The sequence below is a fragment of the Nocardia sp. 149-1B genome (assembly GCF_057747975.1).
Genome location: NZ_CM173233.1, coordinates 1,691,183 through 1,747,356, shown reverse-complemented (window position 1 = coordinate 1,747,356; position 56,174 = coordinate 1,691,183). Strand labels below are relative to the sequence as shown.

Annotated in this window: 52 protein-coding genes and 1 pseudogene (2 of these 53 running past the window's edge); 15 read left to right on the top strand and 38 right to left on the bottom strand. The window is 72.0% G+C overall.

Annotated features, from left to right (window positions below; all coding sequences use genetic code 11):
* The 24 genes and pseudogenes from dnaE to mraZ all read right to left on the bottom strand — a co-directional run.
* Positions 1-1,755: the beginning of a DNA polymerase III subunit alpha gene (dnaE, locus tag AC3ANS_RS08350; protein WP_488295693.1), read on the bottom strand. The gene continues 1,797 nt to the left of window position 1, outside the view; 1,755 of the gene's 3,552 nt are visible here — the first part of the coding sequence; it begins with the start codon at positions 1,753-1,755; its stop codon lies beyond the left edge, outside the window.
* A 156-nt stretch (positions 1,756-1,911) separates the two neighbouring features.
* Complete coding sequence (locus tag AC3ANS_RS08345) at positions 1,912-2,619, bottom strand: GNAT family N-acetyltransferase (RefSeq protein ID WP_488295692.1); 708 nt, start codon at positions 2,617-2,619, stop codon at positions 1,912-1,914.
* A complete protein-coding gene (locus AC3ANS_RS08340) occupies positions 2,609-3,547 on the bottom strand; it encodes an RluA family pseudouridine synthase (protein ID WP_488295691.1) in 939 nt (312 codons plus the stop codon). The genes AC3ANS_RS08345 and AC3ANS_RS08340 overlap by 11 nt, the downstream gene beginning before the upstream one ends.
* Positions 3,544-4,140 carry a signal peptidase II gene (gene lspA, locus AC3ANS_RS08335; protein ID WP_488295690.1) on the bottom strand — a complete coding sequence of 199 codons (597 nt, stop codon included), beginning with the start codon at positions 4,138-4,140 and terminating at the stop codon, positions 3,544-3,546. Before lspA ends, AC3ANS_RS08340 begins: the two co-directional genes overlap by 4 nt.
* Positions 4,113-5,036 carry a TraR/DksA family transcriptional regulator gene (locus AC3ANS_RS08330; RefSeq protein ID WP_488295689.1) on the bottom strand — a complete coding sequence of 308 codons (924 nt, stop codon included), beginning with the start codon at positions 5,034-5,036 and terminating at the stop codon, positions 4,113-4,115. Before AC3ANS_RS08330 ends, lspA begins: the two co-directional genes overlap by 28 nt.
* 196 nt (positions 5,037-5,232) lie before the next feature.
* Positions 5,233-5,991: a DivIVA domain-containing protein gene (locus AC3ANS_RS08325; RefSeq protein WP_488295688.1), complete on the bottom strand. Its 759-nt coding sequence runs from the start codon at positions 5,989-5,991 to the stop codon at positions 5,233-5,235.
* Positions 5,992-6,088: 97 nt separating this feature from the next.
* Positions 6,089-6,379, bottom strand: a complete 291-nt coding sequence (locus AC3ANS_RS08320) for a YggT family protein (protein ID WP_488295687.1) — start codon at positions 6,377-6,379, stop codon at positions 6,089-6,091.
* Positions 6,380-6,388: 9 nt separating this feature from the next.
* Positions 6,389-6,898: a cell division protein SepF gene (locus AC3ANS_RS08315; RefSeq protein WP_488295686.1), complete on the bottom strand. Its 510-nt coding sequence runs from the start codon at positions 6,896-6,898 to the stop codon at positions 6,389-6,391.
* A gap of 59 nt (positions 6,899-6,957) precedes the next feature.
* Positions 6,958-7,665, bottom strand: a complete 708-nt coding sequence (locus AC3ANS_RS08310) for a YggS family pyridoxal phosphate-dependent enzyme (protein WP_488295685.1) — start codon at positions 7,663-7,665, stop codon at positions 6,958-6,960.
* The gene (locus AC3ANS_RS08305) at positions 7,662-8,360 is read right to left on the bottom strand and encodes a purine nucleoside phosphorylase YfiH/LACC1 family protein (RefSeq protein ID WP_488295684.1); all 699 of its coding nucleotides are present in this window, start codon (positions 8,358-8,360) and stop codon (positions 7,662-7,664) included. Before AC3ANS_RS08305 ends, AC3ANS_RS08310 begins: the two co-directional genes overlap by 4 nt.
* Complete coding sequence (gene ftsZ / locus AC3ANS_RS08300; protein WP_488295683.1) at positions 8,357-9,538, bottom strand: cell division protein FtsZ; 1,182 nt, start codon at positions 9,536-9,538, stop codon at positions 8,357-8,359. The genes AC3ANS_RS08305 and ftsZ overlap by 4 nt, the downstream gene beginning before the upstream one ends.
* A 217-nt stretch (positions 9,539-9,755) precedes the next feature.
* On the bottom strand, positions 9,756-10,493 hold the full coding sequence (locus AC3ANS_RS08295; protein WP_488295682.1) for a cell division protein FtsQ/DivIB: 738 nt from the start codon (positions 10,491-10,493) through the stop codon (positions 9,756-9,758).
* A complete protein-coding gene (murC, locus tag AC3ANS_RS08290) occupies positions 10,486-11,820 on the bottom strand; it encodes a UDP-N-acetylmuramate--L-alanine ligase (RefSeq protein ID WP_488295681.1) in 1,335 nt (444 codons plus the stop codon). Before murC ends, AC3ANS_RS08295 begins: the two co-directional genes overlap by 8 nt.
* Positions 11,795-12,893: pseudogene (gene murG / locus AC3ANS_RS08285) on the bottom strand (undecaprenyldiphospho-muramoylpentapeptide beta-N-acetylglucosaminyltransferase); the annotation flags it as partial. The pseudogene murG and the gene murC, both read right to left, overlap by 26 nt.
* A gap of 11 nt (positions 12,894-12,904) precedes the next feature.
* Positions 12,905-14,161 carry a putative lipid II flippase FtsW gene (gene ftsW, locus AC3ANS_RS08280; protein ID WP_488295680.1) on the bottom strand — a complete coding sequence of 419 codons (1,257 nt, stop codon included), beginning with the start codon at positions 14,159-14,161 and terminating at the stop codon, positions 12,905-12,907.
* 38 nt (positions 14,162-14,199) lie between these two features.
* The gene (gene murD, locus AC3ANS_RS08275) at positions 14,200-15,666 is read right to left on the bottom strand and encodes a UDP-N-acetylmuramoyl-L-alanine--D-glutamate ligase (protein WP_488295679.1); all 1,467 of its coding nucleotides are present in this window, start codon (positions 15,664-15,666) and stop codon (positions 14,200-14,202) included.
* Positions 15,663-16,772, bottom strand: a complete 1,110-nt coding sequence (gene mraY / locus AC3ANS_RS08270; RefSeq protein WP_488295678.1) for a phospho-N-acetylmuramoyl-pentapeptide-transferase — start codon at positions 16,770-16,772, stop codon at positions 15,663-15,665. The genes murD and mraY overlap by 4 nt, the downstream gene beginning before the upstream one ends.
* On the bottom strand, positions 16,769-18,205 hold the full coding sequence (locus tag AC3ANS_RS08265; RefSeq protein WP_488296458.1) for a UDP-N-acetylmuramoyl-tripeptide--D-alanyl-D-alanine ligase: 1,437 nt from the start codon (positions 18,203-18,205) through the stop codon (positions 16,769-16,771). Before AC3ANS_RS08265 ends, mraY begins: the two co-directional genes overlap by 4 nt.
* Positions 18,202-19,698, bottom strand: a complete 1,497-nt coding sequence (locus AC3ANS_RS08260) for a UDP-N-acetylmuramoyl-L-alanyl-D-glutamate--2,6-diaminopimelate ligase (RefSeq protein ID WP_488295677.1) — start codon at positions 19,696-19,698, stop codon at positions 18,202-18,204. The genes AC3ANS_RS08265 and AC3ANS_RS08260 overlap by 4 nt, the downstream gene beginning before the upstream one ends.
* A 25-nt stretch (positions 19,699-19,723) precedes the next feature.
* Positions 19,724-21,484 carry a peptidoglycan D,D-transpeptidase FtsI family protein gene (locus AC3ANS_RS08255; protein ID WP_488295676.1) on the bottom strand — a complete coding sequence of 587 codons (1,761 nt, stop codon included), beginning with the start codon at positions 21,482-21,484 and terminating at the stop codon, positions 19,724-19,726.
* A gap of 32 nt (positions 21,485-21,516) precedes the next feature.
* Positions 21,517-22,125, bottom strand: a complete 609-nt coding sequence (ftsL, locus tag AC3ANS_RS08250) for a cell division protein FtsL (protein ID WP_488295675.1) — start codon at positions 22,123-22,125, stop codon at positions 21,517-21,519.
* The gene (gene rsmH, locus AC3ANS_RS08245; RefSeq protein ID WP_488295674.1) at positions 22,122-23,078 is read right to left on the bottom strand and encodes a 16S rRNA (cytosine(1402)-N(4))-methyltransferase RsmH; all 957 of its coding nucleotides are present in this window, start codon (positions 23,076-23,078) and stop codon (positions 22,122-22,124) included. Before rsmH ends, ftsL begins: the two co-directional genes overlap by 4 nt.
* 1 nt (position 23,079) lies before the next feature.
* Positions 23,080-23,250 (bottom strand): hypothetical protein, encoded by a 171-nt coding sequence (locus AC3ANS_RS08240; RefSeq protein WP_488295673.1) that lies wholly within the window; start codon positions 23,248-23,250, stop codon positions 23,080-23,082.
* A 254-nt stretch (positions 23,251-23,504) separates the two neighbouring features.
* A complete protein-coding gene (mraZ, locus tag AC3ANS_RS08235; RefSeq protein ID WP_488295672.1) occupies positions 23,505-23,939 on the bottom strand; it encodes a division/cell wall cluster transcriptional repressor MraZ in 435 nt (144 codons plus the stop codon).
* Between the two features lie 483 nt (positions 23,940-24,422).
* Between mraZ and AC3ANS_RS08230 the strand changes: the two genes are divergently transcribed.
* From AC3ANS_RS08230 to AC3ANS_RS08220, 3 genes are read left to right on the top strand one after another with little or no spacing between them, the layout of a single operon-like run.
* Positions 24,423-25,400 carry an AAA family ATPase gene (locus AC3ANS_RS08230; protein WP_488295671.1) on the top strand — a complete coding sequence of 326 codons (978 nt, stop codon included), beginning with the start codon at positions 24,423-24,425 and terminating at the stop codon, positions 25,398-25,400.
* Between the two features lie 13 nt (positions 25,401-25,413).
* A complete protein-coding gene (locus AC3ANS_RS08225) occupies positions 25,414-26,688 on the top strand; it encodes a DUF58 domain-containing protein (RefSeq protein ID WP_488295670.1) in 1,275 nt (424 codons plus the stop codon).
* Positions 26,685-29,093, top strand: a complete 2,409-nt coding sequence (locus AC3ANS_RS08220; protein ID WP_488295669.1) for a transglutaminase TgpA family protein — start codon at positions 26,685-26,687, stop codon at positions 29,091-29,093. The genes AC3ANS_RS08225 and AC3ANS_RS08220 overlap by 4 nt, the downstream gene beginning before the upstream one ends.
* Positions 29,094-29,355: 262 nt before the next feature.
* Here the strand turns inward: AC3ANS_RS08220 and AC3ANS_RS08215 are convergent, their stop codons facing one another.
* The 5 genes from AC3ANS_RS08215 to AC3ANS_RS08195 all read right to left on the bottom strand — a co-directional run bounded on the left by AC3ANS_RS08215 (position 29,356) and on the right by AC3ANS_RS08195 (position 33,076).
* Entirely contained in the window at positions 29,356-29,805 is a 450-nt protein-coding gene (locus AC3ANS_RS08215; protein ID WP_488295668.1) for a DUF3040 domain-containing protein, read from the bottom strand.
* A 168-nt stretch (positions 29,806-29,973) separates the two neighbouring features.
* On the bottom strand, positions 29,974-30,720 hold the full coding sequence (locus tag AC3ANS_RS08210; protein ID WP_488295667.1) for a methyltransferase: 747 nt from the start codon (positions 30,718-30,720) through the stop codon (positions 29,974-29,976).
* Positions 30,721-30,764: 44 nt separating this feature from the next.
* Complete coding sequence (locus AC3ANS_RS08205) at positions 30,765-31,925, bottom strand: endonuclease (protein ID WP_488295666.1); 1,161 nt, start codon at positions 31,923-31,925, stop codon at positions 30,765-30,767.
* A gap of 59 nt (positions 31,926-31,984) precedes the next feature.
* On the bottom strand, positions 31,985-32,416 hold the full coding sequence (locus tag AC3ANS_RS08200) for an SAV_6107 family HEPN domain-containing protein (protein WP_488295665.1): 432 nt from the start codon (positions 32,414-32,416) through the stop codon (positions 31,985-31,987).
* Between the two features lie 207 nt (positions 32,417-32,623).
* Positions 32,624-33,076, bottom strand: a complete 453-nt coding sequence (locus tag AC3ANS_RS08195) for a hypothetical protein (protein WP_488295664.1) — start codon at positions 33,074-33,076, stop codon at positions 32,624-32,626.
* Positions 33,077-33,106: 30 nt separating this feature from the next.
* On the opposite strand from AC3ANS_RS08195, the gene AC3ANS_RS08190 reads away from it, so the two are divergent.
* From AC3ANS_RS08190 to AC3ANS_RS08180, 3 genes are read left to right on the top strand one after another with little or no spacing between them, the layout of a single operon-like run.
* Complete coding sequence (locus AC3ANS_RS08190; protein ID WP_488295663.1) at positions 33,107-33,580, top strand: YbaK/EbsC family protein; 474 nt, start codon at positions 33,107-33,109, stop codon at positions 33,578-33,580.
* Positions 33,580-33,936 (top strand): ArsC/Spx/MgsR family protein, encoded by a 357-nt coding sequence (locus AC3ANS_RS08185; RefSeq protein WP_488295662.1) that lies wholly within the window; start codon positions 33,580-33,582, stop codon positions 33,934-33,936. Before AC3ANS_RS08190 ends, AC3ANS_RS08185 begins: the two co-directional genes overlap by 1 nt.
* A 36-nt stretch (positions 33,937-33,972) precedes the next feature.
* The gene (locus tag AC3ANS_RS08180; protein WP_488295661.1) at positions 33,973-35,271 is read left to right on the top strand and encodes a phytoene desaturase family protein; all 1,299 of its coding nucleotides are present in this window, start codon (positions 33,973-33,975) and stop codon (positions 35,269-35,271) included.
* Here AC3ANS_RS08180 and AC3ANS_RS08175 read toward each other — a convergent pair.
* Together AC3ANS_RS08175 and metF are read right to left on the bottom strand one after the other, a co-directional pair.
* The gene (locus AC3ANS_RS08175) at positions 35,268-35,858 is read right to left on the bottom strand and encodes an SIMPL domain-containing protein (RefSeq protein WP_488295660.1); all 591 of its coding nucleotides are present in this window, start codon (positions 35,856-35,858) and stop codon (positions 35,268-35,270) included. The genes AC3ANS_RS08180 and AC3ANS_RS08175 overlap by 4 nt on opposite strands.
* Positions 35,858-36,748 (bottom strand): methylenetetrahydrofolate reductase [NAD(P)H], encoded by an 891-nt coding sequence (metF, locus tag AC3ANS_RS08170; protein ID WP_488295659.1) that lies wholly within the window; start codon positions 36,746-36,748, stop codon positions 35,858-35,860. Before metF ends, AC3ANS_RS08175 begins: the two co-directional genes overlap by 1 nt.
* Before the next feature lie 228 nt (positions 36,749-36,976).
* On the opposite strand from metF, the gene AC3ANS_RS08165 reads away from it, so the two are divergent.
* On the top strand, positions 36,977-38,053 hold the full coding sequence (locus tag AC3ANS_RS08165) for a polyprenyl synthetase family protein (protein ID WP_488295658.1): 1,077 nt from the start codon (positions 36,977-36,979) through the stop codon (positions 38,051-38,053).
* Positions 38,054-38,883: 830 nt separating this feature from the next.
* Here AC3ANS_RS08165 and AC3ANS_RS08160 read toward each other — a convergent pair.
* Positions 38,884-39,255: an Rv2175c family DNA-binding protein gene (locus AC3ANS_RS08160; protein ID WP_488295657.1), complete on the bottom strand. Its 372-nt coding sequence runs from the start codon at positions 39,253-39,255 to the stop codon at positions 38,884-38,886.
* 185 nt (positions 39,256-39,440) lie between these two features.
* Here AC3ANS_RS08160 and pknB point away from each other — a divergent pair, with 185 nt between their 5' ends.
* The 3 genes from pknB to AC3ANS_RS08145 are packed head-to-tail and all read left to right on the top strand — an operon-like array spanning position 39,441 to position 43,206.
* Positions 39,441-41,423 carry a Stk1 family PASTA domain-containing Ser/Thr kinase gene (gene pknB / locus AC3ANS_RS08155; RefSeq protein WP_488295656.1) on the top strand — a complete coding sequence of 661 codons (1,983 nt, stop codon included), beginning with the start codon at positions 39,441-39,443 and terminating at the stop codon, positions 41,421-41,423.
* A gap of 17 nt (positions 41,424-41,440) precedes the next feature.
* Positions 41,441-42,325 (top strand): deoxyribonuclease IV, encoded by an 885-nt coding sequence (locus tag AC3ANS_RS08150; protein WP_488295655.1) that lies wholly within the window; start codon positions 41,441-41,443, stop codon positions 42,323-42,325.
* Positions 42,322-43,206: a DMT family transporter gene (locus AC3ANS_RS08145; protein WP_488295654.1), complete on the top strand. Its 885-nt coding sequence runs from the start codon at positions 42,322-42,324 to the stop codon at positions 43,204-43,206. The genes AC3ANS_RS08150 and AC3ANS_RS08145 overlap by 4 nt, the downstream gene beginning before the upstream one ends.
* A 29-nt stretch (positions 43,207-43,235) precedes the next feature.
* Here AC3ANS_RS08145 and AC3ANS_RS08140 read toward each other — a convergent pair whose 3' ends face one another.
* On the bottom strand, positions 43,236-45,092 hold the full coding sequence (locus AC3ANS_RS08140) for a thrombospondin type 3 repeat-containing protein (RefSeq protein WP_488295653.1): 1,857 nt from the start codon (positions 45,090-45,092) through the stop codon (positions 43,236-43,238).
* Positions 45,093-45,495: 403 nt separating this feature from the next.
* Here AC3ANS_RS08140 and AC3ANS_RS08135 point away from each other — a divergent pair, with 403 nt between their 5' ends.
* Positions 45,496-46,389, top strand: coding sequence for an NADase-type glycan-binding domain-containing protein (locus tag AC3ANS_RS08135; RefSeq protein ID WP_488295652.1), 894 nt, complete (start codon positions 45,496-45,498; stop codon positions 46,387-46,389).
* A 7-nt stretch (positions 46,390-46,396) separates the two neighbouring features.
* Here the strand turns inward: AC3ANS_RS08135 and AC3ANS_RS08130 are convergent, their stop codons facing one another.
* The gene (locus AC3ANS_RS08130; RefSeq protein ID WP_488295651.1) at positions 46,397-47,389 is read right to left on the bottom strand and encodes a threonine aldolase family protein; all 993 of its coding nucleotides are present in this window, start codon (positions 47,387-47,389) and stop codon (positions 46,397-46,399) included.
* Between the two features lie 17 nt (positions 47,390-47,406).
* Positions 47,407-48,801 carry a serine hydrolase domain-containing protein gene (locus AC3ANS_RS08125; RefSeq protein WP_488295650.1) on the bottom strand — a complete coding sequence of 465 codons (1,395 nt, stop codon included), beginning with the start codon at positions 48,799-48,801 and terminating at the stop codon, positions 47,407-47,409.
* Between the two features lie 90 nt (positions 48,802-48,891).
* On the opposite strand from AC3ANS_RS08125, the gene AC3ANS_RS08120 reads away from it, so the two are divergent.
* Positions 48,892-49,503, top strand: coding sequence for a TetR family transcriptional regulator (locus AC3ANS_RS08120; RefSeq protein WP_488295649.1), 612 nt, complete (start codon positions 48,892-48,894; stop codon positions 49,501-49,503).
* Positions 49,504-49,732: 229 nt separating this feature from the next.
* On the opposite strand, the gene AC3ANS_RS08115 is transcribed toward AC3ANS_RS08120, so the two are convergent.
* Entirely contained in the window at positions 49,733-51,076 is a 1,344-nt protein-coding gene (locus AC3ANS_RS08115) for a class II 3-deoxy-7-phosphoheptulonate synthase (RefSeq protein ID WP_488295648.1), read from the bottom strand.
* A 75-nt stretch (positions 51,077-51,151) separates the two neighbouring features.
* Positions 51,152-52,606 carry an APC family permease gene (locus tag AC3ANS_RS08110; RefSeq protein WP_488295647.1) on the bottom strand — a complete coding sequence of 485 codons (1,455 nt, stop codon included), beginning with the start codon at positions 52,604-52,606 and terminating at the stop codon, positions 51,152-51,154.
* Positions 52,607-52,727: 121 nt separating this feature from the next.
* On the opposite strand from AC3ANS_RS08110, the gene AC3ANS_RS08105 reads away from it, so the two are divergent.
* Positions 52,728-53,606: a helix-turn-helix transcriptional regulator gene (locus AC3ANS_RS08105; RefSeq protein WP_488295646.1), complete on the top strand. Its 879-nt coding sequence runs from the start codon at positions 52,728-52,730 to the stop codon at positions 53,604-53,606.
* 10 nt (positions 53,607-53,616) lie between these two features.
* Complete coding sequence (locus tag AC3ANS_RS08100) at positions 53,617-54,300, top strand: SDR family NAD(P)-dependent oxidoreductase (RefSeq protein WP_488295645.1); 684 nt, start codon at positions 53,617-53,619, stop codon at positions 54,298-54,300.
* A 6-nt stretch (positions 54,301-54,306) separates the two neighbouring features.
* Here the strand turns inward: AC3ANS_RS08100 and AC3ANS_RS08095 are convergent, their stop codons facing one another.
* Positions 54,307-55,521 carry a pyrophosphate--fructose-6-phosphate 1-phosphotransferase gene (locus tag AC3ANS_RS08095; RefSeq protein WP_488295644.1) on the bottom strand — a complete coding sequence of 405 codons (1,215 nt, stop codon included), beginning with the start codon at positions 55,519-55,521 and terminating at the stop codon, positions 54,307-54,309.
* A gap of 195 nt (positions 55,522-55,716) precedes the next feature.
* Between AC3ANS_RS08095 and arfA the strand changes: the two genes are divergently transcribed.
* Positions 55,717-56,174, top strand: partial view of an arabinosylfuranosidase ArfA gene (arfA, locus tag AC3ANS_RS08090; protein ID WP_488295643.1) — the beginning only. Its footprint extends 973 nt past the window's final position; 458 of the gene's 1,431 nt are visible here — the first part of the coding sequence; it begins with the start codon at positions 55,717-55,719; its stop codon lies beyond the right edge, outside the window.

Here is a 56,174-nt window from a genome sequence, read left to right as displayed (position 1 = left end):
GACCAGCCCGAGCGCCTCGCACATCGGGTAGTCGAACTGGGTGATCACGGCGCCGTCCTGCGGGCGCGCCATGATCGGCACGATGTCGATGAGGGGGTCGCTGGACATGATCACGCCGGCTGCGTGGACGCCCCAGTTGCGGATCTGACCCTCGAGGCCGACGGCGGTCTCGTAGATGCGGCGTACGTCGGGGTCGGACTCGTGCAGGGACCGGAACTCCCCGCCCTCGCCGTAGCGCTTGTGGGCGGGGTCGAAGATGTCCTTGAGCGGCACGCCCTTGCCCATGACGTCGGCCGGCAGTGCCTTGGTGATGCGATCGGAGATCGCGAAGCCGAAGTCGAGCACGCGGGCGGCGTCCTTGATCGCGGCCTTGGCCTTGAGACGACCGAAGGTGGCGATCTGGGCGACCCGGTCGGCGCCGTACTTGTCGGTGACGTACTTGATGACCTCGCCGCGGCGGTGGTCGTCGAAGTCGATGTCGAAGTCGGGCATCGAGGGGCGCTCGGGGTTGAGGAACCGCTCGAAGAAGAGCCCGTGCTCCAGCGGGCAGAGGTCGGTGATGCTGAGCGCGTACGCCGCGATCGAGCCCGCGCCGGAACCACGGCCGGGGCCGACCCGGATGCCGTTGCGCTTGGACCACTGGATGAAGTCGGCGACCACGAGGTAGTAGCCGCAGTAGCCCTTCTGGGAGATGATCGCGAGCTCCATCTCCACGCGGTCCTTGACCTGCTGGGTCAGCCGCTCTCCCGGGTAGCGCGCCTCGATGCCGCGCCACACCTCCTTGCGGAACCAGCTGTCCTCGGTCTCCCCGGCCGGGACGTCGGCGCGCGCCATGTAGCCGCCGGTGGACTCGACGAACTCCACCTCGCAGCGCTCGGCGATCGCGAGGGTGTTGTCGCACGCGGCCGAGAGGTCGTAGCTCTCCCACAGCGCCCGCATCTCGGCCGGGGACTTGATGTAGTAGCCGCCGCCGTCGAACTTCAGCCGGTTGGTGTCGGAGAGGCGCTTGCCGGACGCGACGCAGATCAGGGCGTCGTGGGCGTCGGCGTCCTCGGGGTTGTTGTAGTGGGAGTCGTTGGTGGCCAGCGGCGGGAGCCCGAGCTCGCGGCCCAGGCGGAGCAGGTCGTCGCGGACCCGCTTCTCGATGGAGATGCCGTGGTCCATCAGCTCGAGGAAGACGCTGTCTCGGCCGTAGATGTCCTGCAGCTCGCCGGCCTCGCGGACGGCCTCGTCCCACTGGCCGAGTCGCAGCCGGGTCTGGATCGCCCCGCTGGGGCAACCCGTGCTGACGATGATCCCCTCGCTGTGCTGCTGGAGGATCTCCTTGTCCATCCGCGGCTTGTAGAAGTAGCCCTCGAGGCTGGAGCGGGAGGAGAGCCGGAACAGGTTGCGCATGCCCTCGGTGCTCTCGGCCCACATCGTCATGTGGGTGTAGGCGCCGCCACCGGCGACGTCGTCGCCGCCCTCCTCGGCCACGTCTCCCTTGCCCCACCGCACGCGACGTCGCTCACCGCGTGCCGTGCCCGGGGTGATGTAGGCCTCGATGCCGATGATCGGCTTGATGCCGTGCTTGCGCGCCTTGGAGTAGAAGTCGTAGGCGCCGTGCAGGTTGCCGTGGTCGGTCATCGCGATCGCCGGCATGCCGAGGTCGGCGGTGCGGGTGAACAGCCCGTTGAGCAGCGACGCCCCGTCGAGCATGGAGTACTCGGTGTGGACGTGGAGGTGGACGAAGGAGTCCTGGGAGCCTGTCGCCATCGTCGCGGGCCACTCCTCGGTGCGTCGTGCGGGAACTCATCTGCGGGCATGCGGAACCAGAGCCACGGGTGAGCGCGGCGAGATTCGTGGGGGAAGGAGAACACCCTAACCCGCCCGTGGGACCCATCGTGGCAGCAACCGCCGACAGCGTCCGGGTCAGGCCTGGTGAGCCGCGTCCATGCTCTCGGTGATGATGGCGTCGACGATCCGGGACAGCCGGTCGGCGCCGAGACCGGGGGCCCGCAGCGCCATCGCCTCGGCGATCGCGCGCTCGCGCCCCGGGTCCCTGCCGGGCTCGCTCTTGTGCGGCTGGACCGCGCGGGTGAGCGCTGCGCGGCGGGCCAGCAGGTCGCCCAGCTGCGCATCGACCTCGTCGATCAGGCCGCGGAAGAACTCCAACGGACGGGACCCCGGCCAGGCCATCCGGATGTCGGGGGCCCGCTCCTCGTTGGCCGAGCCATCGGTGTGCTCGAGCTCGACCAGCCCGTGGCGTTCGTAGAAGGCACGGGCGGGGGTGTTGCTCTCGAAGACCCAGAGACAGAAGCCCCCCGGCCGCACGACCTTCGCGAGGTCGAGCAGGGCGGTGCCGATGCCCTGTCCAGCGGCATCGACCAGCACGTACAGCGAGTGCAGCCAGTCGTCCTCCACCACCATGAACGCGACCAGGGAGCCGTCCCGCTCGGCGAGCCACACGTCGCGACGGGCGAGGTCCCAGCCCTCGACGTACGCGTGCACCTCGGCGTCCGTGTGGATCTGTGGCGGCATCGCCGGGACGGAGGTCTCGCGGACCTGCACGTAGAGCTCGGCGACCGCGGGCAGGTCCTCGACCGTCGCGGGCCGCAGGAGGAGCTCGCTAGTGGGCATCGCGGATCACCTCGAGCGCGTGCGCGAGGTCCTCCGGGTACTCCGACTCGTACTCCACGTGCTCCCCGCTGTCGGGGTGCTCGAACCCGAGGCGTACGGCGTGCAGCCACTGCCGCTCCAGCCCGACGCGCTTGGCCAGCGACGGGTCGGCGCCGTACGTCAGATCACCCACGCAGGGGTGCTTGAGCGCCGACATGTGCACGCGGATCTGGTGGGTGCGGCCGGTCTCGAGGTGGATCTCGAGCAGGCTCGCGAAGCGGTGCGCCTCGAGCGTCTCGTAGTGCGTGACGCTGTGCCGGCCGTCGGACATCACGGCGAACTTGTAGTCCGCCTTGGGGTGGCGGCCGATGGGTGCGTCGATCGTGCCCTCGTGAGGGTCGGGGTGGCCCTGCACCAGGGCGTGGTAGACCTTGTCGACCGTGCGGTGGCGGAAGGCGTTCTTGAGCACGGAGTAGGCGTGCTCGGACTTGCAGATCACCATCACCCCGGACGTGCCGACGTCGAGCCGCTGGACGATGCCCTGCCGCTCGGACGCGCCGCTGGTGGAGATCCGGAAGCCGGCGCCTGCCAAGTGCCCGACCACGGTGGGGCCGGACCAGCCCGGCGAGGGATGGACCGCGACGCCGACCGGCTTGTCGATGACCACGATGTCGTCGTCGTCGTGGAGGATCTTGATCCCCTCGACGATCTCCGGCACCACCGCCAGCGGGTCGGTCTCGACCGGAATGGTGACGTCGACCGTCGCCCCCGGCAGCACCCGGTCGCTCTTGCCGACCGGCGCGCCGTCCACCAGCACGTGGCCGGCCGCGATCAGCTCGGCGCCGCGGGTCCGCGACAGGCCGAACATGCGAGCGAGCGCGGCGTCCACCCGCTCCCCCGCGAGTCCTTCGGGCACCGAGAGCACCCGGTGGTCGGACGTGCGGCTCATGGGCGGTCCTCGCGGTCCTCGTGGCCCTCGTGCTCGCGCGGTGCGTGGGCCCCGTCGAGCCGGACACCGCGATAGACCTGCACGAGGATCAGCGCGGCCGCGATGTCGATGCAGATGTCGGCGACGTTGAAGATCGGCCAGTGCGGAAGCATGAAGAAGTCGATGACGTGCCCACGCAGGGGCCCTGGCTCTCGCACCAGTCGGTCGGTGAGGTTGCCCGCGACACCGGCGAGCAGCAGACCGAGCGCGACGGCCCAGCCCGCGCTGCGGACCCGGCGCGCCAGGTAGAGCACGACCAGCACGGCGAGCATCGCGACGACGCTGAACACCTCGGTGTAGGCCGTGCCGGTGCTGAACGCCGCCCCGGGGTTGCGCGTGAGGTGGAGCTGGAAGAAGTCCCCCACCAGCTGCACGTCGGGTCGATCGGTCAGCCGGTCGACGGCCACCACCTTGGAGACGACGTCGACGGCGTACGCCGCGAGAGCGACCGCGGCGAAGACCAGCCGCGCACGGCGTCGCGAGGTGCGGGTCGGTTCGGTCGGGGCCGGATCGGTCTGGTCGCCGGTCAGCGACGTTCCTCGCGCTGCTTGCATGTCATGCACAGTGTGGCACGCGGGAACGCCATGAGCCGCATCTTGCCGATGGGGTTGCCGCACGACTCGCACACGCCGTAGGTCCCGTCGTCGATGCGGGTCAGGGCGCGCTCGATCTGGGCCAGCTTGTCGCGCTCGCTGTTGAGGACGGTGAGCTCGTGGTCGCGCTCGAAGCTGGTCGCGCCCAGGTCCGCCTGGTCCTGGCCCGCGCCGTCACCGGAGTCGCGCATCAGCCCGTTGAGCTCGCTCTCCTGGGCCTCGATGACCTCCTGGCTGTGCCCGCGCTGCTCATGCAGCTCGTCGAGCACCTCCGTGAGCTCGGCCTTGGTCCAGGCGCTCTCCCCCTCTTGGACGACGAGAGCGCTCGCCGGGACCTTCTTCGCCGGGGCCTTCTTCGCCGGAGCCTTCTTCGCCGGGGCGTTCGTCACAGGAGCTGCCTTCGTGGCCGGGGCCTTCGCGGCCGGGGTCGTCTTCTTCACGGCCGCCTTGGTGACGGGCGCTGCCTTCTTCACCGGCGCGGCCTTCGCCGCCGGTGCTGCCTTCTTCGCGGGTGCCGTCTTCTTCGCCGCGGGCGCTGCCTTCTTCGCGGGTGCCGTCTTCTTCGCCGCGGGTGCTGCCTTCTTCGCGGGTGCTGCCTTCTTCGCCGCGGGTGCCGCCTTCTTCGCCGCGGGTGCCGCCTTCTTCGCCGCGGGCGCCGCCTTCTTCGCCGCGGATGCCGCCTTCTTCGCCGCGGGTGCTGCCTTCTTCGCGGGGGCTGCCTTGGCGGCGGCGCCGTTCTTCTTCGGCTTCTTGGCGACCGGCTCGGTCTCCGCCGACTTGGCGGGGCGGCGGGCGATCACCTTGCGGGCGGCCGATGCCGCCTGCCCAGCGAGCGACTTCCTCGTGGAGCGAGCCATGGTCGGGCCTCCTCGGGCCTCGGCGGCTGTGGATGCAGCCACAGGTGTGCGTGGAGGGTAGCCGGTGTCGCCCAGCCCCTCCAATGCGGCGCACCGCACCGCACCGCCTGAACCCGCCTGAACACCCCCGGGGACGACGCTGCGGCCGGCCCCCGAAGGAGCCGGCCGCAGCAGAAGCGTCGTCGCAGGCTGCGACTCAGGCGTCGTCCTCGCCCAGGATCGAGCGCAGGCGCTTGGGCGCCGGAGACTCGTCGCCGGAGGACATCGGCGCCTCGGTGGAGCCGCTCAGCGCCTCCAGCTGCTGGCTGAAGTAGCTCTTGAGGCGGGAGCGGTACTCGCGCTCGAACGAGCGCAGGTTCTCGACCTCACCGCTGAGCTTGTCGCGCTCCTTCTCGAGGTCACCGAACATCTGACGACGGCGCTCGGCGGTCTCGGAGTCGAGCATCTGGGCACGGGTCCGGGCGTCGGACTCCATGCGGTCGGCCTTGGTCTTGGACTCCGACTCCAGGCGCTCGGCCTTGGTGCGCGCCTCGCCGACGATCTTGTCGGCCTCGTTCTTGGCCTCTTCGACCAGCTCGTCGGCGTTGCGGGTGGCGATCTCGAGCAGCCGGGCCGCGGCGTTCGACGCCTGGGGCACGGTCTCCACCCGGATGGTCTCCACCGGGGTCGCGGCGGCAGCGGCGACCACGGGGGCCGGCGCGGCTACGGGCTCGGGCTCGGGCGCCTTCTCCTCCACACGGGGCTGCGGGGCGGGCTCGGCAACGGCACCCGACCCCTGCGCAGCGGCGAGCTTCGACCTGAGGTCGTCGTTCTCCTTCGTGAGTCGCGCCAGCTCGGCCTCCACCTCGTCGAGGAACTGGTCGACCTCACCCATGTCGTAGCCCTCACGGAGCCGGACGGGAGTAAAGCGCTTGTTGCTCACGTCCTCAGGCGTCAGCGGCATGACCTCACCCATTCATAGATCGTCAAAGTAACTGTCGGTCGAACAATAGCGCTTGCACCGGGGGCCGGTGCATTGCCAGGTCATCGTCGTGCGGTGTGCTCCGGGTCCATCAGAGCATGACCTGGCGGTTGATCTGGAGCAGCACGTACGCCGCGATCATCACGATCAGGAAGCTCAGGTCCAGCGACACGCTCCCGATCCGCAGCGGCGGGATCACCCGTCGCAACGCCTTGATCGGCGGGTCCGTCGTGGAGTAGACGCCCTCGAGGAGCACCAGCATCACCCCTCGCGGGACCCACGCCCGGGCGAAGATCTGCACCCAGTCCACGACGAACCGGACCCAGAGCAGGGCGATGAAGACCCAGAGGACGATCTCGATGACCGACCCGACCGCATGCACGTGTAGCCCTCAGCTCTGGTTGAAGAATCCGCCCTCAGCGATGCGCTGCTTGTCCTCGGCAGCGACCGAGACGTTGGCCGGTGAGAGCAGGAAGACCTTGTTGGTGATGCGCTCGATGGTGCCACGCGTCGCAAAGACCAGGCCGGCCGCGAAGTCGACGAGACGCTTGGCGTCCGCATCGTCCATCTCGGAGAGGTTCATGATCACCGGGGTGCCCTCGCGGAAGTTCTCACCCACGGTGCGCGCCTCGTTGTAGGTGCGGGGGTGCAGGGTCGTGATGCGGGACAGCTCAGCCACCACTCCGGTCGGGCCCGTCGCCGGACGGCGGCGCTCGGACAGGTCGGACACGGGGGCCGGACGGCTCTCCCGCTTCGGCTGACGGACGGCGACCGGAGCGGTCTCCTGGGTGTCGTACTCCCCGGCCCGGTGGTCGTACTCGTCGCCGTACTCGTCGTCGTACCGGCCGGTGTCCTCGAGCAGGCCGAGGTACTCGCCGATCCTGCGCATCGCGCCGCTCATGACTGTTGCCCTCCGGAACTCCGCGCCCCCTGCGGGACGCATGCTTGGTGTCTTGGACCCTACTTGAACTTCGGTCTCGAACCGAGGACCGCGGAGCCGATGCGCACGTGTGTCGCGCCCGCCCGGACGGCGTGCTCGAGGTCACCGCTCATGCCGGCCGAGAGCCACCCCGCGTCGGGGTGGTCGAGCAGGAACTCGCGCCGGATCTCCCCCAGCCGCGCGAACGCCGCCGCGGGGTCCTCGCCCAGCGGCGCGACGGCCATGAGGCCACGCAACCGCAGGCCGTCGGCCGCGAGCACCGCCGCCGCCAGGCCGGGCAGGTCGCCCGGATCGGCACCGGCGCGACCCTCCGCACCCGGCGGGTCGAGGCTGACCTGGAGGAGCACCTCGACGACCTGGTCGCGACCTCGGGCACCGCGCGCGAGCGGGGCGACCAGCTTGGTCCGGTCGACGGACTCGACGACGTCGGCGTACGCCGCGACCGCGGCCGCCTTGTTGCTCTGCAGGCCGCCGATGAAGTGCCACCGCAACCCGAGGTCGGCGCACTCCGCGGCCTTGGCCTCGGCCTCCTGGTGCCGGTTCTCGCCGACGTCGGTGACGCCGAGGTCGGCGAGGAGGCGTACGTCGGAGGCGGGGAAGAACTTGGTGACCACGACCAGCCGCACCTCGGCGGGGTCGCGACCTGCGTCGGCACACGCCGCGGCGATGCGGGCGTGCACCGTCTCGAGGTTGGCCGCGATCTGCTCGCGTCGCTCATCTGTGCTCATCGGGTCCTCCAGATCACTCCGGCCATCCGGCCGGCGTCCGCCCCGTCACGCCGGTAGGAGTGGAGCGCGGGCAGCTCGCGTGTGCAACCGCCGACCTCGACGACGGTGCAGCCCGCGGCGTCGAGCTGGGCGCGCACCCCGGCGCCCAGGTCGAGCGCAGGGGTGCCCCAGCTGGTCGTCGCGTACGTCACCGGCACGGCGGCCGCCACCTCCTCGCGCAGCTGGTCGGGGACCTCGTAGCAGCGGCCACAGATGTGGGGCCCGATCCAGGCGCGCACGCGGCCGGCCCCCAGGGATCGCAGCCGCTCGAGCGCGACGGTCACGACACCGCGCCGGACGCCCTCGCGCCCGGCGTGCACCGCGCCGATCAGCCCGGAGTCGGCGGCCAGCAGCACCGGGACGCAGTCGGCGGCCCGGACCAGCAGCGCCCGGTCCGGCTGGCCGCTGAGCAGCCCGTCGGCGTCCGGGACGACAGCGGCAGCCTCGTCCTCGAGGAGCACCACGTCGGTGCCGTGCACCTGGTGCATGAGGTACGGCGTGGCACCGGTCGCCGCCGCGACCTCGGCGAGGGCTGCCTCCCGCACCGCCGCCGCCGCGTTGTCTCCGAGGTCGAGACGCCGCTCGGTGAAGCCGACCGACACCTCACTGGTGCCGCCCGGCCCCGGGGCCACGGTGTCGCGATAGAGGAAGGTCACTTGAGGAAGTCGGGAATGTCCAGGTCGTCGTCGTCGAACTGCACCTGCCGGGGGGCCGGCCGGGTGGCCGCGTCGGGAGTCGTGCCGCCCTGCGGACGAGATGGGGCACCGGCCGGGACCTTCTCCTTCTCCGCCGCTGCCTGAGACCCCTGGGACGCCGGGGCGGGCGCCGGAGCCGAGGCCTGCTTGGGCTCGCGGCGCAGAACGGTGCCCTCACCGGTGCGCTTGGGCATGCCGCCGTCGAACCCGGCCGCGATGACCGTCACCCGCACCTCGTCGCCGAGCGCGTCGTCGATGGTGGCGCCGAAGATGATGTTGGCGTCGACGTGGACGGCCTCGGCGACCAGCGCCGCCGCCTCGTTGATCTCGAACAGGCCGAGGTCGGAGCCGCCGGCGATCGAGAGCAGCACGCCGTGGGCGCCGTCGATGCTGGCCTCGAGGAGCGGGCTGGAGACCGCCATCTCGGCCGCGGCCACCGAGCGGTCCTCACCGCGCGCCGAGCCGATGCCCATCAGCGCCGAGCCGGCGTTGGACATCACGGACTTCACGTCGGCGAAGTCGAGGTTGATCAGGCCGGGGGTGGTGATCAGGTCGGTGATGCCGGAGACGCCCTGGAGCAGCACCTGGTCGGCCTGCTTGAACGCGTCGAGCACCGAGACGTTGCGGTCGCTGATCGAGAGCAGCCGGTCGTTGGGGATCACGATGAGGGTGTCGACCTCCTCGCGGAGCCCGGCGATGCCCTCCTCGGCCGAGGTCGCGCGACGGCGGCCCTCGAACGCGAACGGCCGGGTCACGACGCCGATCGTCAGGGCGCCGAGCGACCGGGCGATGCGGGCCACCACGGGCGCGCCGCCGGTGCCGGTGCCGCCGCCTTCGCCGGCGGTGACGAAGACCATGTCGGCCCCCTTGATGACCTCCTCGATCTCGTCGGCGTGGTCCTCGGCGGCACGGGCACCCACGTCGGGGTTGGCGCCAGCGCCGAGGCCGCGGGTCAGCTCGCGACCGATGTCGAGCTTGACGTCCGCGTCGCTCATCAGCAGCGCCTGTGCGTCGGTGTTGATCGCGATGAACTCGACGCCCTTGAGCCCGACCTCGATCATCCGGTTGACGGCGTTCACGCCGCCGCCGCCGATGCCTACGACCTTGATGATGGCCAGGTAGTTCTGCGCTGCTGCCACGGCGGATTCGCCTCTCGCTGCTCGGGTGCGGGTCTGAAAGTCGGGAAGCGGCTCGGTGTGTCGAGAACTCTTACCCTCAGGCTGAGGGTTATAGTTATGTCAACCTCGCCGTGGTCACGAGAGTAGGCAGCGAGCGCGCCCAGATCGTGGCGACACGCCCAAGAGCATCGATCCGTCGCGGACTTCGTGGTTCGGAGCTCGGGTCCGCCGGGTCCGCTCAGGGGTGGGTGGTCGGCCGGCCGGGCACGCTCACGTCGTAGTGCGGCGCGCGCGGCACGGCGACCAGCAGGTCGGCGAGGACCCGGGCCTTGAGGTCGGAGTCGTCCGAGCTCCCCCACTCCACCGCGCGGCCGTCGTGCAGCTGCAGGGAGATCTCGTCGACCGTGGACACCTCGACGTGGTCGACCTTGGCCTGGAGGTCGGAGGGCAGCGCCGCGACCACGAGCGCGGCCTCGCGCAGCGCGTCGCTGCCGGTGTCGCCCCCGGTCTCGACGCGGGGCAGCCCCGGCGGGGCCTGGGCGTAGTCGCGGAACACGACGCCTTCGGAGTCCATGCCCTGGAGACGCCCGCCGATCTCGACGACGGCCACCGGCACCCGCTCCTCGACCTCGATCCGCACCTGGTCGGGCCACTGGCGCGACACGTCGGCGGAGCGCACCGGCGCGAGCGCCTCGACCCGCGAGCGGATCCGGTCGAGGTCGACCCGCGCCAGGGCCTCGCCCGTCGGCACGGCGGCCGCCTGGCGCACCTGCGCGGCGCTGAGCTGCTCGACCCCGTCGACCTCGACGCCCGAGACCGACAACCACGAGGAGAAGTACACGAGCCAGACGCCGCCGACCAGCACGGCGACCAGCAGCACCACCGCGGCGACGTAGCGCCAGGCCAGCCAGCGGCGCGCCCACTGGCGCCGCGCGAACCGGCGTCGGGTGCGCTCCGCCGGGTCGCGCCTAGCCACCGAGCAGCTCCAGGACGCGTGGGCCGATCTGCGTGACGGTCCCGGCGCCGAGGGTGAGCACGAGGTCACCGGGCCGGGCCCGGGCGACCAGCACCGCCGCGACGTCGTCGAAGGAGGACACGTAGGCGACGCGGTCGGCCGGCAGCGGCACGGCGGCCGCGACCATCGCCCCCGTCACGTCGGGGTCGGCGTCCTCGCGCGCGAGGTAGACGTCGAGCACGACGACCTCGTCGGCCGCGCCGAGGGCCTGCCCCATCGCGGTGCCGAAGATCCGGGTGCGCGAGACCAGGTGCGGCTGGAAGGCGACCACGACCCGGCCGGGACCGGCGACGGCCCGGGCGGCCTGCAGGTCCCCGGCGATCTCGGTCGGGTGGTGGGCATAGCTGTCGTAGACCCGGACTCCCCCGGCCTCGCCCTTGCGCTCCATGCGTCGCTTGGTGCCGGTGTACGACGCGAGTCCGTGGGCGAGCTCGCCCGCGTCGTGCCCGAGCTCGACCCCGGCGGCCAGCGCGGCCAACGCGTCGGCCAGGTAGTGCTCCCCCGGCGACCACAGCGTGACACCGTCGAGCGCGCCGGGCTCGCGGGCCGAGACCGTGACGACCCGACGCCCCGCGGCGCGGTGCCGGGCCGCGAGCGCGGCCGCGCCCGGGTCGTCACCGACGCACACCAGGAACCCGTCGGGGTCCAGGGTGTCCGCGAACTCGTCGAACGCCGCGGCGTACGCCTCGGGAGTGCCCCACTGGTCGAGGTGGTCGGCCTCGACGTTCGTCACGATCGCGGCGTAGGGCGCGTAGTGGAGGAACGCGCCGTCGCTCTCGTCTGCCTCGGCGACGAACAGGTCCCCGGACCCCTCCGCGGCGTTGACGCCGGTTGCGGCGAGGTCGCCGCCGATGGCGTACGTCGGGTCCGCACCCGCGGCCTGCAGCGCCACCGTGAGCAGTGAGGTCGTGGTGGTCTTGCCGTGGGTCCCGGCGACCGCGACGACTCGTCGGCCGGCCATCACGGACGCGAGGGCGGCCGATCGCGGCAGCACCCGCAGGCCCTGGCGCACGGCCTCGAGGTACTCGGGGTTGTCCTCGCGCACCGCGGTCGAGACCACGAGGGTGTCGACGTCGTGGACATGCTCGGCGTCGTGGCCCAGGTGCACCCGCGCGCCCAGCGCCCGCAGCGCCTCCAAGGTCGGGGAGTCGGTGCCGTCGCTGCCGCTGACGGCGATGCCGCGCGCCAGCATGATGCGCGCGATGCCCGACAGGCCGGCGCCGCCGATGCCCACGAAGTGGACGCGGCCGAGCTGGTCCGCCGGGAGCATCTCGTCGGGCACCGGCACCTTCATCGCGCGACCTCGAGGACGATCCGCGCGACCTTCTCGTCCGCGTCCCGCGGGATCACCGCGGCCGCGGCGGCGCCCATCGACGCCAGCCGTTCGGCATCGGTGGCCAACTGGGGCACCGTCCCGGCGACCCACTCGGTGGTGAGGTCGGCGTCGTCGACGAGGATCCCTCCGCCCGCGGCCACGACCGACGCCGCGTTCTTCCGCTGCTCGCCGTTGCCGATCGGCAGCGGCACGTAGATCGCCGGCAGCCCCACGGCCGCGGCCTCGGTGACGCTGTTCGCGCCGGACCGGCAGATCGCGAGGTCGGCCGCGGCGAAGGCCAGGTCCATCCGGTCGATGTACTCGACCACCACGTAGGGCACCTCGGTCTGCGCGGGTTCGGCGCCCCCGTGCTTGCCCTCGGCGTGCAGGACCTGGACGCCCGCCGCGGCCAGCGCACCCGCCGCGCCGGACACGGCCTGGTTGAGCCGGCGCGCGCCCTGCGAGCCGCCGGTCACCAGCAGCGTCGGGCGGTCCGGGTCGAGACCGAAGAACTGCCGCGCCTCGGCCCTGCGGGCGGCGCGGTCCAGGCCGGAGATCATGGACCGGATCGGCAGCCCGACGTACTCGGCCCCACGCAGTGGGGTGTCGGGGAAGCTCACCAGCACGCGACGGGCGAACCGGGCTCCGGCCTTGTTGGCCAGGCCCGGCACGGTGTTCTGCTCGTGGATCACCAACGGGACCTGGCCCTTGCGGACGGCGAGGTAGAGCGGCATCGACACGTAGCCGCCGTAGCCCACGACCACGTCGGGACGGATCCGGTCGAGCACGGCCCGCGTCTCCCGGACCGCGGCGCGGAGCCGGGCCGGGACCTTGAAGAGGTCGGCGTTCGGCTTGCGCGGCAGCGGCACCGGAGGGATCAGCTCGAGGGGGTAGCCCGCCTCGGGGACCACCCGGTTCTCGATCCCGCGGGGTGTGCCGAGGCAGGTGATCTCGATGTCAGGAGACAGGCGGCGCAAGGCGTCGGCGGTGGCGAGCAGGGGCGAGGTGTGGCCGGCGGTGCCGCCGCCGGCGAGGAGAACGCGCATCGCGGACAACCCTAGACGCGGGCCGACAGCCCGGCGGAGCGAGCCTTCTTGCGCTGGGCCAGCGCCCGGGCCGCCTCGGGCTCCCGGCGCGCGAAGCCGATGAGCAGGCCGAGTGCGACCAGGGACGGCACCAGCGCGGAGCCGCCGTACGACACGAGCGGCAGCGGGATGCCGATCACCGGCAGCAGCGCGAGCACCATGCCGACGTTGATGATCATCTGACCGAGCAGCCACACCACGATGCCGAACGTCGTGTAGCGCACGAACGGGTCCTGGGTGTGGCTGGCGACGCGCACCGCGGCGTAGGCGATCGTCAGGAACAGCACGATCACCAGGAGCGTGCCGATCAGCCCGAGCTCCTCGCCGAGCACCGCGAAGATGAAGTCGGTGTGGGCCTCGGGCAGGTTGCCCCACTTCTGCTGGCTGGCGCCGATGCCCTGGCCGAAGACGCCGCCGTGGGAGAGCGCGTAGAGACCGTGCGCGGGCTGCCAGCCCGCGTCGTGGAAGTCCTTGAACGGGTCGGCGAAGTTCGTCAGCCGAGCCCGGCGCTCCTGGCTGGTCGAGGCCAGCCAGATCGCGACCACCCCGATGACCGTCAGCGACACCGAGAACAGGCGGCCCGGCGCCCCTACCACCCACAGCATCGCCAGCATGATCGCCATCAGCACGAGCGCGGTGCCGAGGTCGTGGCCCACGACCACCAGGCCGACCACGAGGAGCATGCCGGGCACCACGGGCACGAAGACCTCGTGCAGGCTCCCGAGCCGCTTCTCCTTGCGGGCGTAGACGTGCGCCGCCCAGATCACGATCGAGAGCTTGGCGATCTCGGCCGGCTGGATCACGAAGGGGCCGACGCCCAGCCAGTTCGTGTTGCCGTTGACCGTACGGCCGAGGCCGAGCTGGGTGAGCGCGAGCAGCACCACCGACACCGCCATCGCGACCCACGCGAAGCGGCGCAGGAAGGAGTGCGGCAGGCGGGAGGCGATCCACGCGCAGGGGATGCCGATCAGCACCCAGAGCAGCTGGCGCTCCACGATGGCGTAGGAGCTGCCGTTCTTCTCGTAGGAGTAGACGCTCGAGGCGCTCAGCACCATGATCAGGCCGATGGTCAGCAACAGCGCGGACGCACCCAGCAGCAGGTAGTAGGCGGTCAGCGGCCGGTCGAGCGCGTGGCGCACGGCGGTGAACCATCCGAGCGCGGCCGGACGGCGACGCGGCAGCCCTCGAGACAGCCCTCGAGACATGTCGTCGGGGTTCGCCGTTGTCATCGCGGTCCCTCCCGTCGGCCGTGTGTGTCCCGTGTCTGTCAGAGCCTGCGTCGTACGGCTTCGGCGAACGCGTCGCCGCGCTCGGCGTAGTTGGTGAACATGTCCATGGAGGCGCAGCCGGGTGCCAGCAGGACCGTGTCGCCGGGTCGGGCCAACTCGGCCGCGGCACCGACCACGCGCTCCATGGCACGTCCACCGTGGTGGTCCTCAGTCTCTCCGCCGTCGACGACGATCACCGGCACATCGGGCGCGTGTCGCGAAAGCGCCCCAGCGATCACGTCCCGGTCGCGGCCGAGCAGCACGACGCCGCGCAGGCGGCCGCGCACCGCGGCGACGAGGTCGTCGAAGTGCGCACCCTTGGCCAGGCCTCCGGCGACCCACACCACCGGGTCGTAGGCCTGGAGGGAGGACTGCGCTGCGTGCGGGTTGGTGGCCTTGGAGTCGTCGACCCAGGTCACGCCGTCCTTCTCCCCCACGACCGCGATCCGGTGCCCGTCGGGGCGGAAGGAGCGCAACCCGTCGCGCACGGCGGCCTGGGAGACGCCGTGGGAACGGGCGAGGGCCGCGGCGGCCAGGGCGTTCGCCACGTTGTGCGGCGCCGGGGAGCTGAGGTCGGAGATCGTGCACAGCTCGGCGGCGCTGGTGTCGCGCTGCTCGATGAACGCGCGGTCGGCGAGGATGTCCTCGACCAGCCCGACCATCCCGACCCCGGGCATGCCGAGGGTGAACCCGACGGCCCGGGCACCCTCCCGCACGTCGGCCTCGCGCACCAGGCGCTCGGTCTCCGGGTCGGCGACGTTGTAGACGCACGCACGCTGGACCCGCTCGTAGACCCGGCCCTTGTCGGCGGCGTAGTCGCGCATGCCGGTCGGTCCGGCGTACCAGTCGAGGTGGTCCTCGGCGATGTTGAGCACCGCAGCGGACTCCGCGCTCATCGAGTCGGTGTAGTGGAGCTGGAAGCTGGACAGCTCGACGGCGAGCACGTCGTAGGGCTCGGGCTCCATCACCGCCTCCACGATCGGCAGGCCGACGTTGCCGACCGCCATGCTGCGCAGGCCCGCGGCGCGCAGGATCGCGTCGAGCATCTGGACCGTCGTGGTCTTGCCGTTGGTGCCGGTGACGCACAACCAGGGCGTGTGGTGGTTGGGGTCGCGCAGCCGCCAGGCCAGCTCGACCTCGCCCCACACCGGCACCCCGCGCTCGCGGGCCTGGGCCAGCAGCGGGGCCGTCGGACGCCAGCCGGGCGAGGTGACGACGAGGTCGACGTCGTCGGGCAGAGTGGCGGTGGTGCCGGGCCCGAGACGTACGTCGGCGCCGAGGACCTCGAGCAGCTCGGCCTTGGCGGGCCGGTCGCCGCCCTCGGACTCGTCGAGCGCGACCACGCTCGCGCCCAGGTGGTTGAGGTTGTCGGCGGCAGCGAAGCCGGAGACGCCGAAGCCGGCGACGACGGCGCGGACGCCGTCCCACGAGTCGTGTCGGCCCAGCGCGGACGGATCGCGGGTCACAGTCGGGCCACCCACTCGGCGTAGAAGATGCCGAGCCCGGCGGCCACGCACAGGCCGGTGATGATCCAGAAGCGGATCACGATCGTGACCTGCTCCCAGCCGAGCAGCTCGAAGTGGTGCTGCAGCGGCGCCATCCGGAAGACCCGGTGGCCGGGCTCGACCCGGAACACCCGTTGGACCAGTCTGGAGCGGCGCGAGAGCTTGAAGAACCCGACCTGGACCATCACCGAGAGCGTGATCACGAGGAACAGGCCACCGAGGATCACAAGGAGCAGCTCGGTGCGGGTCAGGATCGCGAGGCCCGCCAGGGCCGCGCCGAGGGAGAGCGATCCGGTGTCGCCCATGAAGATCGCTGCCGGCGGGGCGTTCCACCACAAGAACCCGAAGCACGCGCCCGTGATCGCCGCGGCGACGACCGCGAGGTCGAGCGGGTCACGTACGTCGTAGCAGAGCGGACCGGGGTTCTCCTGACAGAACTGGTTGTTCTGCCAGATGTTCACGAGCATGTAGGCGCCGAAGACCATCACGCTGGCTCCGGTGGCGAGACCGTCGAGGCCGTCGGTGAGGTTCACCGCGTTGCTGGTGCCGGTGATGATCAGCCACATCAGCAGCACGGCGAGCACGGCCGGCAGCGTGAACCAGTCGATCTCACGCAGGAAGGAGATCTTCTCCGAGGCGGGCGTCCGGCCGTGGGCGTCCGCCAGCCACGGCGAGAGCGACAGCGCACCGAAGACGAGGGCCACGAGCGTCTGGCCGATCATCTTCGCCTTGCTGCGCAGCCCGAGGCTGCGTTGCTTGGAGATCTTGATGTAGTCGTCGAGGAAGCCGACCATGCCCATGCCGACGAAGAGGAACAGCAGCAGCAGGGCCGAGGCGCTGGGCGCGTGGCCGGTGATCAGGTTGGCGCCGAAGTAGCCGATGAGCGTGGCGAGGATGATCACGACCCCACCCATGGTGGGCGTGCCCCGCTTGGTGTGGTGGCTGGTCGGCCCGTCGTCGCGGATCTCCTGGCCGTAGCCGAGCTTCGTGAACTGGGTGATCGCGACACGGGTCCCGAGCAGCGAGATCAGCAGGGCCAGGCCACCTCCGAACAGGATGGCTCTCATGTCGCGCTGGGGTCTCCCTCCACCTCGGGCGCCGTCTCGTCGACGGTCTCCTCGTTCGTGGGCTCATACTCGCCGGGCGTCCACTCCGGGTCCAGCAGCGCGTCGGCGACGACCCAGAGGCCGATGCCGTGCGACGCCTTGACCAGGACGACGTCCTCGGGCAGCACATTCTCTCGCAGCCACTCGGTCGCCTCGTCGACCTCCTCTGCGACGACCGCGTCCCCCGTCCAGGCGATGACGGCCTCGGCCCCTTCGACCACGCCGCCCGCGGCTTCACCGATCGCCACGATGACGTCGGTGCCGAGCCGGGCGGCCGCCCGGCCGACCTGGACATGGCCCTGGAACGACTCGCGGCCGAGGTCGAGCATCTCGCCCAGGACGGCGATCGTGCGCCGGTGGCGACGGTGCCCGATGATCGCCAGCGACTCGAGGGCGGCCGTGGTCGAGGCCGGGTTGGCGTTGAAGGCGTCGTTGATGACGATCAGGCCGTCCTCCCGCGCGTGCATCTCCATCCGCATCGGGGAGGCGGCGGTCGCAGCGGAGAGGGCCGTGGCGATGTCGTCGAGCGGGATGCCGACGGCCAGGGCCATCGTCGCGGCGGCGAGGGCGTTCTGGGCCTGGTGCAGGCCGCTCTGCTGGAGGTGGACCTGTCGCAGCTCCCCGTCATAGCCGATCTCGAAGGACACCCGGCCGAGATCGTCGACCTCGGCACCCTGCTCGGTGACGTCGGCCTCGTTGGGACCGAAGGTCATGACGCGTCCCCGGGTGCGGGAGGCCATGGCCGCGACCAGCGGGTCGCCGGCGTTGAGGACCGCGGTGCCCTCGGGCTGGAGCGCGGCGACGATCTCGCCCTTCGCGAAGGCGATCGAGTCGCGGCTGCCGAACTCGCCGATGTGGGCGGTGCCGACGTTGAGGACGGCGGCGACGTGCGGCGGGGCGATCTCGCAGAGGTACTTGATGTTGCCGATCCGGCGGGCACCCATCTCGAGCACGAGGAACCGGGTCTCGGGGTGGGCACGGAGCACGGTCAGCGGGAGACCGAGCTCGTTGTTGAAGCTGCCCGCGGTGGCGACGGTCGAACCGGCGGCGGACAGGATCCGCGCCAGGTAGTCCTTGGTGCCGGTCTTGCCCTGCGAGCCCGTGACGGCCAGCACGGTGGCGTCCAGCCGCCGCACCACGTGGGCGGCCAGCTTGCCGAGCGCGACGACGGGGTCGCGGACGACCACCGTGGGGGCCTCGGTGGCCCTGCTGCCGAGGACGGCGTGCGCGCCGGCCGCGTAGTCGTGTCCGTCGACGTTCTCACCCACCACCGCGACGAACAGCCCGCCCGGGACGGCCTGCCGGCTGTCGACGTACGCCGGGGCGTCGACGACGACGTCGGGGTCACCGACCACCTGGCCCCCGACCACCTTGGCGATCTTGCCCAACGTCATCGCAAGCACGCGATCTCCTCTCGCACCACATCACGGTCGTCGAAGGGGTGGACCACTCCGGCGATCTCCTGTCCAGTCTCGTGTCCCTTGCCTGCGATCAGCACGATGTCGCCCGGCTCGGCGCGGCGGACCGCCTCCCGGATCGCGGCTCGCCGGTCGCTGATCTCGATCGCCTCACCGGTGTCGACGCCGGCCAGCATCGCGGCACGGATCGCGGCGGGATCCTCGCTGCGCGGGTTGTCATCGGTCACGATCAACAGATCGGCCAGCCGCGCCGCGATCTCAGCCATCAGCGGCCGCTTGCCGTGGTCGCGGTCGCCACCCGCACCCAGGACCACGATCACCCGGCCCTCGGTGAGCGGACGCAGCGTCCCGACCGCGGCCTCGACGGCGTCGGGCTTGTGGGCGTAGTCGACGACCACCACGAAGTCCTGTCCGGCGTCGACGCGCTCGAGGCGTCCGGGGACCCCACCGCTGGCCGCGATGCCGGCGGCGACCGCCGCGGCGTCCAGGCCGGCCTCGCCGGCAGCAGCGACCGCGGCCAGCGTGTTCGCGACGTTGAAGCCGCCGGGCAGCGGGCATGAAGCCTGGATGCGTCCGCCGTCGGGAGCGAGCACGGTGAAGTCGGACCCGTTGGCCCGCAGCACGACGTCGGCCACACGCCAGTCGGCGTCGGCGCCGGCGGCCGAGAAGGTGCGCACCGGGATGGTCGTCTCGCCGGCCAGGCGACGCCCGTGGTCGTCGTCGAGGTTGACCAGGGCGAGCCGGGCGCGCTCGGGCGTGAACAGCGAGGCCTTGGCGGCGTAGTAGTCCTCCACGTCGCGGTGGAAGTCGAGGTGGTCACGGCCGAGGTTCAAGAAGACCGCGACGTCGAACACGACCCCGTCGACCCGGCCCATCACCAGCGCGTGGCTCGAGACCTCCATCGCGCACGCTGCCACGTCGCGCTCGCGCATCATCGCGAACAGCCCGTGCAGGTCGGGCGCCTCCGGGGTGGTCAGCGAGGTCTTCACGTCGTCGCCCGCCACCCGGGTGCCCACGGTCCCGATCACCGCTGCGCGAACTCCGGCCTGCTCGAGGCCGCCTTCCAGGAGCCGGGTGGTGGTGGTCTTGCCCTGGGTGCCGGTGACGCCGATCATCCGCATCGAGGCCGCCGGCTCGCCGTAGATGCGGGCGGAGAGCCGCCCGAGGACCGCTCGCGGGTTGTCCACGACCAGGTGCGGGACCTCCACCGGTCCGCGGTCGGCGCCCACCGGATCGGTGAGGATCGCGACCGCCCCGGCGCGCACCGCGGCGTCCGCGAACTCGATGCCGTGCGAGCGGCTGCCCGGGAGTGCGGCGTAGAGGTCACCGGGCCGGATCCGCTGCGACGACAGCGAGACGCCGGTGATCTCGATCCCCGTGCCGTCGCCACGCAGGTCGGCGCCGGCCCACGCTGCCACGGTCGTGAGCGGGGTCCGGGGCGGCCGCACGGGCCGGGTCGGGTCGCTCACCACGCGAGGCTATCGCTGGGCCGGTCTACCACTCGACGGGGAGGCGTGAGGGCCGCGTGCCGGTGGGTGGTACGGCGTACCGCTGCAGGGCGTAGCTCATGATCTTCGCGAACGCCGGGCCGCCGACCGACCCGCCGCCACCGCCGTTGCGCGGGTTCTTGACCACGACGTAGACGGTGAACCGCGGGTCGTCGGCCGGCGCGAAGCCCGCGAACGAGACGTCGAACGTCCCGTCGTAGCAGCCGCACTCCTCGCCGACCGCCTGCGCGGTGCCGGTCTTGCCGGCCACCCGGTAGCCCGGGATCGCGGCGCCCGGCGCGACACCGACCTCGGGGTCGACCACGCGCTCCATCATCAGCATGGTGCTGCGCGCCGCCTGGGCGCTGACGACCCGGCGCTTGGTGGTGGTGTCCGTGCCCACGACGTCACCGGTGTCGGTCGTGGCCTTGCCCTCGATGATGGACGGGGAGACCCGCACGCCGCCGTTCGCGATGGTGTTGACCGCGGTCGCCATCTGCACGCCGTTGACCGACACCGACTGACCGAACGCGATGCGGTCCTGCATCTGGTGGGTCCAGGTGCTGCCGTCGGGCAGCAGGCCCTGGGTCTCGCCACGCACCCCGATGTCGGTGCGCTGGCCCAGGCCGAACCGGTGCAGGTAGTCGTAGAGCTGGCCCTGCTCGAACTTGTCGGCCGCCAGCACCGTGCCGATGTTGGAGGACTTCGCGATGACGCCGGCCAGCGTGAGGTGGAGCGTGCCGTGGGAGAACCAGTCGTTGATCGGGCGGTCCTCACGCATCAGCTGGGGCGGCACCACGATCTTGGTGTGCGGGGTGACCAGGCCGAGGTCCATCAGCGAGCTGACCGTGAGGACCTTCTCGACCGAGCCGGGCTCGTAGACGTCCTGCATGGCTCGGGAGCCGAGGTCGTCCTTGGGCGAGTCGGTGGGGTCGTTGGCGTCGAACGTCGGGTAGTCCGCGAGCGCGAGCAGTTCCCCCGTGCGGCTGTCCATGACCACCGCGAAGCCGCTGTCGCCCTTGGCCGCCTCGACGGTCTGCCCCAGGACCCGCTGCGTGTACCACTGCAGGTCCTCGTCGATGGTGGTGTGCAGGTCCTTGCCGTCGACCGGGTCGGTGACGGTGCTCTCGCCCAGCGGGATGCGGTTGCCTCCGCCGACCTCGTAGCGGGCCGACCCGTCGGTGCCGGCCAGCTGCCGGTCGAAGGTGCGCTCGAACCCGGCGAGCGGTTCGTCGGTGCCCATGAAGCCGACCAGGTTGGCCGCCACGTCGCCGGCCGGGTAGTCCCGCAGCGGGTCGCGCCGGCTGGCGAGCCCCTCGAAGCCGGCGTCCTTGGCGGCCGCGAGGACCTCGGTGGCCCGGGTGGCGGGCACCCGTCGGGCGATGTACTCGAACCGGCTGTCGTGCTCGCGCAGCTTGTTCAGCGTCGCGACGTAGTCGACGTCGAGACGGTGGTAGAGGAAGCGTGCGATCTGGGGCGCCTTGTCGGCGGTCATCTGAGGGTCGGCGACGATCATCAGCCCGTCGATCGAGCCCGCCAGGGGCTTGCCGTTGCGGTCGAGGATGTCCCCCCGCTCGGCGGGCAGCACGACCTTGACGAGTCCTTCCGCCGCGGCCATCTCGGCGTAGGAGTTCGGGTCGACTCCCTGCAGCTGGACCAGGCGCGCCCCGAACACCGAGAGGACCATCGCGATCACGACGAAGCCCGCCCGCAGACGCAGCTGCGGGGAGCCCCGGCGGGAGCCACGGGGTGGACGGGTCTGGCGCACGAGGTCTCCGGTGGTCTGGGGCGGCGTCGGGGTCAGCGTCGGGTCTGGTGCTGCTGGTGCTGTTGTTGCTGCTGGTTCTTCTTACCGCCTCCGCCGCCGTTCCCGGCGCCTCCCGAGCCCGTGTCGTTCGAGGGGTTTGGCGAGCCGTGGGTCGGCGACGCGGTCACGTGCACGACATGGGGGGTGGGATCGAGGGAGGCCGGCTTCACCGGGGGCGGCGGGTTGATCGGGAACGGCACGCTGCCGTCGGCCGCGCACGGCTGCCCGGACACCTTGCCGCTGCCGAGCCGCACGAACGCCGGCGTGCACGCCTGGACCATGCCGAGCTTCTGCGCGGCCGCGGCGATCCGTTGCGGGTCGCGCAACGCGTCGAGCTCCATCTGGAGACCCTGCTGGCGCGCGGCGAGCGTCGTCGCCTGCCCCTGCAGGGCGGTCGCGGCGAACGACGACTGCTGCATCGAGGTGTTGAACAGCAGCAGCCCGACGACACCGCCGAGCAGCATCACGGTCACCAGCGCGACGAACGGCACCCGGGCGGCCCGGGCGCGGGTGCGGGGGACGACGGTCAGCCGAGCACGCTCGACCGCGACCTCGGCGATCCGCGGCACCCGCGAGCGGATCTGGGGCACTGGACTGCTCATGCTGCTCCCTCGTTGATGCGCTCGATCGCGCGCAGCCGGACCGACGCGGCGCGCGGGTTCTCGGAGATCTCCTCGGCGTTGGCCTTCTCGGCACCCCTGGTCACCAGGCGCAGCGCCGGCTCGTGGCCCGCGGGCACGAACGGCAGGTCCTCGGGGACGTCGAGGCGGGTCGCGGCGACGAACGCCTGCTTGACCAGCCGGTCCTCGAGCGAGTGGTAGGACTCCACGACCACGCGGCCGCCGACGCCGATCGCGTCGATCGCCGCCGGGATCGCGCGGCGCAGTACGGCGAGCTCGTCGTTGACCTCCATGCGCAGCGCCTGGAAGGTTCGCTTGGCGGGATGTCCGCCCGTACGCCGGGCCGGAGCCGGGATCTCGGCGTACAACAGCTCCACGAGGCGCCCCGAGCGCGTGAACGGCTCCTTGGCCCGTTCGCGGACCACGGCACCCGCGATCTTGCGGGCGAACCGCTCCTCGCCGTACTCCCGCAGCACCCGGGCCAGGTCGGCAGCCTCGTAGGTGTTGAGCACGTCGGCGGCCGTGATGCCGGTGCTGCCGTCCATGCGCATGTCGAGCGGTGCGTCCTCGGCGTAGGCGAAGCCGCGCTCGCGCACGTCGAGCTGCATCGAGGAGACGCCGAGGTCGAACAGCACCGCGTCGACCGAGGCGAGCCCGAGGTCGGCCAGGACGGAGGGGATCTCGTCGTAGACCGCGTGCACTCCGGTGAACCGGTCGCCGAACGGCGCCAGCCGCTCCCCCGCCATCGCGAGTGCCTGCGGGTCCCGGTCGATCCCGACCACGCGGGCGACCTCGATCCGGGAGAGCACCGCCTCGGTGTGCCCGCCGAGCCCGAGGGTGGCATCGATGAGAACGGCGCCGTCACGCTCGAGCGCCGGCGTCAGCAGGGCGACGACCCGGTCGAGGAGCACCGGGACGTGGGAGGGGGTGCGCACGTCAGGCCTGTCGGGCCAGGAGTGCGAGGAACAAGAACCCGAGCGCGACCCCGAGCGATGTCACGGCCGAGAACGCCATCAGGGTCGCCGCGTCGCGGGCCTGGTGCCGGACGCGGCGTGCCGGCGCCTCGACCGGTGCCCCGACCGGTGCCTGTGCTGGCGCGATGCTCATGTGTTCGACCCTCGTGTCCCGGAAGTGTCCAGCGGTGGCTGGTGCAGAAAAGGGCGATCCGCCTGACCAGGTCCCTGCCCGCTCCCGGTCGGTGACTGGGAAGTTGTCATCTGGAACCGGGGAAGGTGCCCCAGATGACGGCCGTCTGGAACCGGGGAAGGTGCCCCAGATGGCTGCGGGAGCGGGCTCGAGACCTCGTCCTGCGGATCGCTGTGGTGTTGTCGGTGTCGTGCTCTTGCGGTGGTGCGGTGCCGCTAGCTGGGGCTGGGTGCCGGCTGCTCGTCGAGCTCGGCGAACTTGGCCTGCGCGCCGGCCGAGTACTCGCGCCAACGGGCCGGGTCCCAGATCTCGATCCGGTTCATGACGCCGATCACGACCACGTCGCGGTCCAGCGACGCGTACTCGCGCAACGGGGCCGGGATGCTCACCCGGCCCTGCTTGTCAGGGGTCCCCTCGTCCGCGCCGGCGAACAGGATGCGGGCGTAGTCACGCGCGCCGCGCACCGTCATCGGCGTGGCCTGGGCACGCGCGGCCTCCTCCATGAAGACGTCCGTGGGCCACACGACCAGGCAGTTCTCCTGACCTTGGGTCACCACGAGCCCCTCCGCGAGTCGGTCCCTGAACTTGGCCGGGAGGAACAGCCGTCCCTTCTCGTCGAGCTTGGGGGTGTAGGTGCCCATGAAGAACATCGGGCGCCTCCACTCCGGTCCACTCAGCGTGACCCTTCCTCCACTGCGCTCCACTTTACGCCACTTTGCTCCACCGTCAACCATTCGAGAGGCGCGGCGCGGCGCGGTCGCGCCGCAGTGCGCGGTGGCGCCGGGCCGATCACGACGAGGACCCCGACCGGGTCCGTGGGCACCGCGATCGGCGCCGCCGACGCATCCGAGCAGGTCAGCGCGCCAGGAGGGCGCGCCCGGCGGTCGACGGGAGGACTCCCGCCGGCTCCGGTGGAGCGCCGGTGGGGAGGTTGCGGCCGGTGGTGGAGCGTGGTGGAGGAGAACGTGGAGGAGAACCGGGAGGAGCCACGGCGCTCGACGTGAACCGGGAACGCAACCAAACCGTGATCCCAGGAGTCGGATCGGGCAGGGACGGCACGCCGTAGGTTTCCGGCACGACTAACGTGGGGCCATCCGGTGACACGGGTCACGCGGGACGGGAAGGACGCAGACGTGGGAACTGAAGCGGGGGGCGCGGACCTCCAGACCCTGGCGCGTGTGGTCGGCCGGGTGCGCGACAACGTGGAGCGGGTGATCGAGGGCAAGCCCGACGTCGTCAACGCCTCACTGGTCGTGCTGCTCGCCGAGGGTCACCTGCTCATCGAGGACGTGCCCGGCGTGGGCAAGACCCAGCTCAGCAAGGCCCTGGCCCGCAGCATCGACTGCTCCGTACGCCGCATCCAGTTCACCCCCGACCTGCTGCCCTCCGACGTGACCGGGGTGTCGGTGTTCAACCAGAACACCCGCGAGTTCGAGTTTCGGCCCGGGGGCGTGTTCGCGAACATCGTCGTGGGCGACGAGATCAACCGAGCCTCGCCCAAGACCCAGTCCGCGCTCCTGGAGTGCATGGAGGAGCGGCAGGTCACCGTCGACAACACGACGTACCAGCTCGAGCAGCCGTTCATGGTGATCGCGACCCAGAACCCCATCGAGATGGAGGGCACCTACGCCCTCCCCGAGGCCCAGCGCGACCGCTTCATGGCGCGGGTGTCGGTCGGCTACCCGGTCGAGGCGGCCGAGATCGCGATGCTGAACTCCCACACCCGCGCCAACCCGCTCGACGACCTCGAGCCGGTGACCGACGCCTCGGAGCTGCGCAAGCTGATCGGGATCGTCGGGCAGGTCTTCGTCTCCGAGGCCGTGCAGCGCTACGCGGTCGCGATCACGGCGGCGACCAGGCGCTCCGACGAGCTCACGCTCGGAGCGTCCCCGCGCGCCACGCTGCACCTGGTCCGCGCGTCCAAGGCGGTGGCCGCCATGGACGACCGCGACTACGTGCTGCCCGACGACGTGACCCGGCTCGCCCGCTCCGTGCTCTCCCACCGGCTGCTCCCCAGCGTCGAGGCCGCGATGACCGGACGCTCAACCACCGCCATCCTGGACGCGATCCTCGCCAGCGTGCCGGTGCCCGACAGCGGATCCGCACGCTGATCGGGGTCTCGCGATGAGGGAGGCACTGGCCGGTCTCACCGTCCGCGGGCGGGCGTTCCTGGCAGCAGGCGTGACCGCCGTCGTGTGCGCGGTCGTGCTCGACCAGGCGGCGCTCACCCGGGTGGGCGTCCTGGTGCTGACCCTCCCCCTGCTCACCGCCTGGGTCGTCGGCCGCAACCGCTACCGGCTCGCCCTGGTGCGCACGGTGACGCCCCAGCTCGTCGCGGCCGGGCAGCCCGCCCGCGTCTCGCTGGCGCTGAGCAACGAGGGACGCAGCCCCAACGGCATGCTGCTGCTCGAGGACCACGTGCCGTACGTCCTCGGCACCCGTCCCCGGTTCGTCGTCGAGGGCATCGCCTCCGGGTGGCGACAGTCGGTCACCTACCAGGTCCGCTCCGACGTCCGTGGCCGGTTCGAGATCGGGCCGATGTCGGTGCGGGTGACCGACCCGTTCGGTCTGGTCGAGCTGGGCCGCACGTTCCGCACGACGGTGCCGCTCACCGTCACTCCCCGCACCGTGCCACTCCCCCAGATCCCCCTCGGCGGCGCGTGGACCGGGTCCGGCGACAACCGGCCGCGCGCGTTCGCCACCGGCAGCGCCGAGGACGTCACCGTGCGCGAGTACCGGCAGGGCGACGACCTACGGCGCGTGCACTGGCGCAGCTCGGCTCGCCTGGGCGAGCTGATGGTGCGTCGCGAAGAGCAACCGTGGCAGTCCCGCGCGACGCTCTTCCTCGACAACCGGGCCCAGGCCCACCGCGGACAGGGCATCGCGTCCTCGCTCGAGGCGGCGGTCTCGGCGGCCGCATCGATCGCCGTCCACCTCAGCCGCCGCGGATTCGCCGTACGCCTGGTCACCGCGCTCGGCGAGGACTCCGCCAACGCCTGGCACCTGCGCGACGCCGACCTCAACACCGGTCCCCTGATGGAGGCGCTCGCCGTGGTGCAACCGACGATGCAGGCGCGCCTCGACACGACCTGGCTCGCGGAGGGTGCACACGGGGGGCTCACGGTCGCGGTCTTCGGCTCGGTGGTGTCCACCGACCTGCCCGTGCTGCGCCGGATGCAGCACCAGGCCGGCTCGGCGATGGCGATCGCCCTCGACGTCGACGCCTGGAGCGGTGCCCCGCCCGCCGACGGGGCGACCCGGGTCCTCGGCCAACAGGGTTGGCGGGCCGTGCCACTTGGCCCCCGAGACCGCCTCGACGCGGTCTGGCAGGAGCTCGGACACACGAGCGCCCACAGCTCGCGCGGTGTCGCCGTGGCCGCCCCCGAGGTGATCGCATGATGCAGCCCCTGACGCGCACTCGCGGGAGTCTGGGCGCGAGCATCACCCTCGCCTCCGTGGCGGCCGCGACCACGCTGGTCGCGATGTATGCCTGGCGCGGGTTCGCCGAGGAGCCCGGTGGGTTCTTGAACCCGCTGCTGCTCCTCGGCGTCGTCGTCGCCGCCGCCGGGACCGCGACCCGCTGGTGGCGGTGGCCGAGCCCTGCGGTGGTGGCCACCCAGGTCGTGGTCTCCGGAGTGGTCGCCTGCCAGCTGATCAGCGGCGCCCTCGTGCCCGACGGCGCGATGCTCTCCGAGGTGCGGTCCGCCGTCGCCGACGCCATCCACAGCGCCCAGGGGTTCGCCGCCCCGATCCCGGCCACGGAGCCACCCATCGACCCGCTGCTGATCCTGTGCGGGTTGCTCTGCCTGCTGCTCGTCGACCTGCTCGCGTGCACACTGCACCGGGTGCCGCTCGCCGGCCTGCCGCTGCTGACGATCTACACGATCCCGGTCAGCATGGTCGAGACCCCGATCGCCTGGTGGGTGTTCGTCGGCACCGCGGCGGGCTTCCTGGGTCTGCTATTCCTCCAGGAGACCGAGCACGTGAGCCGGTGGGGCCGGCCGATCGCGGAGGACCGTGAGACCGGGGACCCCATCTCGCTCGGGGCGGGCGCGCACGCGGTCCGGCGTACCGCCGGTGGCATCGGCGGTACGGCGACCGCACTCGCCCTGGTGATCCCGCTGGTCGTCCCGACCCTGGGGCTCCAGCTCTTCGACTTCGGGCCCGGCCGGGGCAAGGGCGACGAGATCCGGGTCGACAACCCCGTGGCCGACCTGGTGCGCGACCTCAGGCGCGGCAAGGACACCGACCTGGTGCGGATCACGACGAACGACCCGGCTCCGGCGTACCTGCGGATCCTGACGCTCGACAACTTCAGTGACGCCGCGTGGACGCCGGGTGATCGCGACGTCCCGTCCGACCACCGAGCGAACGGGTTGCTGCCCCCACCCTCGGGCGTGGACGCGGAGGTCTCCCGACGCGAGATTCCCTACAACGTCACGATCCTGCCGGCGTTCAAGTCAAGCTGGCTGCCGACCCAGTTCCCGGCGAGCAACGTGCAGGCCGAGGGTGACTGGCGCTACGACAGCTCCACGATGGACTTCCTGGCCGTCCCCGACGACCTCACCACGGCCGGGCTGCAGTACACGATGAGCGCCCTGCAGCTCGACCTCACCGCGGACCGGCTCAAGAACGCCGGGTCGACGGCCGGCAAGGTGGACGAGTCGTTCACCGACTTCCCCGCCGACATCCCGCCGATCGTGCGGCAGCTCGCCGCCAGCGTCACCGCGGACCGGACCACGCGCTTCGAGAAGGCCGTCGCCCTGCAGAACTGGTTCCGCACCGGGGGCGGCTTCGAATACTCCCTCGCGACGAGCACCACCGGCAACGGCTCCGACGCGCTCACGGCCTTCCTCTCCGACGAGCCCGGCGGCCGGGTCGGCTACTGCGAGCAGTTCGCGTCCGCGATGGCACTGATGGCCCGGGTCGTGGGCATCCCCGCTCGCGTCGCGATCGGCTTCCTCACCCCCGCCCCGGCCGGACCGAACACCTGGGTCTACAGCTCCCACGACATGCACGCCTGGCCCGAGCTGTACTTCCAGGGGGCCGGGTGGGTCCGCTTCGAGCCGACCCCGGCCGGACGTGCCGCCGACGTGCCGTCGTACACCGTCCGCGGCGTCCCGGACGACGTCGGCCCCTCCGATCCGGCCCAGACCCAGGCGTCCGCCTCCGTCGGCGGCCCGAGCAGGCGGCCGACGGAGAGCACCGCGGCCGCGACTGACAACTCAGCGAACGGTGGCGGCGGCACCGAGCGGCAGTGGGGACCGGTGCTGGGCACCGGGCTCGGCGCCCTGGTCGTGGCCGCGCTGCTGCTCCTGCCTCGCCTCGTCCGGGGACGTCGCCGAGACCGGCGACTCGCGTCGGGCGCACCCGAGAGCGTCTGGGCGGAGCTGCGGGACACCGCGGTCGACCTCGGCGTGCCCTGGCCGGGCGGACGCTCACCACGAGCGACGCGCGACATCTTGGTCGGCTACCTGGGCCGGCCCGTCGACTCGAACACACCCGAACGACCCGCGCACGGCGAGCACGTCGCCCCCGAGGGCGTCGACGCCCTCGGGCGACTCGTCGCGGACCTGGAGCGGCTGCGCTACTCCCGCTCCCCCGCACCGACCGACAGGAGCAGGCTGCGCACCGACGGCGAGCTCGTCATCGCGTCGCTGGCCGGCGGCGCCGCCCGTGCCGCCCGCCGACGGGCCACCTGGTGGCCGCGCTCGGTGATGGACCTGGGTGCGCTCCGCCCGGCGCGGCCGTCCACCACCACCGTCGAGGCGAGGTACGGCGGGGTCGTCGACCACGCTGGGTGACTTGTGGCGCGTCCGAGGGGCGACGCTGGGGCCGACCTTCAGCACCGCCGACTCGGCGAGCCTCTCAGCCGCACCGGTCTCACCGAGCCCACGCAGCGAGCTCGTTCCTCGCTCCCTGCTGCTCGGCGATCTTCGGGCTCGCCACTGGGCTGACTCGAACGACCAAGCTCACGTCTCGGTCTCGACACGCCGGTCGCGACCTCGCAGGCTCGGTCGCGCGGCTCGCTCGACCACCATCAGTCGAGCCGCTAGCGCGTCTCGACTAAAACCCGCCGTCTTCGCGGCGCCGGCGCCAGCGCTCGTCCATCCGCTCCATGAAGGAGCCGTGGCCACCGCGACCGTGGCGGCGCGGGCGACGGGTGCGGCCGGAGCGGCCGCCGTCGACGACCGTGAAGCCCCGGCTGGGGTGCTGGATGGTGCGCGGGTCGGGTGCGGGGGTGTTGCGCTGCCCGCGCATCGCGGTCAGGGCGACGGTGGCGGAGCCGAGCATGATCACGAAGCCGACGATCCCGACGGGCGTGATCTGGGCGACGGCGCCGGTCATCAGCACGACGACGCCGAGCACGAAGCAGGCGCCGGCGATGATCGCCCGACGCCGGGCGGAGCGGCGGAAGGCCGTGCCGCGGAGGGTCGAGGCGAGCTTGGGGTCCTCCTCGACGAGGGCGCGCTCCATCTGCTCGAGCAGTCGGAGCTCCTCTTCCGAGAGTGGCACCGTTCCTCCCCACCAAGGTCATCGCCGGATCGTCGCCGGGTCGCGGCCGGGTGTGCCGGCCAGCGCCTCAAGTCTAGGCAGCGCCTGGTCATCGCGGTAGGCGGGTTCAGAAAAATCGTGACAGAACCGTTCCCGGATCCGCGGGAGACGTCAGGACCGGGCGCGGAGTCAGCGTGCGAGCACGTGGAGCTGGGCCGCGAGCGGCCGGAACTCCGCGCGACCGGAGACCGCGCGCTCGAGCTCGACCAGGGCTGCGGTGGCGCCCGGCTCGAGGTCGAGCAGCGAACCGGGGACCAGGTCGGCGAACACGCGGATGCCGTGGACCGCGGTGACCGCGAAGCCGGCGTCCTCGAGCAGTCCGGTGATCTCGGTGTCGGTGAACCGCCGACCGGACCTGCCGGCACCGGTGTCACGCGCCCCGGACGGGGACGCGGGGTCGAGCAGCGCGAGCGCCTGAGCGAAGTGACCCGCCATCGCCCGGGTCACCACCGCGGCGTGCCGCTGCCCGACCAGGAGGCTCAGCGTCCCTCCCGGACGCAGCACTGCACGCAGGGTGGCGAGAGCCGCGACCGGGTCGTCGACGACCTCGAGCACGCCGTGGCACAACACCACGTCGGCCGCGGCCGGGCCGGTGACGTCGAGCAGCGTGGACAGGTCGCCCTGCTGGCCGCTGACCGTCACCCCGAGCTCGCGGGCCCGCCGGTCGAGGGCGGCGAGCGCGTCTGGACTGGGGTCGACCACGGTGACCCGGTGCCCGAGCTCGGCGACGCGGACCGCGAAGCCGCCCGTGCCACCTCCGATGTCGAGCACGTCGACCGCTCCGTCGAGCGCGGGGCGCAGCGCATCCCAGACCACCGAGGTGCGGGCGGCACTGCGGCGCTCGCTGGGCCGCTCACCGGGCCGGTCATGAGGCATGCCCCAACCCTAGGGCCCCGGGCGGTACGACGTCCGGGCCGGGCTCACCAGATCGAGTCCGCCCACTCCGGGTGGTCGATGAACGGGTTGCGGTTGTGCTGGTAGTCGGCGTAGATCACGTCGTTGCGGTGCATCTCGAACGCGCTCGGCGGATCCTCGGCGTTCCACCGCAGCAGCACCGAGAGCCGCCCGATGTGCGGGGTGGTCCCGTTCCCGGCCAGGTCGTTGACCTCGAGGTCCGGCCACCCGTCGCCGCCGTCGTAGCGCACCGACATGTAGAAGATCATCCGCGCCACGTCGCCCTTGACCGCGTCGCGCGGCTCCCAGGAGTCCGCGTCCGCGTAGTTGCCTGGGGCCTCGGCATTCTGGGTCCCACCCTCGTCGAAGTCGAGGTTGCCGCGTGCGGAGTTGACGGTGACGTCCTCGGGGCGCAGGTGGTGAAGGTCGGTCCCGGGGCCGGTGGCCGTGCCGAAGTCACCGTGCGACTTGGCCCAGACGTGCTCACGGTTCCACTGGTCGGCCCCGCCACCGTTGTCGCTCGCGGGGAGCGAGAAGCCGCTGTAGAGGCAGATCACGTGGCTGCTGTCCGCGGGGTCGCGATCGGTGACCTTCAGCGCGTTCCAGACCGCGTCGTAGGACAGCTTGGTGACGCCGCTGGAGATGATCGTGTGGAGCGAGGACTCCAACGCGCCGCCGGTCTTGCCGATCGCGGCCGCGTAGTAGGTGGAGTCGTAGGGGCTCGTGCCGCCCGAGGGCGGTGGGTCGGTGGGATTGCTGCCACCGGCGAACGCGAACGCCGTGCCCGAGGTGAGCCCGGGGCGCGAGAAGTACGCCGCGAGCGTGCCGGTGACGTCGATCTGGCGGCCCATCAGCCCGGGGTTGGAGCGCAGCCCCCAGGCCGAGCGGAACGCGCTGGGCACCTGGACGTAGATCATCCGCGAGGTGTCGGTGGTGCCCGCGGTGTCGGCCAGCGCGATCGCGTAGTCGTTGGGGAACCCGGCGGTGAGGACGGTCGTGGACGAGGTCGGCTGGCCCACGACGTAGCCGCGAACGGTGGCCGAGGAGCCGTCCTGAGCGGCCCGTGCGGTCGCTACGCTGATCGGCGTGGCGGCGTCGGCCGGGACCGCGGCGGTGCCGCCGAGGACGAGCAGGACGGCGACGAGGATCCACCGCGCATGGCGGCGCGGCCCGAGAGATTGGCGCATGCGACCAGCCTCGCGGACTTCGGGTCGCCCCGCATCGCGGGAAAACCCTTGTCGTCAGCTCAGCCCGCCCGCATCGCCGCGGCCCGGGAGGGTGCCGAGGAGTGCGGGACCAGTCCGAGCGAGCGCTCGATCACGGCGAGGAACCGGTCGGCGTCGCGCACCAGGTCGTCGGCCTCACGTTCGGACACCGCGCGGGTGGAGCCCGCCTCGGCCGCGGCACGCTTCGCCGCACCGGCGGCGAAGAACCGCGCCCACTCCGCGAGCTCGGGAGCCACCTCGGCGAGCAGCACCCAGGCGTTGCGCTGCGGCCTGCGCCGCGGCGGCTCGGGCTGCGCGCGGGCGGCCAGCAAGGCAGCGGCGGCTCGCAGGGCGGCCACATGTGCGCACGCGTAGCGGGTGGGGACCTCGGTCGCGGAGATCGCCTCGCTTAGCGACTCGGCGGCCCGGGCCAGGTAGGAGTGGGTGGTCGCGGGCAGCGCATAGGGGTTCATCGCAATCCTCTCCGTCGACCCCTCGGCGGTGACCCCTCGTCGAACGACCTGCACCGGCGCACCGGTCCCGGTGGGGACGGGGGTCGAGGTCGCCCCCACCGGGGTGTTCGAACGCACGTTCGAACACCGCAACCGTACACCTGCCTCACCGCCGGTCGTCAAGGCCGGCGGGACGGTGAGCCCGGTCAGGAGCCGGTCAGGAGTCGCTCAGGAGTGGACGTCGGCGTCGAGCGCCGGCGCACCGGTGAACGCGCGGGTGTCGCGGTGCCACAGCAGCGTGGCCGCGACGACGTCCAGGACCAGAGAAGCGGCCGACAGCACGAGGAACAGCACCGGCGGGTCCGCCCGCAGGCTCGCGAGCGTCGCGATCGCCATCAGCACGACCAGTGCACTCAGCAGCACCCGGGCCCAGTTGTGGCCCTGGCTGAAGAACATGAGCAGGACGACGACCAGCATCGCGACGACGACGAACATGGTGATCGCGACGGGGGCGAAGGCCGGCGGTTTGACCGAGCCGACGTCGGCCCGGCCAGAGGCCCAGGACGCGTCCAGGTCGTCGGTGAACACCAACGTCAACAACGCCGTCACGCCACTCAGCGCGATCAGGCCCACCAGCACCCCGATCGCGGCGGTCACCGATCCCGGCCGCTGCGGACTCATCCGCGCTCCTCTCCCCTAGGGTCTCGCTCCATGACCACCGAGCACCCGACGATCACGCGTTTCCGTGACGACCACCGGCGCCGCGGCGGCACCGGTGAGGTCGTCATCCTGCCCGACTCCGTCCACACGGCCGCCCTTGCCGCCGAGGCCCTCGGGTGCGAGGTCGGGGCGATCGCCAACAGCCTGCTCTTCGACGCGGACGGATCACCGGCCCTCATTCTGACCTCCGGCGCCCATCGCGTCGACACCGCGAAGGTAGCCGCCCTGCTGGGTGTGACCAAGCTCAAGCGCGCCGCCCCCGAGTTCGTGCGCGAGCACACCGGCCAGGTGATCGGCGGCGTCTCCCCCATCGGGCACCCGGCGCCGGTGCCGACGTACCTGGACTCCTGGCTGCGTCGCTACGAGGTCGTCTGGGCTGCGGCGGGTCATCCGGCCGCGGTCTTCTCCACGACGTACGACGAGCTCGCGGCGATGACCGGTGCGCCGACGATCGAGGTGGAGTGATGGAGATCTGGCTCAATCCCGCGTGCTCGAAGTGCCGTACGGCGCTCAGCGAGCTCGACGCCGCCGGCGTGGAGTACACCGTGCGGCGCTACCTCGACGACCCGCCGACCGCGACCGAACTGGGTGAGGTCGTCGCCCGGCTGGGCCTGGAGCCCTGGGACGTCGCCCGGCCGAAGGAGGCCCGCGAGGAGGGCATCGACCTGCCCCGCGACGCGGAGCACCGAGACGACTGGCTGGGCGCGCTGGCCGCCCACCCCCGCGCGATCCAGCGGCCGATCATCACCGCAGCCGACGGGACGACCGTGGTCGGTCGCGACGAGGAGTCGCTGCAGCGGGTGCTCGACGCCGAGTCCTGAGCCGGGAGCCACCGCGTCGTGGCTAGGGTTCGGCGCATGGCGCGGGTCGTGGTGGTCGGTGGCGGGTTCGGCGGCCTGGCGTCCGCGCTGCGGCTGGCCAAGCTCGGCCACGACGTCACGCTGCTCGAGCGGTCACCGCAGCTGGGCGGCGCGTTGGCGGAGGTCACCGCCGACGGCTACTCCTGGGACGCGGGACCGACGTACACACTCCTGCCCGCGGTGATCCGCGACCTCTTCCGCAAGTCGGGTCGGCCGGTCGAGCGCGAGCTGGAGCTGGTGCCGCTCGACGTGGTGCGCGAGCACCGGTTCGAGGACGGGACCTCGGTGCGGCTGCCGTCCGGACGAGCCCCGCAGCTGCGGGCCTTCGACGAGCTCGGCGCGGGGCTCGGCCAACGCTGGGTCGACCACGTCGCCTCGTACGCCGAGGACTGGGACGTGGTGCGGCGCGGCTACCTGGAGAACCCCTGGCGGCCCGGCGACCTCCCCCGCGAGCTCGCCGCCCGGCTCGAGAGCCGCGAGACCATGGCCAAGCGGCTCAAGCGCACGTTCAAGGACGAGCGGCTGCGGATGGTGGCTGGGCACCCGTTCGTGGCGGAGGGCCACGACCTGCGCAACGTGCCGTCCTGGCTGGGGATGGGCGCGTACGTCGAGCAGCGGTTCGGGGCGTGGACGGTCGAGGGCGGCATGGCCCGGCTCGGAGCGGCGCTGGTGGCCCGGCTGGCCACCCGAGGGGTGACGGTGCTGACCGGCACGGAGGGCACCGACGTCGTGGTGCGCGACGGCCGGGCAGTCGCGGTCAGCACGGCCGGGGGCGAGATCGACGCCGACGTCGTGGTGTGCGCCGTCGACCCCCGACGGCTGCCCGCGCTCGCGGCGTACGTCGCCCACACGATGCCGGCGATCCCGCCGGTCGTGGTGCACCTGGGGCTCGACGGGCCGGCCCCGGACCTGCCGCACGAGCTGGTCCTGCACGGCGACCCGATGCTGGTCGTGCGGACCGGCGGGCGTGCGCCGGACGGGGGCTCGACCCTGACCGTGCACGGCCGCGGCCGGCTCTCGGAGGACATCCTGCGTGCGCTGGCACGGCACAAGATCGACCTGCGCCCCCAGGTCGTCGCCCGGGTGGACCGGAGCCCGCGCGACCAGGTCGAGCTGTGGGGCGGCTCGCCGATGGGCGTTCTCTGGCAGGGCCGGGCGACGGTGCGCCGCCGGCTCGGGCCGACCACGCCGGTCCCGGGCGTGTACGCCGCCGGCGCGCACGCAACGCCCGGCGCCGGGCTGCCGTTCGTGGGCCTCTCGGCCGCCCTGGTCGCAGCCGAGGTCGGGTCGGCCTAGGACCTGTCGACCAGCTCCCAGGTGACGGTCAGCGCCTGCTCGACGGCCGCCTCCCCGGCCTCGAAGCCGACCTTGGCGCGTGCGGCGAACACCGGGCCCGGTGCGTGTCCACCACCCTCGGCGATGCTCAGGACCTGTCCGAGCGTGCTCTGGGACTGGGCCGCGAGATGTGTGGCCTTGGTCCGTGCGTCCTCGAGCGCCGCCGAGGTGGCCTCTCGCTCCGCCTCGGCCGGGTCGCCGACCTCCAGGCCGACGTGGTCGACCTGGAGCCGTTCACCGACCTCCTCGGCGAGAGCCGTGACGAGCTCACCCGCCCGACCGAGGTCGGCGCACCGGATCACCAGGGCGTGTCGCGCGCGGTAGGTCTGCGGCCCGGTGTCACTCCACTCCGCCCCCACCGAGAGCGCCTGGCTGGCGATCTCCTCGGTGTAGCGGCGCGCGACCGCAACCAGGGTGGCCCGGGCGGACTCCGCACCGGCCAGCGCGTCGGACAACGCGGGCGCAACGTGCACGGCGGCCACGTGCACGACCGCCACGTCAGGAACGGCGTGGCTGACGCCGCGACCGACGACGGTGACGGTGCGCATCAGACCGTGAGGTTGAGCGCGGCGAAGATCTCGCGCGTCGCCTTGGAGCGGTTGAGCGTGTAGAAGTGCAAGCCGGGCGCTCCCCCGGCGAGCAGCTCGTCGCAGAGCTCCGCGGCGATCGCGATGCCCTCCGCGCGCATCGCCACCGGGTCGCCCTCGCGGGCGGTGATCCGGGCGACCACCTGGTCGGGCACGTCGGTGCCGATCAGCTCGCCCTGGCGACGGATGTTGGCGAGGTTCAGGATCGGCATGATGCCCGGCAGGATCGGCATGTCGACACCGCGTGCCCGCACCCGCTCGACCAGGCCGAAGTAGTCCTCGGCGCGGAAGAACATCTGGGTGACCGCGAACTCCGCCCCGGCCCGGGCCTTGGCCACGAGCACGTCGGAGTCGTGGTCGATCGACTCGGCCGACGGGTGGCCCTCCGGGAACGCCGCGACCCCGATGCTGAAGTCGCCGCGGCTGCGCACGAGCCGGACCAGGTCCTCGGCGTACGTCAGGCCGCCCTCGGTGGGCGTCCAGGGCGCGCGCGGGCCCTCGGTGGGGTCGCCGCGGAGGGCCATCACGTTGCCGATGCCGACCCGGGCGTAGGCGTCGAGGATGGACTCGAGCTCGGCGCGGGTGTGGCCGACGCAGGTCAGGTGGGCCATCGCCGTCATCGAGGTCTCGGCCGCGATCCGCCCGGTGATCCGCACGGTGGTGTCGCGCGTCGACCCGCCCGCGCCGTACGTCACCGAGACGAACGTCGGCCGGTAGGGCTCGAGCTCGCGGATGGCCTGCCAGAGCTGCTCCTCGCCAGCAGCGTCCTTGGGCGGGAAGAACTCGAACGAGAACGACTGCTCGCCCTCCCGGACGAGGTCGCCGATCCGCCGAGCCCCGTGGTTCGCCATGTGTCGAAGTCTAGGGACGACACCGGCACCGGTCGGGCGGTGTCCACGGGCTAGTGGTTGTCACCGTTGGAACATCTGGGGTAGCCGTCGTTCAGGTGCGTGCATCGCAAGGCGCCGGAGCGAGGGCATACGGGATTGTCTGTCGAGCGACGGCAACGCCGCGAGGTGCGTGCCTGGGCGGCGGGGACCCGCGACGAACCAACGGTGGTGACCACTAGTCTCCATGGCGTGACGGCGACGGAGCAGGACTGGGACAGCGCGGCGTTCCGCGGACGGATCCAGTCGGCCCTCGACGCGTTCATCGACGAGCAGGCGACCACGCTGGCCCCGCTGGGCAGCGACGCCGCCCGCCTGGTGCGCGAGGCGCACGCCTCGGTGTCCGGAGGCAAGCGGTTCCGGGCGGCCTTCTGCTACTGGGGCCACCGCGCGGTCACCGACGACGTGCCCGACGAGGCCGCCCTGGTGCGGGCCTGCGCGTCCCTCGAGCTGCTGCACGCCAGTGCGCTGGTCCACGACGACCTGATGGACGCCTCCGACACCCGGCGCGGGCGCCCCGCGACGCACCGCCTGTTCGAGAGCGAGCACCAGGGAGCACGGTGGCGCGGGGACCCCGAGCAGTACGGCGCGGCCGCGGCGATCCTGCTCGGCGACCTGCTGCTGAGCTGGTCCGACGAGCTGCTGCGCCGGTGCGGCCTGCCGATCACCCAGGTCGCGCCCGCCCTCGAGGTGTTCGACCGGTGCCGCGCCGAGGTGATTGCCGGCCAGTTCCTCGACGTCTCCGTGCAGGCGCGTGGCCGCGCCGACGTCGAGACCGCGATGACCGTGCTGCGCTACAAGTCCGCGAAGTACTCCATCGAGCGCCCGCTGCACATCGGCGCGGCCCTCGCCGGTGCCGACGCCACCACGATCGCCGAGCTCTCGGCGTTCGGCCTGCCGCTGGGCGAGGCGTTTCAGCTGCGAGACGACCTGCTGGGGGTGTTCGGGGACCCGGACGCCACCGGCAAGCCCGCCGGCGACGACCTGATCGAGGGCAAGCGCACCGTGCTCGTCGCGCTGGCGCTCGACGCGGCCGCGCCGGCCGCGGCAGCACTCCTCGACCGCTCGCTCGGCACGGCGCTCACCGCGGACCAGGTCGCGGAGCTGCGCGGGGTCATCGACGACTCCGGTGCCCACGCCCAGGTCGAGGCGGTGATCGGCCAGCTGGCCGACCACGCCGTCACGGCCCTCGACAAGGCCGACATCGGCGAGGACGCCCGCCGCGTGCTGCGCCAGCTCGCGTCGGCCGCGACCCAACGGGTGCTGTAGCGCGCTAGGGCTTGCGAAGCCCAGGGTGGGGTGACGGGTCTACGTCCCCTGGCTGCTTGGCCGGTCGGGCGTGGCAGCAGTCTGTCGGGTGCGGCGTTTGAGCTCTCTCTCGACGTGTAGTGGGATCCGGCCGGCCATGAAGCCACCTTGGCCCGGACGGTTGTTGTCGTCGTCCGTGCCTCACGCCTGTAGCGATCAGTCGAGCAGTGGGCGATCCTCGACGCGACCGCGGTGGGCGCCAGAGGGGCGCAGGCTGTTGGCACCGGCCGTCACGGCTTGAGATCACCAATGTCTCGCCCGGCGTCATCGCAATGGTGTTGCACCTTCTTGTCTACTTCGAAGAAGTGATCCGACGCCCCTTCTCGCAGATCGAGTGCGCTCTGCATGTCCGAGCCCAGGGCCGCCCACCGCGAGTCGAATGCGGCAGCGGCCTCGGCGTCGCTTCGAGCGACATCCTGAATGGCGGACGCTTGCGCCGCCGTCCTTGAGACCTGCGTGCGTCCGACATGCTGGTAGGCACTGCACGCCGCCTGTGCATAGCTCTGCGCCAGGGGACTTCCGTGGCTGTACCCTGCGACCAACAGGCCGGAGACAAGACCGCCCACGAGCCCAAGTCCCGTTCCGACCCACACACCGCCTCGTCTGCTCACTGCGATCTCGTCCCATCCGTTCGGCCCACCGCCGCGGGAGTCGCTGAAGTGCGACCCCTCTCGGTTGGATGGCAATCCCGATGCGATGGTTGCCGTCAAACGGCACGCGACCGATCCACCGGGGACAGTTCGCCACGGGGCCCGCGAGGTTGCGGCTCTCCGTCGAGAGTCGCCTAGGTCCTAGAGAGCCATCGCTTGGGCGCGGCGCTTCGCCTCGGAGCCGCGGTTCTCGCGCAGGGCGTCGATCGGGCGACCGGGCAGGTCGTCGTCGGTGAAGAGCCAGGCGATGCACTCGCGGTCGTCGTAGCGCCCGTCGTGCAGGATCGTCAGCAGACCGGGCAGGCCCTTGACGACCAGACCGTCCTGGATGAAGGCGGCCGGCACCTGCTGGCCGGCTCCCGGGGCGGGCACGGCCGCGGCGAGCTCGTGCTCGCGGATCATCGTGCGCACCTTGGCGACGGTCACGCCGAGCTGGCGGGCTGCCTCGGCCCAGTCCAGCCACTCGGGGACGAGGGCGGCGAGGTCGGCGTCGGCGAGTCGTGGCTGGTTCATGCCGACCAGTCTCCCACCGGACCCCACGCCACGCCGGAGGCGGCTCAGCACGGCGCGAGGCGGGTTCGTCCGTACCATTGAGTCTCCTGGTCCTTCCCCATCAGGAGCGCAGGAGGGTCGCTGTGCCGCCAGACCGGCAGTCCGATCGGCACGCCCACGCGGGCGCCGACGCGGCTGGCGACCCCATGATCGGACGGTTGCTGGAGAGCCGCTACCGCATCGGCGCCCGCATCGCCCGAGGCGGCATGGCCAGTGTCTACGAGGCCACCGACGTGCGTCTCGACCGCACGGTCGCGGTCAAGATCATGCATCCCGGACTCGGGGACGACGCCGAGTTCGCGGCCCGGTTCGTGCGTGAGGCCCGGTCGGCCGCACGGCTCTCGCACCCCAACGTGGTCGCGGTCTACGACCAGGGCGACGACCACGGCACGGTCTTCCTCGCGATGGAGATCGTCGACGGCATCACCCTGCGTGACGTGATCCGCAAGGAGAGCCCGATGCCCCCGGCCCGGGCCCTCGCGCTCATGGAGCCGGTGCTCTCCGCGCTCTCCGCGGCCCACCGGGCGGGGATCATCCACCGCGACGTGAAGCCCGAGAACGTCCTGATCGCCGACGACGGGCGGGTCAAGGTCGCGGACTTCGGGCTGGCCCGGGCGGTGAGCGCCGACACCCAGCACACCGCCACCGGTGGGGTGCTGATCGGCACCGTGTCCTACCTGGCGCCCGAGCTGGTGGTCGACGGCCGCGCCGACGCGCGCGCGGACGTCTACGCCGCCGGCGTCGTCCTCTACGAGCTGCTCACCGGCGCCAAGCCCCACGAGGGCGAGACGCCCATCCAGGTCGCCTACAAGCACGTGCACGAGGACGTCCCGCCGCCCTCGAGGCTCGAGCCCGCGATCCCGGCGTACGTCGACGCGCTCGTGGCCCGGGCCACCGCGCGCGACCGCACCCTGCGCCCCGCGGACGCCGGCGTGCTGCTCCACCAGCTGCACCGCGTCAGCCACGCGCTCGCCGAGGGCGTGCGCGACGATCCCGAGCTGACCGCCGACCTCACGCCGCTGATGATGCAGACCCAGCCTGTCGAGGCGCCGTCGCCCGACGACACCGCGCCGGACCCGTTCGACGCCGGTGAGTTCGCCACGCTGATGGCGCCCGCCGACGTGGTCGCCGACCGGACCGCGCCCCTCCGGTCGCTCGAGCACCGACCGAGCGCCCACCCGTCCAGGGCTCCCTCCGGCCCGCCGGAGCGACGTACCCCACCTCCGAGCCGGCAACGGCGGTCGCGACGAGGGCTCGCCCTGCTCCTCGCCGCGGTGCTGCTCGTCGCCGGCGCGGGAGCCGGCGCGTGGTGGTTCCTCGACGGCCGCTACACCTCGACCCCGGGCGTGCTCGGGCTTAGCCGTGCAGCCGCCGAGCAACGCCTCGAGGACGCGGGGCTGAAGGCCGCGTGGGGCGACAAGGCCTACTCCGAGACGGTCCCGGCCGGTGACGTCGTGGCGACGGACCCGAAGCCCGGCTCGAAGGTCCTCGACGGCGGCACGGTCACCGTCACGCTCTCGCTCGGCAAGGAGCGCTACGACGTACCCGTCCTCAAGGGCAAGACGGTCGACCAGGCCCAGGACGCGCTCACCGCGACCCATCTCGCCTACGGCACCACGACCGAGAAGTGGTCCGACACCGTCGATGCGGGCGTCGTGATCGCCACCACTCCCAAGGCCGGCACCACCCTGCGGCCCGGCACCGCGGTCGACCTCGTGGTGAGCAAGGGCCCCAAGCCGGTCACACTCAAGGACTGGGTCGGCAAGAACGCCGACGACGCCCTGGCCTGGGCGAAGGCGAAGGGCCTCGACGCCACGGTCGCCAGCCGCGACTACTCCGACACCGTCGCCGAGGGCGACGTGATCTCCATGGACCCGCCGTCCGGCACCACCCTGCACCGCGGGGACGGCGTCTCCTTCGTGGTCTCGAAGGGCCCGCACCTGGTCGAGGTCCCCTCCGTGCGGGCCCAGGGCGTCGACGCCGCCACCAACACCCTCGAGGCCCTCGGCTTCCACGTCGTCACCGAGAACGCCCCGGGCTACCTCGGCCTGGGCTTCGTGTTCTCCCAGAGCCCCGGCGGCGGTGAGATGGTCCCGGCGGGGTCCACGATCACGCTGAGCATCATCTGATTCTCTATGGTGTGCGGGTGCTCGACCCCGCTGACCGCAATCCCATCGGAACGCACGTCCTGGTCGGCAAGGGGCTGGTCGACGGCGCGGTCGCGAACGCCGACCTGGTCGGGTGCGAGACGTTCCAGGTCTTCACCGGCAACCCGCGCGGCTGGGCGCTGAGTGAGGGCAAGCCGTCCGAGGACGGACGCTTCCGCGACCTGATGGGTGAGCGCGGCACCCGGGTCTTCATCCACGCGCCGTACCTGGTCAACCTCGGCTCCCCCACCGCGGCGACCTACGAGCGCTCGGTGGCGTCGGTGGCCCACAACCTCAAGCGGGCCGCGGAGATCGGCGCCGAGGGTGTGGTGGTGCACACGGGTTCGTACGTCGACCCGGGTGAGGGCGACAGCCTGGCCCGGCACGCCGCGGCGATGCGCCAGGTCCGCGAGGGGCTGCTGCCGCTGCTGGACGCCGTCTCGGGCGACGACGCGCCGTGGCTGCTGCTGGAGCCCACCGCGGGACAGGGGCGCTCCCTGTGCGCGGGGGTGGAGGACCTCGCGGCCTACCTCGACGCTCTCGACCACCACCCGAAGGCCGGCATCTGCCTCGACACCTGCCACGTGTTCGCCGCCGGCGCGCCGCTCGACGAACCCGGGGGCACCACCGCGACCGTCGACCGGATCATCGAGATCGGCGGGCCCGGACGGCTGCGGCTGGTGCACGCGAACGACTCCATGGACGTGCGCGGCGCGTTCAAGGACCGCCACCAGCGGATCGGTGAGGGCCACATCGGCGAGGACGCGTTCGTCGAGCTCTTCGCCCATCCGGCGACGGAGAGCGTGCCGTTCATCCTGGAGACGCCGGACTCGCGGGACGCCGACACCCGCGACATCCCGTTGCTCAAGAAGCTGCGCGGATGAGGCGCACCTCGCTGCTCGCCACGGCGGCGCTGCTGGCCATCACCGCGTCCTGGGGCTCGACGTTCTTCCTCATCCACGACCTCCTCGACCGCGTCCCGACCCTGGACTTCCTCGCGGTCCGCTTCACCATCGCGGGCGCGTTCCTGCTCGCGGTGGCCCCACGCGCCGTCACCCGGCTCTCGCCGGCCGCGCGTCGGCAGTCGGTCGTGCTCGGCGGGCTGTACGGCGTCGCGCAGATCCTCCAGACCACGGGACTGGCCCACACCCCGGCCAGCGTCTCGGGCTTCATCACCGGGATGTACGTCATCGCCACCCCGCTGATCGCCGCGGTCGTGCTGCGGACCCGGATCAACGGGATCACCTGGCTCGCGGTCCTGCTGGCCGCAGCCGGGCTCGCGGTGCTGACCCTGCAGGGCTTCTCGTTGGGGTACGGCGAGGCACTGACCCTCGTCGCCGCGATGCTCTTCGCCCTGCACATCGTGGGGCTCGGCGCCTGGTCGAGCACCCGCGACGCGCTCGGCATGTCGATCCTCCAGGTCGAGGTGGTCGCGGTGATCTGTCTGGCCGCCGGCGCCCCGCACGGCATCGTGCTCCCGGACAACGGGGCCGACTGGGTCTCGGTCGTCTACATGGCGGTGTTCCCCGCCGCGCTCGCCCTGCTCGGCCAGACCTGGGCCCAGGCCCACCTGTCCGCGACCCGCACCGCGATCGTGATGAGCATGGAGCCGGTGTTCGCGGCGTTCTTCGCCGTCCTCCTCGGCGGGGAGTCGGTCACGCTGCGCATGCTCGTGGGCGGGCTGATGGTGCTGGCGGCGATGCTGACCATCGAGCTCGCCCCGCGCCGCAAGGTCGAGGGAGAGGTCCCGCACATCGCCGTGTGACCGACGCGGTGCGGGACCCCTCCGAGGCGTCAGCCAGTCTTCCCGAGCGGCCGACCGGCGACCGGGCGCGGGTTCTTCGGGGTGCTGTGCGGGTCGAGCGGGTCGCTGCCGGCGGCGACCTCCTTGCCGTCGCTGACCCCGCCGTCGTCGCTGTCCCGGTCGCACGGGTTCGTCTTGTAGCGCTTGACCTCCTGGCCGTCGGTCAGCGCGTCGTTGTCGCTGTCCGCGTCCGTGGGCGAGGTCCGGCAGCTCGGGTACTTCGCGACCTTCGTCGTGACCTCGCGGCGGTCGCCCAGGCCGTCACCGTCGGTGTCCGCCTTCGTCGGGTTCGTCCCGAGGTGGTTGACCTCGCGGCCGTCACCCAGACCGTCGCCGTCGGTATCCGGATCCAGCGGGTCGGTCCGGACCTCGTTGACCTCGCGACCGTCGTTCAGGCCGTCGCCGTCGGTGTCGGCGACCGACGGGTCGGTCCCGGCCGCGGCCTCCTGGGCGTTGGTCAGACCGTCCCCGTCCGGGTCCTGGGGTACGGACGTCACGTCGTCGGACGGGTCGAGCGGGTCGGTGCCTGCCGTGACCTCGGTGCCGTCGGAGACCGTGCCGTTGTCGGTGTCGGCGTCGTTCGGGTCGGTCTTGGTCGTGGCGACCTCGCGGCCGTCGCTCAGGCCGTCGCCGTCGGTGTCGGCCTTGACCGGCGAGGTCGGCTTGGTGCCGAAGTGCGTGTTCGACGAGCCCGAGACCTCCTGTCCGTCGGTGAGGCCGTCGTCATCGGTGTCGGCGTCGCGCGGGTCGGTCCCCAGGGAGGCTTCGGTGGCATCGGACAGTCCGTCGCCGTCGGTGTCAGCGCCGGCCGGGGGCGGGCACTGGATCCCACCCGCTGGCGCTGTGGCTGACACCGACAGGGGAAAGAGCTCGGCGCTGACGACCTGGAGGGCCGCCGGAGCGATGCCCAGGGAGACCTTCAGCTCCAGGACGGCGGCCCGACCGGAGGCGCGGGTGCCGTCGGCCGACTTCACCAGGTCGGTGAGCTGGCCGGCCCGCAGGACGACGTGCAGCAGCGGGTTGTCAGGTGAGGTGAAGTCGAGCGGGCTCCCGTCGGCAGGGAGGGTGGACTGCTGGCCCTGGAAGCCGACGGTCACCACCGGGGCGGTCCAGCGCACCGCAGCGCCGCCGGGACGGCCGCTCGCGCTCGCCGACAGCACCGGCGCGTGCGCCACGTCGACCTCGAGCTGACCGCCGAAGACGCTCAGGCTCGCGGCGCTGCCGGCCGCGGTGGCGACGACGTCCCGACCGTCATGGGCCGCATCGAGGTTCGGGGCCAGCCGGGTCGACTGGCTGACCGACACGGTGCCCGGCAGGGTGACCAGACGGCCGATCCCCTGCACCGGGGCGACCGCGACATCGGCCGTGGAGACCGTCGACTCCGAGATCGACGTCGCAGCCGGCAGGCAGGACGCGTCACCCGCCCACCGCGCCTGGGACTGGGCGGTCGAGACGCCGAGGTCGAGGAGGCCCGGGACGCTGCCCGGGAGGACCGAGGCCGTCGTGGGCGTGGCGTGGTCCGGGAGCGCGGTCTGATCTGCCGTCGCCAGGAGGCTCGGAAGCACCTGGCCCGCGAGCGCGGCGTCCAGGTTGCGGGCACTCGCTGCCGACCGCGGCGTGCCGGTGCCGTTCACCGTGCCGGAGACGATGCCGACCCCCACGTCGGCCAGGTCGGCCAGCCCCGCGACGCCCACGGCACCGACATGGAGCACCTCGGCGGACGTCGTGCTGCGCGCGCCCGTCGGCGGGTCTGCCTGTGCCGGCGGAGCGGCGAACGCGGCCAACGAGTACGTCGCGACCGTGACGAGACCGACGACGATCGTCGCGGTCCGAGGAATCGGGCTCATCGTGTGCTTCTCCTTCGGCGGTGGCCGGCGTCCGTACGACGGCTCGCCCCCCCAACGAGGCGGGCGCCCGCGGGCGACGACCGTCCCGCGCTGGTCCAGACGTTTGACGTCCGAATCGCTCGACACCACCACCGGCCGGCGGAACGAGGAGGTCTGCTACCCGCGGTGCCCTTTGGTCCTAGTACCCGTCATTCGGCGGCGCGCGGTGTCGTCGCCGACCTAGCCTGTGGCGGTCCGAGGGTGTTGGTCGCCCTCCCCCGCAGCGCAGCGGCGGGTGAAAGCACGAGCACCCTCGGGCCTCCACTCCTGCCCGTGTGCTCGCCGCGAGCCACCGCCGGTGCGCCCGTGGCGACGCAGCACTAGTCTGTCGCCGGGTCACGCGCGACGGCCCGCGAGGAGTCAGATGAAGTACTGCGTGAGCTGCGGTCACGAGCTGGGGGTCGGCCGCTTCTGCACCAACTGCGGTCACCCCGTCGACCGCGCCCCCACCGACGCCGGCTGGCGCACCGACACCGCCGAACGACCCCTGGTGCCTCCGGCGCCGAGGTTCCCGCTCTTCGCCGACGAGGCGGACGAGCCACCGGCGGCACCGACACCCGCGCCGTACGTCGAGGACGACCGGCCCCGGCCACCGTGGGGGATGTGGGTCCTGGTCGCGCTGGCCCTGATCGCCGTGGCGGGCCTGGGTATCTGGCTCGTGTCGGACGGCGACGAGCGCGCGCCCACGACGCACTCGCAACCACGACACTCAGCGGCCGGGACGCCGACCTCGCAGGGCACGCCGGCCAGCGAGTCGCCCTCGTCGTCCGCAGACCCCGCGGACGTGGCGGCCGATGCCACGGTCGAGGTGCCGGGCACCGCGCCGCCCGGACAGGACGTCAACGGCGATCCGGTCGACTACGCCGGGGAGAACCTGCTCGACGGCATCCCGGAGACCACCTGGCGGATGCCGGGCGACGGCACCGGCGACGAGATCGTGATCACCCTCGCCGGCGAGACCCGGCTGCGCAGCGTGGGCCTGATCAACGGCTACGCGAAGACCGCGAGCGACGCGCAGGGACGCGAGCTGGACTGGTACCACGGCAACCGCCGCATCACGAGCGTGGAGTGGGTCTTCGACGACGGCACCACGGTCGCCCAGGACCTCGCCGACACGACCGACGTGCAGTCCGTCGACGTGGACGTCACCACCACGACCGTCACCCTGCGGCTCGTCGCCGTGTCCTCGCCGGGCACCGGCCGCGCCGGTCGCGACTACACCGCGATCAGCGACGTGTCCCTGGTGGGCGCACGCTAGCCACCTGTCAGAGGCGCGCGAAGACGGTCGCGGCCTGCTCTGCGTCGGAGCGCGTCACGTCGAGGTGAGTGACGAGGCGGACGGCGGTGGGCCCGACTGCGGACACGAGGACGCCGGCGTCGCGGGCCGCGGCGACGAAGTCGAGGGCGTCGGAACGGCGGACCACGACGATGTTGGTGTCGACGGTCGCCGGGTCGACGCCGCACGCCTCGGCGAGCAGCCGGGCGTGGGCATGGTCGTCGGCGAGCCGCTCGAGGTGGTGGTCGAGGGCGTGCAGGCCGGCTGCGGCGAGGATGCCGACCTGCCGCATGCCGCCGCCCATCCGCTTGCGCCAGATCCGTGCCTCGGCGATCGCGTCGCGCGACCCGACCACCAGCGAGCCGACCGGCGCCCCGAGCCCCTTGGAGAGGCACACGGACATCACGTCGGCGATCGCGCCGTACTCCGCGAGCGGGGTGCCGGTGGCGACATGGGCGTTCCAGATGCGAGCGCCGTCGACGTGCACGCCGACGCCGACGCCGGTGGCGTACTCCCGCAGGTCGCGCAGGTCCTCGAGCGGCAGCACCGCTCCCCCGGCGAAGTTGTGCGTGTTCTCCACCGAGATGGCGGCAGTCGGCACGAAGAACGGGCCCATGTCCGGGGCGAAGATCGTCGTGATCGCGTCGAGGTCGACTTGGCCACGCGGGTGGATCCAGGTGCGCATCGTCAGGCCGGTGTAGGCGCCGTGCGCGCCCAGCTCGGCCCGGGCGATGTGGGCGCTCGCCTCGCAGAGGACCTCCTGGCCAGGACCGACCAGGGAGCGTACGGCGAGCACGTTGGCCATCGACCCCGTCGGGGTGAACAGGGCCGCCTCGTGGCCGAACAGCCCGGCGACCCGCTCCTCCAGGCGCGCGACCGTCGGGTCCTCGCCGTACACGTCGTCGCCGACCTCGGCGCGCGCCATCGCGGCACGCATCTCCTCGGTGGGCCTGGTCAGGGTGTCGGAACGCAGGTCGATCACGCCTCGATCCTGTCAGGTCACACGACCCGCTTGTGGGCCCGGCCGCCGAAGTGGAGGTACGTCGGCGCGGCGGTGTCGTCCTCTGGGTTGAAGAAGACCGCCAGCAGCTCGCTGTCGGCGATCGGCAGCTTGAGCAGGAACGACTGGTCCCTCTCCACGGGCACGAGCGGGATCTCGTTCATCGGCGGCAGGTTCTGCAGCTCGGCGGCCGCGTGCGTGGCCGTGACGCTCGCGACCAGCGATCCGTCCCCCGCCCGAGCGACCTCGTAGGCGAGGCCCTCCCGTCGATAGGTGCCGACGTACCGGTCCGCATCGGCGACCACGCGGGACGACAGGGGTGCTGGATCCTGGCGCGGAGCGACGCCGAGCCGCTCGCCGAACAGCCAGGCGGCGAGCTCGCGGTACATCGACAGGGCGCTCTCGACGTTGGTCTGCAGGCAGAACCCGAACCGTTGCTCAGGAGCCAGCCGCATGAACGCGTTCTGGCCGAGCGAGTTCCCGTCGTGGCCGATGACCGCGACGTCGCCGAAGTGGTCCAGGATCCAGCCCAGCCCCCACGCCTCGCCGAGCACCGTGTCGTCGACCAGCGCGGCCTGTGGCTCTTGGGCCGCGGCGACCAGGTCGGCGGAGAGCAGACGCGTGCCGTCGGCACTCACCCCTCCGTCGAGGTGCAACAAGGCGAACCGGATCACGTCGCCTGCGCTGGCGACGAGCGAGGCACCCATCGGGCCGCAGGACCGGAACAGCCCCCACGGGTTGCTGACCACCAGCGACTCCGGGTCCGCCGGATCCGGCTCGTGGCCGACCGAGAGCGGGTGCGGGATCGCGTCCTCGGGGAAGACCACCGAGTGCTCCAGGCCGAGCGGGACCAGAAGCCGATCGCGCAACGCGGTCTCGAAGACCGAGCCGCTGACGACCTCGACGAGCCGGCCGAGGATCGCGTAGCCGCTGTTGCTGTAGCTCCACACGGCGCCGGGCTCACAGATCTGCGGGAGGTCGGCGATCTCCCCGATGTAGCGCGGGAGGGCGTCGTCACCCCGCCCGGTGTCGATGAAGACGTCGCCGTCGAACCCACTGGTGTGGCGCAGCAGGTCGCGCACCGTCACGGTGTCACGCGCGTGGTGGTCGCGGACCTCGAAGTCGGCCAGGTAGCTGCGCACCGGACGATCGAGCTCGACCAGGCCCTCGTCGACGAGCATCAGGACGAGCGCCGCGGTGTAGAGCTTGCCGATCGAACCGGGCAGGAACAGTGCGTCGGTGCTGACCGGCGTGCCGGTGCGGATGCTGAGCACACCCGCCGCCACCTCGGTGATCGTGTCGCCGTCGAGCACGGCCAGCTGGGCACCGGGCACGCGGTGACGGTCGATGAGCTCGGCCAGGAACTTCTCGAGCTCGGCCTGGGTGAACGACACGATTCCTCCTCCGGCCGGCGAGCCGGCGTCGACCTACAGTGTAGGTAAGGGTTAACCTACAGCGTAGGTTTGTCAAGAGGTGAGGTGCCCATGCCGACGTTGACCCGCGCACGGATCCTGCAGGCCGCGGTCCGGCTCGCCGACCGAGACGGCCCGGACGCGGTGACCCTCCGCCGGATCGCCGGCGAGCTCGGCGTCCACGTCACCTCTCTCTACAACCACGTCCCCACGCGCGAGGCCGTGACCGACGGGATCGTCGAGGTGCTGCTCGACGAGGCCAAGCTGCCCACCGGCCCGATCACCTGGGACGCCTGGGTCCGACAGTTCACCGACGCCGTCGTCGGCATCGCCGCGACGCATCCGGGCGCGTTCCACGCGCTCCAGCAGCGCCCTGTCCAGGGCGCCCTCGCGACCGCGTCCTTCGAGGTGGCCCTGGCCGCGTTCCGCGAGGCGGGCTTCGGACCCGCGGACGCCTTCGCGGCGGTCAAGACGGTCTCGTTCCTGGCACTGATGATCGGCACCGAGCGCAGCATGGCCGCGCGGGGTGACACGCCCGAGACCCACCTCGACGAGCTCCCGGCCGAGTCGTTCCCGCTGGTGCGCTCGGTCGCCACCGATGCGGCCGACCACGAGACGGTCTGGGCGTTCGGCGTCGAGACCGTCATCGCCGGACTCCGCGCCCGGCTGGCGCAGGACGGCTGACGGTCGCGTCGGATCAGGACGTGGTGGCTCTGTGTCTCGACCCGCCCGTCGCCCGCGCTCGCAGGCTCGCGCCGGCGGGGCTTGCTCGACCCTCCTCGGCCCCCACACCGTCCTTCGCGCGCTCAGGACGTGGTGGCTCTGTGTCTCGACCCGCCCGTCGCCCGCGCTCGCAGGCTCGCGCCGGCGGGGCTTGCTCGACCCTCCTCGGCCCACACCGTCCTTCGCGCGCTCAGGACGTGGTGGCTCGGAGCATCTCCGCGACGAGGAACGCCAGCTCGAGCGACTGCACCCGGTTGAGGCGGGGGTCGACGACCGACTCGTAGCGGTGCGCGAGGCCCGCCTCGTCGATCTCCTCGCCGCCGCCGATGCACTCAGTGACGTCGTCGCCGGTCATCTCGACCAGCACGCCGCCCGGCCAGGTGCCGAGCGAGCGGTGCACGTCGAAGAACCCCTGGACCTCGTCGATCACGTCGTCGAAGCGGCGGGTCTTGTAGCCGGTGCTCGACTCGAACGTGTTGCCGTGCATCGGGTCGCAGACCCAGGCCACCTGGATGCCGGCCGCGGTGACCTTCTCGACCAGCTCGGGCAGGCCGTCGCGGATCTTCCCGGCGCCGAACCGCGTGATGAACGTGAGCCGACCGGCCTCGTTGTCGGGGTTGAGCCGCGCGGCGAGCGCGATCGCGTCGTCGGCGGTGGCGGACGGGCCGAGCTTGCAGCCGATCGGGTTCTGGATGTGGCGGAAGTACTCCACGTGCGCCCCGTCGAGCTGACGGGTGCGCTCGCCGATCCACACGAAGTGCGCGGAGACGTTGTAGGCCTTCTCGGTGCGCGAGTCGACGCGGGTCATCGCGTGCTCGTACTCCAGCAGCAGCGCCTCGTGGCTGGAGTGGAAGTCCACCCGCTTGAGCTCCTCGGCGTCCACGCCGATCGCCGCCATGAAGCCGAGCGCCTTGTCGATCTCGGCCGCCAAGGCCTCGTAACGCTGGCCGGCGACGGAGGTCTTCACGAAGTCGGTGTTCCAGGTGTGCACCTGGCGCAGGTCGGCGTAACCACCGGTGACGAACGCGCGCACGAGGTTGAGGGTCGCCGCCGACGCGTTGTAGACGTCGAGCAGGCGCCTCGGGTCGGGGATCCGCGACTCCGGGGTGAAATCGAAGCCGTTGACGGCGTCGCCGCGGTAGGCCGGCAGCGTGATGCCGTCGCGGGTCTCCATGTCCGACGACCGCGGTTTGGCGTACTGGCCGGCGAGACGGCCGAGCTTCACGACCGGCACCGAGCTCGCATAGGTCAAGATGACCGCCATCTGCAGCAGCACGCGCAGCTTGTTGCGCACGTTGTCCGCGGTGACCCCCTCGAAGGTCTCCGCGCAGTCACCGCCCTGCAGCAGGAACGACTCGCCCCGCGACACCGCGGCCATCTTCGCCTTCAGGTCGTCGCACTCACCCGCGAAGACCAGCGGCGGCATCCGGCGCAGCCGGGCGACGCTGTCGGCCACGGCCGCCTGGTCGGGGTACGTCGGCTGCTGGGCGGCGCCCAGGGCGTGAAGGGTCGCGAGGTCGGGGATGCTGCTCACCCGTCCAGGGTACGGCGGTCGCGCGCCCGCACCCGATTCGGCGGCCGGGCGCGAGACGCCGGCGATCCTTCGGGGTCACTCCCCCAGGTGCTCAATGTCGCGGAAGCCCGTCCGCTTGGCGCGGACGCCCCGGTTGGTGAGCCAGGTGACCAGCCACAGCACGACTCCGACCGCGAGCAGACCGACCGCGATCCGGTACTGGATGTAGTCGGCCTCGAGCCGCGCCCACGGGCCGAGCAGGTAGGCACAGGCCAGCGCGCCCAGCACCGGGAACGCCGTGGGGGCACGGAACCTGCTCGGCGCCGGGTCGCGCCGCAGGATCAGGCACGCGACGTTGACGACCGAGAAGACCGCGAGCAGCAGGAGTGCGGTCGTGCCCGACAGGGCGACCACGATGCTGCTCTCGGACTGCAGTCGGACCACCAGGATCAGCACGAGCGCGAGCACCGTCGTGAACGCGATGGCGGTGTACGGCGTGCGCCGGGTCGTCGACACCCGACCCAGGCTGCGCGGCAGCACGTCCTGGTGGGCCATGCCGTACACCAGGCGGCTGGCCATCAGCATGTTGATGAGGGCGGTGTTGGCCACCGCGAACACCGTCATGAACGGGAACAGCTTGTCGATCGGGAGGTCCGGCGAGCCGACCCTGACCACGTCGAGCAGGACACCGGCCTCGGGGTTCTTCGGCGTCGCGATGTCACCGGCGGGGATCACGGCGACCACCGAGATCGCCACGAGCATGTAGATCACCACCGCGATGCCGAGTCCCGTGAGCATCATCTTGGGGAAGATCCGCTCGGGGTCCCGGGTCTCCTCGACCATGTTCACCGAGTCCTCGAAGCCGACCATCGAGAAGAAGGCGATCGCGGTCGCGATCGTGACGGCCGCGAACATCCCCTTCTGGTCCGGGCTGTCGAACACCGTGATGCGTGAGAGGTCGCCGTCACCGCGCCCGATCACCCAGAACCCGATGGCGATCACGATCGCCAGCGCCGTCATCTCGACGATCGTCAGCACCACGTTGAACTTCACGCTCTCGCCGACACCACGCAGGTTGATCATGGCCAGCACGACCATGAAGGCGAGCGCGACGACCAGCGTCGCCGTGTCGCCCGTGGGGACCCCGGGGAGGACCTCGTCGAGACCCACCAGCAGGTTGGCCGACAGCAGGCTCGACGAGGTCGCCGCGCTGGTGATGCCCGAGCACACCACGGTGAACGCAACCAGGAACGTCACGAAGTGCAGACCGAACGCCTTGTGGGCGTACAGCGCCGCCCCGGCGGCTTGGGGGTACTTCGTGACGAGCTCGAGGTAGGAGAAGGCCGTCAGGGTCGCGACGGTGAACGCCACCAGGAACGGCACCCACGCGATGCCTCCGACCTGGCCGGCGATCTTGCCGGTGACGGCGTAGACGCCCGCGCCCAGGATGTCGCCGACGATGAACAACAGCAGCAGCTTGGGCCCCATCACCCGTTTGAGATCGGGGGTCGGTCCGTTCACGTCGATGGCCGGGGCGGTCGGCGTCGCCATGGTGATCTCCTGGCTCGGGGTCGGTCGGATGTCGAGACCGTTCCCTGTGGGCGCCTTTTCGAACCTCAGGGGGTGTGCCAGGGCCTCCCCTGCCCTTCGGTGCCGTGCCTACGGTGGACCGATGAGCGAGAAGCCGAACGCCCTCGGCACCTTCCTGGCCGCCCGCCGGGCGCTGGTCACCCCGCGCATGGCGGGGATCCCCGACGTCGGAGTCCGGCGCGTGGCGGGTCTGCGGCGCGAGGAGGTCGCGATGCTCGCCGGTATCAGCGCGGACTACTACCTGCGCCTGGAGCGCGGCCGCGACCGGCACCCTTCCGTCCAGGTGCTGGAGTCGATCGCCCGGGTGCTCCAGCTCGACGACGACCACCTCGCGCACCTGCTGGCACTCGTCGCGGACGCGCCGCGGCGACGCCGCCCGCGGCCCCGCAAGGAGATCGTGCCGCCGACGGCTCTCAAGCTGCTCGACGGGCTCGTCCAGCCGGCGTTCATCGAGGGCCGCTACTTCGACATCCTGGCCGCGAACAGCCTGGCGACGGCGCTCGCTCCCGGCCTGACGGTCGGCGGCAATCAGCTGCGCGACATGTTCCTCGACCCCGAGGCGCAGCGGCTCCACCCGCACTGGGAGGCCATGACGGAGTGCTTCGTGGCCAACCTGCGGCAGGCCGTGGGGACCGACATCGACGACCCGCGCTTCATCGAGCTCACTGGCGAGCTCTCGTTGGCCAGCGATCGCTTCCGCCGGCTGTGGGCGCGTCACGAGGTGCGCGGGCAGCGCGGGACGCCGGTGCTGTTCGACCACCCGCAGGTCGGCGAGCTCACCCTCAACCGCGAGCGGCTGGCGATCAGCGGTGCCGATGGCGTGATGCTCGTCGTCTACCACGCTGACGCGGGGTCGCCCGACGCGGACAAGCTCGCGATGCTGGCCTCGGCCGATGTGTCGGGGGCCCTGCCACACCCCAGGCTCGACAGGGCTCTGGGTGGAGCCGCCGAGCCTGCCTAGCGTCGGCGGCATGACCGTCACCCTGATCACCGGTGCCAACAAGGGCATCGGCTTCGAGACCGCACGACAGCTCCTCGAGCTGGGCCACACCGTCTATCTCGGCGCGCGCGACGCGACCCGCGGCCGGGAAGCCGCGACCGCGCTCGGCGCCCGCTTCGTCCAGCTGGACGTCACCGACGACGAGTCGGTGCGGGCCGCGCTCGCGTCCATCGACGCGGCCGAGGCCCGTCTCGACGTCCTCGTGCACAACGCCGGGGTCCTCGAGACCGATCTCGACGGCCCGACCGCCCTACGGAGCTTCGACACCAACGTGGTCGGCATCGTCCGCGTGACCGAGGCCGCCCTGCCGCTGCTGCGCCGCTCCGACAACCCGCACGTCGTCACGGTCTCGAGCAGCGCCGGATCGTTCTGGGCGTCGACCAACCCCGAGCGGGTGGAGTCCAGCCTCACGCTGCCGTTGTACGCCGCATCCAAGGCCGCAGCCACGATGCTGACGCTTCAGTACGCGAAGCTGCACCCCGACGTCAGGTTCAACGCGCTCGAGCCCGGGCCCACCGCCACCGACATGACCGCGGCGTGGGGCATCGGCCGACCGCCCGCGGAGAGCGCCCGCGTCGTCGTACGACTGGCCACCCTCGGCCCGGACGCGCCGACGGGGACCTTGCAGGACGAGGCCGGCGTACTCGCGTGGTGAGCCGGGTCAGGCCTGCTCGCCGACCGGCTGGCCGATGCCGTCGAGCAGCTCGCCGAACCACGGCACGGAGGTGTCGAACACCTTGCCGCCCTTGATCCGCGGGAACTCGCAGACCCGCAGCTCGTCGCCGGCGTCCTCGTCCTGGCCCACGACACCGCTCTCGCCGCGCAGGGCCGCGTCGACGGCCAGGTCGGTGCAGGCCTTGATCAGCGCGAGGTCCTCGTCATTGGCGGCAGCGGACCGGGAGAAGTAGCCGCTCTTCTGCACCATGGTCTTCTCGGCGTCGATCAAGTGGCCGAACTGCTTGGCGAACCAGGCACCGGGGTTGATCGTGTCGATCTTGACGTGTCCGAACGCATCGCGCTTGGGCTCGTCGCCGCGGGCGATCATCTCCTCCACGATCGTGGAGACGCCGGCGCCCTCGGACAGGAAGATGTTCACGCAGCCGGTCTCGTCCATGACCTTCTTGAGACGCTCGGCCTCGGCCGCGATGTCGAAGGCGAGCTCGGGCACGTAGACCGCGTGCACGTCCCAGTGGGCGGCGGTGTTGTTGCCGAAGCCCGAGAACTCCTGCTCGGTGACCCATTCGCGGTACTTGACCGCGGTGGCGGCGGTCAACCAGCCGCAGTTGCGGCCCATGACCTCGTGGATGATCAGCATCCGCGGGTTGGAGGAGTGCTCAGCGATGATGTTGCGCGCGAACAGCGCGCCCTGCTCGGCAGCCGTCCAGGCGCCCAGCGACTGGCGGATCGGGACCACGTCGTTGTCGATGGTCTTGGGCAGGCCCACGACGGTGAGCTCGTAGTCGTTCTCGTGCAGGTACGCCGCGAGGTCGGCCGCCGTCGTGTTCGTGTCGTCACCGCCGATCGTGTGCAGCACGTCGACGCCGTCCTTGGTGAGCTGCTCGGCCGCCACGTGCAGCGGGTCCTGGCCCTCCTGGACCAGCCCGCGCTTGACGCAGTCCTTGACGTTGGTGAGCTTGACGCGGCTGTTGCCGATCGGGCTGCCGCCGTAGCGGTGCAGCAGGTGCGCGCTCTTGCGGACCTCCGGCGTCACCGTGACGTACTTCCCGCCGAGCAGGCCCGCGTAACCGTTGAGGTAGGCGATGATCTCGATCTCGGGCTCGAGCTCGGTGTAGCGCTCGATCAGCCCTCCGACAGCAGAGGAGAGGCACGGTGCGAGGCCACCGGCGGTGAGGAGGGCGACGCGGCGGACAGTCATAACGGTTCGGGACTCTCTTCTCGTGGGCCCGCGACCGGAGGGCGGCGTGGCCTCTTGGATCGTTCACAACAAACAGTCCGACTCTAGTGGCGCAAACCCCTCGCGGCCACCTCTGGAGCCGGGCCCAAAGCCACCAGAGTGGAGGCCCAACGGCCCGGTAGCGGGTCGTTCTCACCGCCCTCGATACTGGCTGTCGTGAGCGACCCCGCGAACCCCGTCCAGGCCTCCATCGCCCTCGATCCGGCGTTCACCATCGGGCGCGCCGACCCCCGGTTGTTCGGCTCGTTCGTCGAGCACATGGGCCGCTGCGTCTACACCGGCATCTTCGAGCCGGGCCATCCGAGCGCCGACGAGCACGGGTTCCGCCGCGACGTGCTCGAGCTGGTGCGCGAGCTGGGTGTCAGCGTCGTGCGCTACCCGGGAGGCAACTTCGTCTCCGGCTATCGCTGGGAGGACGGCGTGGGCCCGCTGGCCGACCGCCCCGCGCGTCTCGACCTCGCCTGGCACACGGTCGAGTCCAACGCGTTCGGCACCGGCGAGTTCATGACGTGGTGCCGCGAGTCCGGCATCGAGCCGATGATGGCGGTCAACCTCGGCACCCGCGGCATGCAGGAGGCCGTCGACCTCGTGGAGTACTGCAACCACCCCGGCGG

Excerpts from the sequence above, each read along its gene's own strand:
- AC3ANS_RS08120 (WP_488295649.1), top strand. The coding sequence starts at position 48,892 with ATGCCGACGTTGACCCGCGCACGGATCCTGCAGGCCGCGGTCCGGCTC.
- AC3ANS_RS08105 (WP_488295646.1), top strand. The coding sequence starts at position 52,728 with ATGAGCGAGAAGCCGAACGCCCTCGGCACCTTCCTGGCCGCCCGCCGG.
- AC3ANS_RS08205 (WP_488295666.1), bottom strand. The coding sequence starts at position 31,925 with ATGCGCCAATCTCTCGGGCCGCGCCGCCATGCGCGGTGGATCCTCGTC.
- AC3ANS_RS08330 (WP_488295689.1), bottom strand. The coding sequence starts at position 5,036 with ATGGCTCGCTCCACGAGGAAGTCGCTCGCTGGGCAGGCGGCATCGGCC.
- lspA (WP_488295690.1), bottom strand. The coding sequence starts at position 4,140 with ATGCAAGCAGCGCGAGGAACGTCGCTGACCGGCGACCAGACCGATCCG.
- AC3ANS_RS08265 (WP_488296458.1), bottom strand. The coding sequence starts at position 18,205 with ATGACGTTGGGCAAGATCGCCAAGGTGGTCGGGGGCCAGGTGGTCGGT.
- AC3ANS_RS08200 (WP_488295665.1), bottom strand. The coding sequence starts at position 32,416 with ATGAACCCCTATGCGCTGCCCGCGACCACCCACTCCTACCTGGCCCGG.
- mraY (WP_488295678.1), bottom strand. The coding sequence starts at position 16,772 with ATGAGAGCCATCCTGTTCGGAGGTGGCCTGGCCCTGCTGATCTCGCTG.
- AC3ANS_RS08315 (WP_488295686.1), bottom strand. The coding sequence starts at position 6,898 with ATGAGCGGCGCGATGCGCAGGATCGGCGAGTACCTCGGCCTGCTCGAG.
- ftsW (WP_488295680.1), bottom strand. The coding sequence starts at position 14,161 with ATGACAACGGCGAACCCCGACGACATGTCTCGAGGGCTGTCTCGAGGG.
- AC3ANS_RS08100 (WP_488295645.1), top strand. The coding sequence starts at position 53,617 with ATGACCGTCACCCTGATCACCGGTGCCAACAAGGGCATCGGCTTCGAG.
- AC3ANS_RS08195 (WP_488295664.1), bottom strand. The coding sequence starts at position 33,076 with ATGAGTCCGCAGCGGCCGGGATCGGTGACCGCCGCGATCGGGGTGCTG.
- AC3ANS_RS08140 (WP_488295653.1), bottom strand. The coding sequence starts at position 45,092 with ATGAGCCCGATTCCTCGGACCGCGACGATCGTCGTCGGTCTCGTCACG.
- AC3ANS_RS08240 (WP_488295673.1), bottom strand. The coding sequence starts at position 23,250 with ATGAGCATCGCGCCAGCACAGGCACCGGTCGGGGCACCGGTCGAGGCG.
- AC3ANS_RS08160 (WP_488295657.1), bottom strand. The coding sequence starts at position 39,255 with ATGAACCAGCCACGACTCGCCGACGCCGACCTCGCCGCCCTCGTCCCC.
- AC3ANS_RS08325 (WP_488295688.1), bottom strand. The coding sequence starts at position 5,991 with ATGGGTGAGGTCATGCCGCTGACGCCTGAGGACGTGAGCAACAAGCGC.
- AC3ANS_RS08225 (WP_488295670.1), top strand. The coding sequence starts at position 25,414 with ATGAGGGAGGCACTGGCCGGTCTCACCGTCCGCGGGCGGGCGTTCCTG.
- mraZ (WP_488295672.1), bottom strand. The coding sequence starts at position 23,939 with ATGTTCTTCATGGGCACCTACACCCCCAAGCTCGACGAGAAGGGACGG.
- AC3ANS_RS08180 (WP_488295661.1), top strand. The coding sequence starts at position 33,973 with ATGGCGCGGGTCGTGGTGGTCGGTGGCGGGTTCGGCGGCCTGGCGTCC.
- AC3ANS_RS08220 (WP_488295669.1), top strand. The coding sequence starts at position 26,685 with ATGATGCAGCCCCTGACGCGCACTCGCGGGAGTCTGGGCGCGAGCATC.
- AC3ANS_RS08135 (WP_488295652.1), top strand. The coding sequence starts at position 45,496 with ATGAAGTACTGCGTGAGCTGCGGTCACGAGCTGGGGGTCGGCCGCTTC.
- metF (WP_488295659.1), bottom strand. The coding sequence starts at position 36,748 with ATGGCGAACCACGGGGCTCGGCGGATCGGCGACCTCGTCCGGGAGGGC.
- AC3ANS_RS08310 (WP_488295685.1), bottom strand. The coding sequence starts at position 7,665 with ATGAGCACAGATGAGCGACGCGAGCAGATCGCGGCCAACCTCGAGACG.
- AC3ANS_RS08340 (WP_488295691.1), bottom strand. The coding sequence starts at position 3,547 with ATGAGCCGCACGTCCGACCACCGGGTGCTCTCGGTGCCCGAAGGACTC.
- AC3ANS_RS08095 (WP_488295644.1), bottom strand. The coding sequence starts at position 55,521 with ATGACTGTCCGCCGCGTCGCCCTCCTCACCGCCGGTGGCCTCGCACCG.
- pknB (WP_488295656.1), top strand. The coding sequence starts at position 39,441 with ATGATCGGACGGTTGCTGGAGAGCCGCTACCGCATCGGCGCCCGCATC.
- ftsL (WP_488295675.1), bottom strand. The coding sequence starts at position 22,125 with ATGAGCAGTCCAGTGCCCCAGATCCGCTCGCGGGTGCCGCGGATCGCC.
- AC3ANS_RS08210 (WP_488295667.1), bottom strand. The coding sequence starts at position 30,720 with ATGCCTCATGACCGGCCCGGTGAGCGGCCCAGCGAGCGCCGCAGTGCC.
- AC3ANS_RS08185 (WP_488295662.1), top strand. The coding sequence starts at position 33,580 with ATGGAGATCTGGCTCAATCCCGCGTGCTCGAAGTGCCGTACGGCGCTC.
- AC3ANS_RS08345 (WP_488295692.1), bottom strand. The coding sequence starts at position 2,619 with ATGCCCACTAGCGAGCTCCTCCTGCGGCCCGCGACGGTCGAGGACCTG.
- AC3ANS_RS08145 (WP_488295654.1), top strand. The coding sequence starts at position 42,322 with ATGAGGCGCACCTCGCTGCTCGCCACGGCGGCGCTGCTGGCCATCACC.
- AC3ANS_RS08110 (WP_488295647.1), bottom strand. The coding sequence starts at position 52,606 with ATGGCGACGCCGACCGCCCCGGCCATCGACGTGAACGGACCGACCCCC.
- AC3ANS_RS08175 (WP_488295660.1), bottom strand. The coding sequence starts at position 35,858 with ATGCGCACCGTCACCGTCGTCGGTCGCGGCGTCAGCCACGCCGTTCCT.
- AC3ANS_RS08190 (WP_488295663.1), top strand. The coding sequence starts at position 33,107 with ATGACCACCGAGCACCCGACGATCACGCGTTTCCGTGACGACCACCGG.